56 protein-coding genes, 1 tRNA gene and 3 pseudogenes (2 of these 60 cut by a window edge) are annotated in these 54711 nt (G+C 68.3%); 32 read left to right on the plus strand and 28 right to left on the minus strand.

The annotated features are described in order from the left end of the window. The 5 genes from AC5Y6X_RS03810 to AC5Y6X_RS03830 form a co-directional block, all read left to right on the plus strand. Window positions 1-222, plus strand: the 3' end of a protein-coding gene (locus AC5Y6X_RS03810; RefSeq protein WP_499985226.1) for a family 1 encapsulin nanocompartment shell protein. Its footprint begins 576 nt before the window's first position; 222 of the gene's 798 nt are visible here — the last part of the coding sequence; its start codon lies beyond the left edge, outside the window; its stop codon occupies window positions 220-222. Window positions 223-230: 8 nt separating this feature from the next. Next, a complete protein-coding gene (locus tag AC5Y6X_RS03815) occupies window positions 231-698 on the plus strand; it encodes a cupin domain-containing protein (protein WP_499984633.1) in 468 nt (155 codons plus the stop codon). A gap of 68 nt (window positions 699-766) precedes the next feature. Next, window positions 767-1591: an Rv0792c family HTH-type transcriptional regulator gene (locus tag AC5Y6X_RS03820; RefSeq protein ID WP_499984636.1), complete on the plus strand. Its 825-nt coding sequence runs from the start codon at window positions 767-769 to the stop codon at window positions 1589-1591. 59 nt (window positions 1592-1650) lie between these two features. Continuing rightward, complete coding sequence (locus AC5Y6X_RS03825) at window positions 1651-2859, plus strand: cytochrome P450 (protein WP_499984638.1); 1209 nt, start codon at window positions 1651-1653, stop codon at window positions 2857-2859. A 96-nt stretch (window positions 2860-2955) separates the two neighbouring features. Continuing rightward, window positions 2956-3420 (plus strand): YbjN domain-containing protein, encoded by a 465-nt coding sequence (locus AC5Y6X_RS03830; RefSeq protein WP_499984641.1) that lies wholly within the window; start codon window positions 2956-2958, stop codon window positions 3418-3420. Window positions 3421-3426: 6 nt separating this feature from the next. Here the strand turns inward: AC5Y6X_RS03830 and AC5Y6X_RS03835 are convergent, their stop codons facing one another. After that, entirely contained in the window at window positions 3427-4509 is a 1083-nt protein-coding gene (locus AC5Y6X_RS03835) for an NAD-dependent epimerase/dehydratase family protein (protein WP_499984643.1), read from the minus strand. Between the two features lie 150 nt (window positions 4510-4659). Between AC5Y6X_RS03835 and AC5Y6X_RS03840 the strand changes: the two genes are divergently transcribed. Both AC5Y6X_RS03840 and AC5Y6X_RS03845 read left to right on the plus strand, forming a co-directional pair. Then, entirely contained in the window at window positions 4660-5466 is an 807-nt protein-coding gene (locus AC5Y6X_RS03840; protein WP_499984646.1) for a lysophospholipid acyltransferase family protein, read from the plus strand. Between the two features lie 24 nt (window positions 5467-5490). Continuing rightward, window positions 5491-6905: pseudogene (locus AC5Y6X_RS03845) on the plus strand (WS/DGAT/MGAT family O-acyltransferase). Here the strand turns inward: AC5Y6X_RS03845 and purQ are convergent. From purQ to AC5Y6X_RS03860, 3 genes and pseudogenes are all read right to left on the minus strand, one after another. Then, on the minus strand, window positions 6872-7546 hold the full coding sequence (gene purQ, locus AC5Y6X_RS03850) for a phosphoribosylformylglycinamidine synthase subunit PurQ (protein ID WP_499984650.1): 675 nt from the start codon (window positions 7544-7546) through the stop codon (window positions 6872-6874). The pseudogene AC5Y6X_RS03845 and the gene purQ sit on opposite strands and share 34 nt — an antisense overlap. Continuing rightward, window positions 7543-7782: a phosphoribosylformylglycinamidine synthase subunit PurS gene (gene purS / locus AC5Y6X_RS03855; RefSeq protein WP_499984653.1), complete on the minus strand. Its 240-nt coding sequence runs from the start codon at window positions 7780-7782 to the stop codon at window positions 7543-7545. The genes purQ and purS overlap by 4 nt, the downstream gene beginning before the upstream one ends. Window positions 7783-7829: 47 nt before the next feature. Further along, window positions 7830-8556 (minus strand): annotated as a pseudogene (locus tag AC5Y6X_RS03860) (ATPase). Between AC5Y6X_RS03860 and AC5Y6X_RS03865 the strand changes: the two are divergent. Further along, complete coding sequence (locus tag AC5Y6X_RS03865; protein ID WP_499984656.1) at window positions 8533-9171, plus strand: MBL fold metallo-hydrolase; 639 nt, start codon at window positions 8533-8535, stop codon at window positions 9169-9171. The pseudogene AC5Y6X_RS03860 and the gene AC5Y6X_RS03865 sit on opposite strands and share 24 nt — an antisense overlap. A 72-nt stretch (window positions 9172-9243) precedes the next feature. Here AC5Y6X_RS03865 and AC5Y6X_RS03870 read toward each other — a convergent pair whose 3' ends face one another. Then, window positions 9244-10911, minus strand: a complete 1668-nt coding sequence (locus AC5Y6X_RS03870; RefSeq protein WP_499984660.1) for an FAD-binding dehydrogenase — start codon at window positions 10909-10911, stop codon at window positions 9244-9246. 50 nt (window positions 10912-10961) lie between these two features. Beyond that, entirely contained in the window at window positions 10962-11666 is a 705-nt protein-coding gene (locus tag AC5Y6X_RS03875; RefSeq protein WP_324673643.1) for a DUF2334 domain-containing protein, read from the minus strand. Window positions 11667-11780: 114 nt separating this feature from the next. On the opposite strand from AC5Y6X_RS03875, the gene AC5Y6X_RS03880 reads away from it, so the two are divergent. After that, complete coding sequence (locus tag AC5Y6X_RS03880; protein WP_499984666.1) at window positions 11781-13403, plus strand: DHA2 family efflux MFS transporter permease subunit; 1623 nt, start codon at window positions 11781-11783, stop codon at window positions 13401-13403. 14 nt (window positions 13404-13417) lie between these two features. Further along, window positions 13418-13864, plus strand: coding sequence for a DoxX family protein (locus AC5Y6X_RS03885; protein ID WP_499984668.1), 447 nt, complete (start codon window positions 13418-13420; stop codon window positions 13862-13864). On the opposite strand, the gene AC5Y6X_RS03890 is transcribed toward AC5Y6X_RS03885, so the two are convergent. Together AC5Y6X_RS03890 and AC5Y6X_RS03895 are read right to left on the minus strand one after the other, a co-directional pair. Continuing rightward, window positions 13793-15955, minus strand: a complete 2163-nt coding sequence (locus AC5Y6X_RS03890) for a S9 family peptidase (RefSeq protein WP_499984670.1) — start codon at window positions 15953-15955, stop codon at window positions 13793-13795. The genes AC5Y6X_RS03885 and AC5Y6X_RS03890 overlap by 72 nt on opposite strands. Then, on the minus strand, window positions 15952-16857 hold the full coding sequence (locus AC5Y6X_RS03895) for a phosphoribosylaminoimidazolesuccinocarboxamide synthase (RefSeq protein WP_499984672.1): 906 nt from the start codon (window positions 16855-16857) through the stop codon (window positions 15952-15954). Before AC5Y6X_RS03895 ends, AC5Y6X_RS03890 begins: the two co-directional genes overlap by 4 nt. Before the next feature lie 63 nt (window positions 16858-16920). On the opposite strand from AC5Y6X_RS03895, the gene AC5Y6X_RS03900 reads away from it, so the two are divergent. Next, window positions 16921-17541, plus strand: a complete 621-nt coding sequence (locus tag AC5Y6X_RS03900; RefSeq protein WP_499984673.1) for a hypothetical protein — start codon at window positions 16921-16923, stop codon at window positions 17539-17541. On the opposite strand, the gene AC5Y6X_RS03905 is transcribed toward AC5Y6X_RS03900, so the two are convergent. From AC5Y6X_RS03905 to purB, 3 genes are read right to left on the minus strand one after another with little or no spacing between them, the layout of a single operon-like run. Further along, window positions 17538-18512 carry a tellurite resistance/C4-dicarboxylate transporter family protein gene (locus tag AC5Y6X_RS03905; protein WP_499984675.1) on the minus strand — a complete coding sequence of 325 codons (975 nt, stop codon included), beginning with the start codon at window positions 18510-18512 and terminating at the stop codon, window positions 17538-17540. The two genes, AC5Y6X_RS03900 and AC5Y6X_RS03905, sit on opposite strands and share 4 nt — an antisense overlap. Continuing rightward, a complete protein-coding gene (locus AC5Y6X_RS03910; RefSeq protein ID WP_499984677.1) occupies window positions 18509-19738 on the minus strand; it encodes a cytochrome P450 in 1230 nt (409 codons plus the stop codon). Before AC5Y6X_RS03910 ends, AC5Y6X_RS03905 begins: the two co-directional genes overlap by 4 nt. After that, the gene (gene purB / locus AC5Y6X_RS03915; protein ID WP_499984678.1) at window positions 19735-21153 is read right to left on the minus strand and encodes an adenylosuccinate lyase; all 1419 of its coding nucleotides are present in this window, start codon (window positions 21151-21153) and stop codon (window positions 19735-19737) included. The genes AC5Y6X_RS03910 and purB overlap by 4 nt, the downstream gene beginning before the upstream one ends. 103 nt (window positions 21154-21256) lie before the next feature. Between purB and AC5Y6X_RS03920 the strand changes: the two genes are divergently transcribed. Further along, entirely contained in the window at window positions 21257-21985 is a 729-nt protein-coding gene (locus AC5Y6X_RS03920; RefSeq protein ID WP_499984680.1) for a DUF429 domain-containing protein, read from the plus strand. Window position 21986: 1 nt separating this feature from the next. On the opposite strand, the gene AC5Y6X_RS03925 is transcribed toward AC5Y6X_RS03920, so the two are convergent. Then, window positions 21987-22607: a TetR/AcrR family transcriptional regulator gene (locus AC5Y6X_RS03925; RefSeq protein ID WP_324673620.1), complete on the minus strand. Its 621-nt coding sequence runs from the start codon at window positions 22605-22607 to the stop codon at window positions 21987-21989. Window positions 22608-22679: 72 nt separating this feature from the next. Here AC5Y6X_RS03925 and AC5Y6X_RS03930 point away from each other — a divergent pair, with 72 nt between their 5' ends. Both AC5Y6X_RS03930 and AC5Y6X_RS03935 read left to right on the plus strand, forming a co-directional pair. Then, window positions 22680-23585, plus strand: coding sequence for an alpha/beta hydrolase-fold protein (locus tag AC5Y6X_RS03930; RefSeq protein ID WP_499984685.1), 906 nt, complete (start codon window positions 22680-22682; stop codon window positions 23583-23585). A 10-nt stretch (window positions 23586-23595) separates the two neighbouring features. Continuing rightward, the gene (locus AC5Y6X_RS03935; RefSeq protein WP_499984688.1) at window positions 23596-25179 is read left to right on the plus strand and encodes a gamma-glutamyltransferase family protein; all 1584 of its coding nucleotides are present in this window, start codon (window positions 23596-23598) and stop codon (window positions 25177-25179) included. Here AC5Y6X_RS03935 and purD read toward each other — a convergent pair. The 5 genes from purD to AC5Y6X_RS03960 all read right to left on the minus strand — a co-directional run bounded on the left by purD (window position 25176) and on the right by AC5Y6X_RS03960 (window position 30080). Then, window positions 25176-26444: a phosphoribosylamine--glycine ligase gene (gene purD / locus AC5Y6X_RS03940; protein WP_499984690.1), complete on the minus strand. Its 1269-nt coding sequence runs from the start codon at window positions 26442-26444 to the stop codon at window positions 25176-25178. The two genes, AC5Y6X_RS03935 and purD, sit on opposite strands and share 4 nt — an antisense overlap. Before the next feature lie 110 nt (window positions 26445-26554). Further along, window positions 26555-26992, minus strand: a complete 438-nt coding sequence (locus tag AC5Y6X_RS03945) for a carboxymuconolactone decarboxylase family protein (RefSeq protein ID WP_324673612.1) — start codon at window positions 26990-26992, stop codon at window positions 26555-26557. Beyond that, window positions 26993-27850, minus strand: coding sequence for an NAD(P)-dependent oxidoreductase (locus tag AC5Y6X_RS03950; RefSeq protein WP_499984692.1), 858 nt, complete (start codon window positions 27848-27850; stop codon window positions 26993-26995). Continuing rightward, window positions 27847-28596 carry an SDR family oxidoreductase gene (locus tag AC5Y6X_RS03955; RefSeq protein WP_499984694.1) on the minus strand — a complete coding sequence of 250 codons (750 nt, stop codon included), beginning with the start codon at window positions 28594-28596 and terminating at the stop codon, window positions 27847-27849. The genes AC5Y6X_RS03950 and AC5Y6X_RS03955 overlap by 4 nt, the downstream gene beginning before the upstream one ends. A gap of 14 nt (window positions 28597-28610) precedes the next feature. After that, the gene (locus tag AC5Y6X_RS03960) at window positions 28611-30080 is read right to left on the minus strand and encodes an aldehyde dehydrogenase (protein WP_499984695.1); all 1470 of its coding nucleotides are present in this window, start codon (window positions 30078-30080) and stop codon (window positions 28611-28613) included. A 208-nt stretch (window positions 30081-30288) separates the two neighbouring features. Here AC5Y6X_RS03960 and AC5Y6X_RS03965 point away from each other — a divergent pair, with 208 nt between their 5' ends. The 8 genes from AC5Y6X_RS03965 to AC5Y6X_RS04000 all read left to right on the plus strand — a co-directional run bounded on the left by AC5Y6X_RS03965 (window position 30289) and on the right by AC5Y6X_RS04000 (window position 36771). Continuing rightward, window positions 30289-30927, plus strand: a complete 639-nt coding sequence (locus tag AC5Y6X_RS03965) for a TetR family transcriptional regulator (protein WP_420715799.1) — start codon at window positions 30289-30291, stop codon at window positions 30925-30927. Continuing rightward, the gene (locus tag AC5Y6X_RS03970) at window positions 30924-32141 is read left to right on the plus strand and encodes a cytochrome P450 (protein ID WP_499984697.1); all 1218 of its coding nucleotides are present in this window, start codon (window positions 30924-30926) and stop codon (window positions 32139-32141) included. Before AC5Y6X_RS03965 ends, AC5Y6X_RS03970 begins: the two co-directional genes overlap by 4 nt. Then, a complete protein-coding gene (locus AC5Y6X_RS03975; protein ID WP_499984699.1) occupies window positions 32142-32966 on the plus strand; it encodes an SDR family oxidoreductase in 825 nt (274 codons plus the stop codon). Next, window positions 32963-34318, plus strand: coding sequence for a lanosterol 14-alpha demethylase (cyp51, locus tag AC5Y6X_RS03980; RefSeq protein WP_499984701.1), 1356 nt, complete (start codon window positions 32963-32965; stop codon window positions 34316-34318). The genes AC5Y6X_RS03975 and cyp51 overlap by 4 nt, the downstream gene beginning before the upstream one ends. 2 nt (window positions 34319-34320) lie before the next feature. After that, the gene (gene fdx, locus AC5Y6X_RS03985; protein WP_324673599.1) at window positions 34321-34527 is read left to right on the plus strand and encodes a ferredoxin Fdx; all 207 of its coding nucleotides are present in this window, start codon (window positions 34321-34323) and stop codon (window positions 34525-34527) included. Window positions 34528-34530: 3 nt separating this feature from the next. Next, a complete protein-coding gene (locus tag AC5Y6X_RS03990) occupies window positions 34531-35076 on the plus strand; it encodes a Cif family virulence factor (RefSeq protein ID WP_499984702.1) in 546 nt (181 codons plus the stop codon). A gap of 139 nt (window positions 35077-35215) precedes the next feature. Beyond that, window positions 35216-36343 (plus strand): NDMA-dependent alcohol dehydrogenase, encoded by a 1128-nt coding sequence (locus AC5Y6X_RS03995; protein ID WP_499984704.1) that lies wholly within the window; start codon window positions 35216-35218, stop codon window positions 36341-36343. 5 nt (window positions 36344-36348) lie between these two features. After that, window positions 36349-36771, plus strand: a complete 423-nt coding sequence (locus AC5Y6X_RS04000) for a ketosteroid isomerase family protein (RefSeq protein ID WP_499984706.1) — start codon at window positions 36349-36351, stop codon at window positions 36769-36771. A 55-nt stretch (window positions 36772-36826) separates the two neighbouring features. On the opposite strand, the gene AC5Y6X_RS04005 is transcribed toward AC5Y6X_RS04000, so the two are convergent. After that, on the minus strand, window positions 36827-37471 hold the full coding sequence (locus AC5Y6X_RS04005; RefSeq protein WP_499984708.1) for a dihydrofolate reductase family protein: 645 nt from the start codon (window positions 37469-37471) through the stop codon (window positions 36827-36829). Window positions 37472-37563: 92 nt separating this feature from the next. On the opposite strand from AC5Y6X_RS04005, the gene AC5Y6X_RS04010 reads away from it, so the two are divergent. Then, a complete protein-coding gene (locus AC5Y6X_RS04010) occupies window positions 37564-37968 on the plus strand; it encodes an HIT family protein (protein WP_499984710.1) in 405 nt (134 codons plus the stop codon). A gap of 13 nt (window positions 37969-37981) precedes the next feature. Here the strand turns inward: AC5Y6X_RS04010 and AC5Y6X_RS04015 are convergent, their stop codons facing one another. Continuing rightward, a complete protein-coding gene (locus AC5Y6X_RS04015) occupies window positions 37982-39409 on the minus strand; it encodes a sensor histidine kinase (RefSeq protein ID WP_499984711.1) in 1428 nt (475 codons plus the stop codon). Between the two features lie 41 nt (window positions 39410-39450). After that, a complete protein-coding gene (gene phoP, locus AC5Y6X_RS04020; protein ID WP_499984713.1) occupies window positions 39451-40170 on the minus strand; it encodes a two-component system response regulator PhoP in 720 nt (239 codons plus the stop codon). 159 nt (window positions 40171-40329) lie between these two features. Here phoP and AC5Y6X_RS04025 point away from each other — a divergent pair, with 159 nt between their 5' ends. Beyond that, a complete protein-coding gene (locus tag AC5Y6X_RS04025; protein WP_499984715.1) occupies window positions 40330-41052 on the plus strand; it encodes a hypothetical protein in 723 nt (240 codons plus the stop codon). A 309-nt stretch (window positions 41053-41361) separates the two neighbouring features. Here AC5Y6X_RS04025 and AC5Y6X_RS04030 read toward each other — a convergent pair. Then, window positions 41362-41437, minus strand: a tRNA-Thr gene (locus tag AC5Y6X_RS04030). Window positions 41438-41936: 499 nt separating this feature from the next. On the opposite strand from AC5Y6X_RS04030, the gene AC5Y6X_RS04035 reads away from it, so the two are divergent. The 5 genes from AC5Y6X_RS04035 to AC5Y6X_RS04055 all read left to right on the plus strand — a co-directional run bounded on the left by AC5Y6X_RS04035 (window position 41937) and on the right by AC5Y6X_RS04055 (window position 46646). Further along, a complete protein-coding gene (locus AC5Y6X_RS04035) occupies window positions 41937-43460 on the plus strand; it encodes a PucR family transcriptional regulator (protein WP_499984716.1) in 1524 nt (507 codons plus the stop codon). 144 nt (window positions 43461-43604) lie between these two features. After that, window positions 43605-44234, plus strand: coding sequence for an Rv1733c family protein (locus AC5Y6X_RS04040; protein ID WP_499984718.1), 630 nt, complete (start codon window positions 43605-43607; stop codon window positions 44232-44234). A 208-nt stretch (window positions 44235-44442) separates the two neighbouring features. Continuing rightward, window positions 44443-45663 carry an NAD(P)/FAD-dependent oxidoreductase gene (locus tag AC5Y6X_RS04045; protein WP_499984720.1) on the plus strand — a complete coding sequence of 407 codons (1221 nt, stop codon included), beginning with the start codon at window positions 44443-44445 and terminating at the stop codon, window positions 45661-45663. 105 nt (window positions 45664-45768) lie between these two features. Further along, window positions 45769-46182: a GreA/GreB family elongation factor gene (locus AC5Y6X_RS04050; protein WP_499984722.1), complete on the plus strand. Its 414-nt coding sequence runs from the start codon at window positions 45769-45771 to the stop codon at window positions 46180-46182. Next, window positions 46179-46646: a GreA/GreB family elongation factor gene (locus AC5Y6X_RS04055; protein ID WP_499984724.1), complete on the plus strand. Its 468-nt coding sequence runs from the start codon at window positions 46179-46181 to the stop codon at window positions 46644-46646. Before AC5Y6X_RS04050 ends, AC5Y6X_RS04055 begins: the two co-directional genes overlap by 4 nt. Window positions 46647-46658: 12 nt before the next feature. On the opposite strand, the gene AC5Y6X_RS04060 is transcribed toward AC5Y6X_RS04055, so the two are convergent. Beyond that, complete coding sequence (locus tag AC5Y6X_RS04060; protein WP_499984725.1) at window positions 46659-47441, minus strand: DUF732 domain-containing protein; 783 nt, start codon at window positions 47439-47441, stop codon at window positions 46659-46661. A gap of 191 nt (window positions 47442-47632) precedes the next feature. Here AC5Y6X_RS04060 and AC5Y6X_RS04065 point away from each other — a divergent pair, with 191 nt between their 5' ends. After that, a complete protein-coding gene (locus AC5Y6X_RS04065) occupies window positions 47633-49132 on the plus strand; it encodes a flavin-containing monooxygenase (RefSeq protein ID WP_499984727.1) in 1500 nt (499 codons plus the stop codon). A gap of 5 nt (window positions 49133-49137) precedes the next feature. Then, window positions 49138-49404, plus strand: a complete 267-nt coding sequence (locus AC5Y6X_RS04070; protein WP_499984728.1) for a YdeI/OmpD-associated family protein — start codon at window positions 49138-49140, stop codon at window positions 49402-49404. A gap of 14 nt (window positions 49405-49418) precedes the next feature. Here AC5Y6X_RS04070 and AC5Y6X_RS04075 read toward each other — a convergent pair whose 3' ends face one another. From AC5Y6X_RS04075 to AC5Y6X_RS04085, 3 genes are all read right to left on the minus strand, one after another. Next, entirely contained in the window at window positions 49419-50198 is a 780-nt protein-coding gene (locus AC5Y6X_RS04075) for an enoyl-CoA hydratase (protein WP_499984729.1), read from the minus strand. Window positions 50199-50224: 26 nt separating this feature from the next. Beyond that, window positions 50225-50872 (minus strand): S1 family peptidase, encoded by a 648-nt coding sequence (locus AC5Y6X_RS04080; RefSeq protein WP_499984730.1) that lies wholly within the window; start codon window positions 50870-50872, stop codon window positions 50225-50227. 71 nt (window positions 50873-50943) lie between these two features. Continuing rightward, window positions 50944-51603, minus strand: a complete 660-nt coding sequence (locus AC5Y6X_RS04085; RefSeq protein WP_499984732.1) for a S1 family peptidase — start codon at window positions 51601-51603, stop codon at window positions 50944-50946. Between the two features lie 203 nt (window positions 51604-51806). On the opposite strand from AC5Y6X_RS04085, the pseudogene AC5Y6X_RS04090 reads away from it, so the two are divergent. Then, a pseudogene (locus AC5Y6X_RS04090) lies at window positions 51807-52310 on the plus strand (MFS transporter); the annotation flags it as partial. Between the two features lie 81 nt (window positions 52311-52391). Here AC5Y6X_RS04090 and AC5Y6X_RS04095 read toward each other — a convergent pair. The 3 genes in view from AC5Y6X_RS04095 to AC5Y6X_RS04105 are tightly spaced (at most 58 nt apart) and all read right to left on the minus strand, a layout consistent with a single transcriptional unit that may run on beyond the window. Then, window positions 52392-53270: an alpha/beta fold hydrolase gene (locus AC5Y6X_RS04095; RefSeq protein WP_499984733.1), complete on the minus strand. Its 879-nt coding sequence runs from the start codon at window positions 53268-53270 to the stop codon at window positions 52392-52394. A 58-nt stretch (window positions 53271-53328) separates the two neighbouring features. Further along, window positions 53329-54153: a hypothetical protein gene (locus AC5Y6X_RS04100; protein ID WP_499984735.1), complete on the minus strand. Its 825-nt coding sequence runs from the start codon at window positions 54151-54153 to the stop codon at window positions 53329-53331. Continuing rightward, window positions 54150-54711, minus strand: the 3' portion of a protein-coding gene (locus AC5Y6X_RS04105; RefSeq protein WP_499984737.1) for a TetR/AcrR family transcriptional regulator. 71 nt of this gene lie beyond the right edge of the window; 562 of the gene's 633 nt are visible here — the last part of the coding sequence; the start codon falls outside the window, past its right edge; it ends in the stop codon at window positions 54150-54152. The genes AC5Y6X_RS04100 and AC5Y6X_RS04105 overlap by 4 nt, the downstream gene beginning before the upstream one ends.

Genomic DNA, 54711 nt, shown 5'->3' on the forward strand with positions numbered 1-54711 from the left:
GAGCACCTGAACCGGTTGGTGGACGGCGACATCATCTGGGCGCCGGCCATTGACGGCGCTTTCGTGCTGACCACCCGGGGCGGCGACTTCGACCTGCAGCTGGGCACCGACGTCGCGATCGGATACAGCAGCCACGACGCCGACACCGTGCAGCTCTATCTGCAGGAGACCCTGACGTTCCTCTGCTACACCTCGGAGGCGTCGGTCGCGCTCGGCCCGTAGGAGCGATGATGGCGACATCGGACGGTTTTCATCCCGATTTCGACGATGCGGCAACGGTATCCGCGCGCGACCGGGTGCACCACGTCAGGGCGTCGGAGATCAGCTCGGACACCGCACAATCGGAGGGGCTGCGGCGCTTCGCGGCGCTGTCCGGCAAGTCGGTCGGTGCGGAGAAGCTGTGGATGGGCGAGACGCACGCGTTGCCCCGGGCCGTCTCGTCCAACCACCATCACGGTGAATCGGAGACCGCAATCTATGTGCGAAGCGGCAACCCGGAGTTCGTCTTCCACGACGGTGTCCGGGAGGTGCGCATCGTCGCCGCGCCCGGCGACTACGTCTTCATCCCGCCCTACCTGCCGCACCGCGAAGAAAACCCCGACCCGAACACACCCGCGGAGGTCGTGATCGCGCGCAGCACCCAGGAGGCCATCGTCGTCAACCTGCCCGCGCTGCACCCGTTGAAAGACGCGCGGTAGCAAACGGTTTCGGTGAGCCCGGCCCAGGAAGCTTGATCCGCCGGGTATAAGACGTTTTAATACGTCTCATGGCCGGCAAGGCGTTGGATCTCGACGGCACCGACCTTCGAATAAGGCGCGGCAGCGTGCCCGCGAGCACCCAGCTCGCCGAGGCGCTCAAGGCGCAGATCGTTCAGCAGCGCCTGCCCCGCGGGGGGCGGCTGCCCAGCGAACGGGAGTTGATCGAACGCTCGGGCCTGAGCCGGGTGACCGTGCGCGCCGCGGTGGGGATCCTCGAGCGCCAGGGCTGGCTGGTTCGCCGGCAGGGGCTCGGCACGTTCGTCGCGAACCCGGTACGGCAGGAACTGGGCTCCGGCGTGCGCACGATCACCGAGGTCCTGGCCAGCTCAGGCATCACCCCGCAGGTGGATGTGCTGTCGCATCGCGTGGGTGAGGCGCCGCAACGGGTGGCCGAGACGCTGGGCCTGTCCAAGGTGCTGTGCATCAACCGGCGTTTCCGCGATGGGGACCGGCCGCTGGCCTTGATGACGGCCTACCTTCCGCTCGGGCTGGGCAAGGCCGTCGACCCGCTGACGTCCAAGGGGCCGGGCGCGCAGATCAGGCACGCGATGGAATCCACCTACACGATGTGGGAGCGGGCGGGGGTCCACATCGCCCGCGCCACCCACGAGATCCATGCGGCCGGCGCCTCTTTGGAGGTTGCCGCCGCGCTGGACCTGCCGAAGGGCTCGCCGGTGCTGGTCCTCGAGCGCACCAGCTACACCGACGCGGACAAACCCGTCGAGGTGGTGGAGTTCCACTATCGCCCCGAGCGATACCGGTTCTCCGTCACGCTGCCCCGGACAATGCCCGAGCCCGGCGCCGGAATCGTCGAGACACCCGCGCGGCCTTGACCGGCGGTCGGCCTTGATGCTAAGCAAGTGCTCAGCACAGGCCGGTTGAGGAGGACACGATGACGGCCACGCAGCTGGTCTTCGACCCGTTCTCGGCGGAGTTCTTCGCCGACCCTTACCCGACCTACCGGCGGATGCGCGAGGAGGCGCCGGTCTACTACAGCCAGGAACACGACTTCTACGCGCTGAGCCGGCACGCCGACGTCGCCGCCGCGTTCAAGGACTACGAGACATATTCGTCCGCGCGCGGGATCGAACTGTCGATGATCAAGAAGGGCGGCGTCCCGGCGGAGAACAAGTCGATGATCTTCATGGATCCGCCCGAGCATCGGCGAATGCGCAGCCTGGTCAACAAGGTCTTCACCCCGCGGGCGATCACCGCGCTGAAAGACACTGTCACCGAGCTGATCGAGCACCACCTCTCGCGCGTCGACCCCGACCGGTTCGACGTCGTCGCCGACTTCTCCGCGCTGTTCCCCGTCGAGGTGATCAGCACTATGCTCGGGGTGCCCGCCGAACACCGCCAGCAGATCCGGCACTGGGTCGACGCGTCGTTGCATCGCGAGCCGGGACAGATCGACCTGGACGAAACGAATTGGGAGACAGTCCATCAGGCCGGGGCGTTCTACTACAACCTGATCCAGGAGCGACGCGCGCGGCCGCAGGACGACATGATCAGCCGCCTGATCGCCGCACAGGTGGAACGCGACGGCGGCGGCACCACCCAGCTGGACGACATCGAAATCACAGGTTTCGCAACGCTTCTGGGCGGGGCGGGCGCCGAGACCGTCACCAAGCTGATCGGCAACGCGGTCGTGCAGTTCGCCCGCCACCCCGGCCAATGGCAAAAGCTGCTCGACGACCGCTCCAAGGTGCCGGCCGCGGTCGAGGAGGTGTTGCGGTTCGAGGCGCCCACGCAGTACAACGTCCGCTACTCGCTCAAGGACGCCCATCTGCACGGCGTCACGATCCCGGCCGGCAGCGCGGTGTTCCTGCTGGGCGGGTCGGCCAACCGCGATCCCGACGCGTTCACCGACGCCGACAGGTTCGACATCGACCGCGATCGCACCGAGGCGCAGAACCTCGGCTTCGGCTACGGCGTGCACAGCTGCCTGGGCGCCGCGCTGGCCCGCCTGGAGAGCGCGATCGCACTGGACAAGCTGCTGGACCTGATGCCGCGCTACCAGGTGATCTGGGACGGGTGCCGGCGGGTCAGCATGACCAACGTGGCAGGCTGGTCCAACGTCCCGGTGCGAGTGCTGCCCTGAGCGGCCCGCTCACTCAGCGAATTCTCAACAGATTCTTGGCTGCCGGCTGGCTCGGCTCAAAGGATCCGCAAAGTCACCGGCCTCAGCATTGACGGCATGACGAGTGAGCCGCTCTGCGCAAGCCTGATCGAGCGCTACCTGTGCACGCGCGGCAGCCGGTACTTCCGCGGCGCGCACGACGGCGAATACTTCTACGTCGCCAACACCCGTCCGCGCCGGCTTCACGTTCACCTCGAGATCGCGCCCGGGCATCACGACGTGTTGCTCGTTCGGGTCGCCCCCGCCTGCTTCTTCCCCGCCGCCGACCGGCCCTGGCTGACGCATCTCGCCGACGCGTGGAATCGGCGGGACCGCGAGGTCACCGCGATCGTGCACGCGTCGTCCGACCCTCAGCGCATCGGTGTCGTCGCGCGCCGCTCGCAATGGATCCGGGGCGACGTCGCCTTCGAGGACTTCGCCACTTTCGTCGACCTGACCGTCGGGGCCGCGATCGAATTCTTCGGCGGGTTGGCCCCGGTCGTCGAGCAGCCGTCGCAGCCGTTGGTGTTGGACGCCGGCTGAGCGATCTCACAAAGGGGTCGCGTGCTCCCTGATATCGGGGCGCGGATCCCCCAGCTCAGTCCGGATGGCGCCCCACGGATCGGCATAGCGGCCGGGCGAATTCCGGTAAGCGGCACGGTGTTTCAGGAAATGCCGCGCGACCGGGGAGACCAGCCGCATTGGGTAGCGCCGCCAGCCGGCGGCCGCCCGCATCTCCGCAAGCATGTCCGGCCAGGTGTGATGCTGGAACGACAGCGCCTGCTGGGCGCGAGTGGTGTCCATCCAATCGGTGACGAACCAGGCCTCGTCGCTGTCGGGATCGCCCGGCCGGCCCGCGGGCAGGACGTTGACCAGGCCCCTGGCGGCGGCCAGCGCCTTACCGACGTCGCCCTGCCGCAGCCGATGCGACTCATCGCCGCCGATCAGCAGGATCTCACCCGCGACATCGGCGGTGGTGGCGGCGGCGAATGCGGCCGCGGCATCGCGGACGTCGACGCTGTGCAGCCGCCCGTCGGTCGGCAGCGCGTTTTCGAAGAAGAGCGCGTCCAGGCTGAAGGGCATCGCGCCCGGCTGCACACTCATTACCCCGGCGAGGCGCAGGATCACCCACTCCAGGCCGGAGGACCGCACGTGGTGTTCCGCCTCGGCTTTGTGTGCCCCGTAAAGATCTGACGGCCGCAGCGGGGTGTCCGCTCGTATCAACTCACGGTGCCGGTGCGGGTTGCGGGCACCGTGCACGGCGTTGCTCGAGGCGTGGACGAAGCGCACCCGATGCGGGCATGCCCGCGCTGCGCTCAGCAGTGCCACGGTCGCGCCGACGTTGACGCGGCGGGCCAGTTCGGGCTGCCGGTAGATCACCGGCGGGATGACCGCGGCGAGGTGGACGATCACCGTCGGCGCGGTCTCGGCAACCAGGCGGTCGACCTCACCGGGATCCGTCAGGTCCGCCCAGCGCGCCTCGACCCCGCCGGGCAGGGAGCCGGCCGCCTTGCGCTGGGCGGGGGTGCCGAGGTCGGTGGCGACCACGTCATAGCCATCGGCGGCCAGTCGTCGCACCGTCTGCGATCCGACCAGGCCGAAGCCGCCCGTAACGAGAGCCCTTTCGGGCATGGTCCCTCCCGGATAGGCAAGTGCGGTAGGTCACACCTGCGGATATGGCATTCTCTCAAATTGAGAGTACCATGCTCTCTACAGGTGTAGAGCACCCGTTGGGTAATCCTCATCGCGTCGAACACAGCACACACACCAGCGGAGAAAATCATGACGGGCGCTGCAACCGACACTCACGAGACCGCCAAATGGGATCCGGCGTTCACCGAACAGGTCATGAACGCCGTCGGCCCCTGGATCAAGCGGTGGCATCGCGCCGAGGTGCGAAACGTCCGCAACTTCCCGGCCGCCGGGGGAGCGCTGGTGGTGTCCAACCACTCCGGTGGAATGCTCACGCCCGACGTGTTGATCTTCTGCCCGGCGTTCTACGACGCGTTCGGCTATGACCGCCCGGTGTACACCCTGGGCCATTACGGCCTGTTCATGGGTCCGCTGGACGGCTGGCTGCGACGCCTCGGGGTCATCGAGGCGAGCCGCGAAAACGCCTCCGCGGCACTGCATTCGGGCGCGGTGGTGCTGGTGTTCCCCGGCGGTGACTACGACTCGTACCGGCCCACGCTGAGCGCCAACACCATCGACTTCAACGGCCGCACCGGCTACGTCCGGACCGCCATCGAGGCAGGGGTGCCGATCGTGCCCACCGTGTCGATCGGCGGCCAGGAGACCCAGCTGTTCCTGACCCGCGGCAACTGGCTGGCCCGCAAGCTCGGGATCACCAAGGCCCGGATGGACATCCTGCCCGTGAGCGTCGGGTTCCCGTTCGGGTTGAGCGTGATCTTCCCGCCGAACGTGCCGTTGCCGGCCAAGATCGTCACCGAAGTGCTCGAGCCGATCGACATCGCGGCCCAATTCGGCGCGGACCCCGACGTCGACGAGGTCGACGCCTACGTCCGTTCGGTGATGCAGAGCGCGCTCGACCGGCTGGCCGGCGAGCGCCGGTTGCCCGTCCTGGGCTGACGGCCCGGCGCGGCGGGGTGGCGGATGAAAAGAGTCAACGGCATGGACGCCATGCTGCTCTACAGCGAGACGCCGAACCTGCACACGCACACGCTGAAGGTGGCGATCATCGACCCCTCGGACTTCGACGGCGAGTTCGGTTTCGATGTTTTTCGCCACCACGTGCGGCGCCGGCTGCATCTGCTGGAATCGTGCGCTACAAGCTCGTTGACATCCCCTGGCGGTTGCATCATCCGATGTGGCAGGAAAACTGCGCGGTCGACCTGGATTACCACCTGCGGCGGGTACGGGTGCCCGCGCCGGGCGGCCGCGAAGAGCTGGACCGGGTCATCGGCGAGGTGGCCTCCACGCCGCTGGATCGCAGCCGCCCGCTGTGGGAGTTTCATTTCGCCGAGGGCCTGTCCGGCGGCCGGTTCGCGTTGATCGGCAAGATCCATCACGCGCTGGCCGACGGCATCGCCTCGGTCAACCTGCTGGCCCGCGCCATGGATCTCGCGGACGGCCCGACCGACGAGCGCGACAACGACGAGGCCGGCGTCACCGCGTCGACCTCCGACCTGCTGGCCGCCGCCGCGCGCGACCACGTCCGGCAGGTCGTCAGGCTGCCGGGGCTGATCAGGGATGCGGCCGTGGGATTGACCCGGGTGCGCCGTCGGTCCAGGCAGCGCGGAGCTCACCCCGATCTGGCCGACCCGTTCGACGCGCCCCCGACCTTTCTCAACCATGTGGTGTCACCGCAACGGCGGTTCGCCAGCGCGACGCTGCCGCTGGCCGACGTCAAGGCAACCGCGAGGACGTTGGGTATCACGATGAATGATGCGGTGCTGGCGATGGCCGCCGGCGGGTTGCGAAAACTGTTGCTGGCCTATGACGGCAGGGCCGACCGGCCGATCATCGCGTCGGTGCCCACGGCCACCGACAAGTCGGATCGGGTGAGCGGCAACGAGATCAGCGGCCTGTCCATTTCGCTGCCGGTTCACATCGCCGACCCGACCGAGCGGGTGAGGCTGGTTGCGCTGGCCACCCGAATCGCCAAGGAAGACCATGAAATTCTCGGTCCACGCCTCTACGGGCGGATGATGGCCTATCTGCCTACTGCGATCGCCCCGGCCGCATTCCGGTGGCTGGGCAGGTGCGACTTCCAGAACAAGATGATGAACGTAGCCGTGTCCAGCGTCGCGGGGCCGCGCGAGCGGGGCCGCTTTGGCGGCGCCACGGTCAGCGAGATCTACTCGACCGGCGTCCTATCGCCGGGCGCCCCCGTCAACATCACCGTGTGGAGCTATGCCGACCGGCTGGGAGTAGCGGTGCTCACCGACGACAGGACGTTCGACGATCCGCACGATGCCACCGCTGCGCTCGGCGCGGCGTTTGCCGAATTACGCGACGCCGCAGGCGTTTCCGCTCAGGCCACCAGAACGGTATCCAGCGCCGAATAGAACAGGCCGAGCCCGTCGTCGGACGGACCGGTCAGCGCCTCGATGGCATGCTCGGGATGCGGCATCAGCCCGACGACGCGGCCGTTGGCCGAGCTGATGCCGGCGATGTCGTGCAGCGAGCCGTTGACGTTGTCGTGGTAGCGGAACACCACCCGGCCCTCGCCCTCCAGCTCGTCGAGCACATCGGCGGGCGCCACGTAGCGGCCCTCGCCGGACTTCAGCGGCACCAGCAGGTCGGCGCCGGGCTCGAAACGTGAGGTCCACGCCGTCGCGGTCGATGCCACCCGCAGCCAGACGTCGCGGCAGATGAAGTGCAGGCCGGCGTTGCGGGTCAGGGCGCCGGGCAGCAGGCCCGCCTCGCAGAGGACCTGAAAACCGTTGCAGATTCCCAACACCGGCATGCCGCGCTGCGCGGCGGCGACCACTTCCGTCATCACGGGAGCGAACCTGGCGATGGCGCCCGCTCGCAGGTAGTCGCCGTAGGAAAAGCCGCCGGGCACCACCACCGCGTCGACTCCCTTGAGGTCGGCGTCGCCATGCCACAGGCTGACCGCCTCGGCGCCGACCCGGCGCACGGCCCGCGCGGCGTCCACGTCGTCGAGCGTCCCGGGAAAGGTGATGACGCCGATTCGTGCGGTCACAGCGCTTCCCGGCTGATCGTCCAGTCCTCGATCACGGTATTCGCCAACAGTGATTCCGCGATCTCGGCAAGCTCCGAATCGTCGACGGTGTCGTCGACTTCGAGCTCAAACCTCTTGCCCTGCCGGACATTTGAGACCCCGGTGTGGCCGAGTCGGCCCAGCGCGCCGACGATGGCCTGACCTTGGGGGTCGAGAATCTCCGCTTTGGGCATCACGTGCACGAACACCCGGGCCACCGGCGCTCCTCCTGTAGATCTCGCTCGGCGCTCACTCTACCGGCGGCTCACGGGCACGAGGCGATGTACGCCTCGCACAACGGCGCGGTCATGGCGTCCAGCACCGGATCGTCCGCCATCGAGGGCCAGGGTACCTGCGGCGGACCCGACGACCACAGCGTGAGCTCGGTGATCGTGCTGCTCGCCACGTGCGCGACCAGGTAGGTGTGCAGGACGGCCGGACCGCTGACGACGGCCGCCATCCGGTTGGGCTGGTCGGTGGTGATCGACGGCGACTGCTGCGGCGCCCCCTGCTGGCAGCCGCGCAGCGCGGCGACGGCACGGCCGAACACCGAGGCCGCGGCGGCGCCGCCGCGGGCCGTGTCACCGCGCCAGTGCAGGATCTGCGCCTGCAGCTGCCACTGGTCGTCCGGGTGGGCGACGGTCGCCCGGGCGGCGACCGCCCAATCGCGCGGGTCCTGCGGCGACGTCGGCGCCGCGCAGAGCTCCTCGAACCGGAACCGCGGCCCGCTGCCGGTCACCTGCACCGCCAGGCCGGCCAGCGCCGGCCAGTTGTACACCGAGTTCAGCGGCACGGAGCGCTTCTGGATCCATGCGGTGTCGGGGATCTGGTCACACACCGGCGGGCAGGTCTGCGGCTCCGCGCGCGCGGGTACCACGACGACGAGGGCCACCGCGAGGCCGCCGGCGACCAGCATCGTCGCCAGGATCACCCGCATCGGCATCACCCCTCAGGGCACAATCGTAAACATGGAACTGACGCATTTCGGCCATTCCTGTCTACTCGCCGAGTTCGATGACGCGCGTGTGCTGTTTGACCCCGGTACCTTCGCGCACGGTTTCGAGGGGATCACCGGCCTGTCCGCCATCCTCGTCACCCACCAGCACCCCGACCACATCGATATCACCCGGCTGCCGTCGCTGCTCGAGGGCAACCCCGACGCCCCGCTGTACGCCGATCCGCAGACCGCCGCGCAGCTCGGCGAGCCCTGCCGGGCGGTGCACGTCGGCGACGAGCTGCACATCGGTGGGCTGACCGTTCGCGCCGTCGGCGGGCGACACGCCGTCATCCACCCGGAAATCCCTGTGGTGGAAAACATTTCGTATCTCGTCGGCGACGGCGACCACCGCGCAAGGTTCATGCATCCCGGTGACGCGTTGTTCGTGCCCGACGAGCCGGTGGACGTCCTGGCGACTCCGGCGGCCGCGCCGTGGATGAAGATCGCCGAGGCCGTCGACTACCTGCGTGCGGTCTCGCCGGCCCGCGCGGTACCCATTCACCAGGGGATCATCGCTCCAGACGCGCGGGGCATCTACTACGGCCGCCTCAGCGAGATGACCAGCACCGAATTCCAGGTGCTGCCCGAGGAAAGCGCGGTCACCTTCTGACGGCGAGCAGACGCAAAAGTACCCGACACGCCGGGCGAAAAGGGGATTTTGCGTCTGCTCGCGCGGTGAAGGCTAGGCGATGTCGTCGGCGGCGGAGCGACCGGCGGCCCGGCCCGAGAATATGCAGCCGCCCAGAAACGTGCCCTCGAGGGCCCGGTAGCCGTGCATGCCGCCGCCACCGAACCCGGCGACCTCGCCAGCGGCGTACAGCCCGGGCAGCGGGGTGCCGTCGGCCTTCAGCACCCGTGCGGCCAGGTCGGTCTCGATGCCGCCCAACGTCTTTCGGGTCAGGATGTGCAGCTTGACCGCGATCAGCGGCCCGGCTTTCGGATCGGTCAACCGGTGCGGCGCCGCCACCCGGCCCAGGCGGTCGCCCAGGTACGTGCGCGCCGCGCGGATCGCGGTGATCTGCCCGTCCTTGCTGAACTTGTTGTCCACCTCGCGGTCGCGTGCGGTGACCTCGGATTCCACCGTCGCGTAATCCAGTGGGACCACGTCGGGCAGCTTGTTCATGCCGGTCACCAACTCGCGCAACGAGTTTGCGCTGACGAAATCCACGCCCCGGTCGACGAAGGCCTGCACCGTCCCCGGCGCGCCGAAGCCGGCCCGGTTGCGCAGCAGCTGCGTCACGCTCTGCCCGGTCAGGTCCGGGTTCTGCTCCTGTCCGGACAGCGCGAATTCCTTCTCAATGATCTTGGCGTTCAAGATGAACCAGGTGTAGTCGTACCCGGACCTCGTGATGTGCTCCAGCGTGCCCAGGGTGTCGAAGCCGGGATACAGCGGAACCGGCAACCGATTTCCGGCTGCGTCCAGCCACAGCGACGACGGCCCGGGAATGATCCGGATGCCGTGCAGCGGCCAGATCGGGGCGTAGTTGGTGATGCCCTCGGTGTAGTGCCACATCCGGTCGGGGTTGATCACCCGCGCGCCGGCCCGCTGCGAGATTCCGATCATCCTGCCGTCCACGTGGGCGGGGACCCCGCTCAGCAGTTGCTCGGGGACGCGGCCCATCCGCGTGGGCCAGTTCTTGCGCACCAGGTCGTGATTGCCCCCGATGCCGCCGCTGGTCACGATCACCGCTGAGGCGCGGAACTCGAATTGCCCCACCGGCTTTCGTGACGACGGCACACCGCGAGGTTCGGCCGACGGCTCCAGCACCGTGCCGCGCACGCCCGTCGCCGCGCCGCCCTCGACTATCAGCTCGTCGACCTGGTGGCGGTGCGCAAAGCGCACGGTCGAGCGGTCCCGCAGCCGCCGCGCGAAGATCTCGACCAGGGCGGGTCCGGTGCCCCACGTGATGTGAAAGCGGGGCACCGAATTACCGTGCCCCTGCGCGCCGTAGCCGCCGCGCTCGGCCCAGCCCACCAGCGGAAAGATCTTCAGGCCCCGCTCGCGCAGCCAGCCGCGCTTCTCCCCGGCCGCGAAATCGACGTAGGCGTGCGCCCACTGGCGCGGCCAGTAGTCCTCGGGACGGTCGAACGCCGCCGTCCCCAGCCAGTCCTGCAGCGCGAGTTCGTGGCTGTCGCGGATGCCCAGGCGCCGCTGCTCGGGGCTGTCGACGAAAAACAGGCCGCCGAACGACCAGAAGGCCTGCCCGCCCAGGTTGGCGCTGTTCTCCTGCTCGACGATCAGCACCCGCAGGCCGCGATCCACCAGCTCGCACGCGGCGACCAGGCCCGCCAGACCCGCCCCGACCACGATGGCGTCCGCCGCGAAACCGTCAGCTGAAGAGTCGCCCATGTGGCAACAGGGTAGTGGCCTACGCCCGGCGATCAGTCAGACGGCTTGGGTCACGCGGCGTCGACGACGGCCCTGTGCGGCCGCCACTGGTACACCGTGGGGGTGCAGCCGTGCATCGAAGCCAGGTCGACGGCGTCCAGCACGGCCTGCAGCGGGCCCGGTTTGCGCAACTGGCGGCCCGATATCGCGATGCGCACGATGCCGCCGCGACGGGCGATCCGGTCGGCGGACAGCACGACCATGCGGCACCACCACGGCTCGGCCAGGAAGCCCTCCCCGATGCCGAGCACCCGGGCGCGGACGGTGCTGTGGCGGACCAGGTCGGTGATCCCGTGCAGGTCGGCGAGCAGTCGAAAACCGTTGCGGGGCAACGCCTTGACGACGCCCGGCGACACCACCCAGCCCGGGGCCGCGAACAGCCGGGTGCGCAGTCCCAGGTGCTCGAGCACCCGGTCGGCGGCCGTGAGCCGCAGGTTGGCCTCGTGCGCCCGCAGGATGGCGAACTCGCCGCGCCGCTTCTTGGTGGCCGGGTCGTCGTAGCCGTGCAGCACGATGGCGTCGCCGCCGGCCCGCCGCGCCGTCAGCCATTCGACCGTGCGCGGGTCGCGATCCAGCCGGTGGTCGCCGGACAGCCGGGGGGCCACCAGCAACGACACCGGCACCCTGCGCGCGTCCATTTGCGCGCAGAACGCCTCGACGTCGCCCAGGGTGGGCTCCCCGATCCCCGAGACCGAGACGATCAGTTTTCCAGACACACTTGCAGTTTGACGACCTCAGGTGTCGGGACGGTGAAGGACACGCGGACGGCAGGCGTATTTCGATGCGCGCGGGCCCAGCAAACGCCCATCGGCGCCGGTGATCGGTTCGATATGCTAAGCAACGCCATGGACAAGGCCCGTTCCGCGGCGGCCGACGCCCCGCCGCCCACCGCCCCCACCCGGCAGGACGCCGGTGTGCACGCCTATCCCGACAAGCTGGACGCCGGGCTGTTGCGGATCTCCGGCGTGTGCATCCTGGCCACGGTGATGGCGATCCTGGACATCACCGTCGTCAGCGTCGCGCAGCGCACCTTCATCGACCAATTCGGTTCGTCGCAAGCCGTCGTCGGCTGGACGATGACCGGCTACACCCTCGCGTTGGCGACGGTGATTCCGGTGACGGGTTGGGCGGCCGACCGGTTCGGCACCAAACGGCTCTTCATGGGTTCCGTGCTCGCGTTCGCGCTGGGCTCGCTGCTGTGCGCGGTGGCGTCGAACATCCTGCAGCTCATCGTGTTTCGAATGGTGCAGGGCATCGGGGGCGGGATGCTGATGCCGCTGAGCTTCATGATCTTGACCCGCGAGGCGGGACCACCGCGGCTCGGCCGCCTCATGTCGATCCTGAGCATCCCCATGTTGCTGGCCCCCATCGGCGGGCCCATCCTGGGCGGCTGGCTCATCGACACGTCCAGCTGGCGGTGGATCTTCCTGATCAACCTGCCGATCGGGCTGGTCACCATCGCCCTTGCGGCTGTGGTGTTCCCGCGTGATCACCCGGCGCGCTCGGAGACCTTCGACGTCGTCGGGGTGCTGCTGCTGTCACCCGGCCTGGCGACCTTCCTGTTCGCGGTCTCGTCCATCCCGCGCTGCGGGACGGTGGCAGATCGCCGCGTGTTGATACCGGCGGCCATCGGCCTGGCGTTGATCGCCGGCTTCGTGGCGCATGCCTGGCGCCGCGCGGACCACCCGCTCATCGATCTGCGGCTGTTCCAGAACAGGGTGCTCACGCACGCCAACGTGACGATGCTGGTGTTCGCCACCGCGTTTTTCGGCGCCGGCCTGCTGCTCCCGAGCTACTTCCAGCAGGTGCTGCACCAGACGCCGATGCAGGCCGGCGTGCACATGATCCCCCAGGGCCTCGGCGCCATGCTGACCATGCGGCTGACCGGGCCGCTGGTGGACAGGCAGGGGCCGGGCAAGGTCGTGCTGGTCGGCATCGCGCTGATCACCGCCGGGCTGGGCGCCTTCGCCTACGGCGTGGCAAGACAGGCGGATTACCTACCCACGCTCCTGGCCGGGTTGGCGATCATGGGCCTGGGCATGGGCTGCACCATGATGCCGCTCTCGGTCGCGTCGGTGCAGGCGCTGGCGCCCCACCAGATCGCCCGGGGCACAACGCTGATGAGCGTCAGCCATCAGGTGGGCGGCTCGATGGGAACCGCGCTGATGTCGATGATCCTGACCAACCAGTTCAACCGAAGCGAGAACATCTCCGCGGCAAACAAACTCGCCGTGCTACAGCAGAAGGCCGCCGCCACCGGGATGCCGGTGGATCAAGCCGCGATACCCCGGCAGGCGCTTGCCCCCGGCTTCGCCGGCAGCGTGCTGCACGACCTGTCGCACGCCTATACGGTCGTGTTCGTCATCGCGGTCGTCCTGGTGGTGTCCACCGTCATCCCCGCGGTGTTTCTGCCGAAGCAGCCGGCGATCCAAACGGCCGGCGACGGTGTCTAGATTGGACGGTTGAGATGGCTCCGTTGATCACGCTGCTCGTGGGCACCATCGCCGCTCGCTGCATCGGCTGGCTCGGCGTCGGCTACGTCAACGGCTGGACGGCGGCGCTGGCCGTCGGATTGGCGGCGATGTTCCTGCTCACCGGGTTTGCCCACTTCGCGCCGCAGCTGCGCCGCGACCTCATCGCGATCGTGCCGCCCCGCCTGCCCGCACCCGGCTACCTGGTCACCATCACCGGCCTGCTCGAGCTGCTGGGCGCCGTGGGGTTGTTGCTGCCCGTGACGCGAGTGGCGGCGGCCGTGTGTCTGCTGGTGCTGATGCTGGCGATGTTTCCTGCCAACGTGTATGCCGCCCGGATGCCCGATCCGCCCAAGTCGATGACGACGCGGCTAGGGCTGCGCACCGCCATCGAGGTCGTCTTCCTGGCCGCGGCAGTAGCGGTCGCCGTCGGCAGCGGCTAGCAGCCAGGCGTATTGGAACGCGGTTTCCTCCCACGCCCGGTAGCGACCGCTGACGCCGCCGTGGCCCGCCGCCATCTGGGTCTTGAGCAGTACCGGGTTGCCGTTGGCGTTCGCATGCCGCAACGCCGCGACCCACTTGGCCGGCTCGACGTAGTAGACCCTGGTGTCGTTCAGCGACGTCATGGCCAGGATGGCGGGGTAGCGCTTGCTCTCGACATTCTCGTAGGGCGAATACGACTTCATGTAGGAGTAGACTTCGCTGTCGCTCAACGGGTTTCCCCATTCGTCCCATTCGGTGACGGTCAGCGGCAGCGAGGGGTCCAGGATGGTGGTGAGCGGGTCGACGAAGGGGACCTGCGCGAGGATCCCGGCGAACAGATCCGGGGCCAGGTTCGCCACCGCGCCCACCAGCAGACCACCCGCGCTGCCGCCCAGCGCCACCAGCTGTCGCGGCCGGGTCAGGCCCGAGCCCACCAAATGCCTTGCCACCGCGATGAAGTCGGTGAAGGTGTTCTTCTTCTCCAGCAGCTTGCCGTGCTCGTACCAGAGCCGGCCCATCTCGCCGCCGCCGCGGACGTGCGCGATGACGAACGCCATGCCCCGGTCCAGCAGCGACAGACGCGCGATGGAAAAGCTCGGGTCGGTGCAGATCTCGTAGGCCCCGTAGCCGTAAAGCACTGTGGGCGCCGGGAACTCGAGGCCGGCGCGGTGCACGATCGACACCGGGATCATGGCGCCGTCGTCGGCGCGCGCCCAGTCGCGACGCTCCACGTAGTCGGCGGGTCGGTAGTCGCCGAGCACGGGCTGCTCACGCAGCAGGACCCGCTCACCGGTGGCCAGGTCGAGGTCGTAGATGCGCGTGGGTACGACGAGTGACCCGGCCCTGATCCGCAGCTTGGGCGACTTCCAATTCGGATTGCCGGCCAGACCGGACGACATCAGCTCGGACTCGAACGAGATCTCTTCGGGCTCACCGTAATCCCCGTCGGAGCCGATGGGCCAGAGCTGGATTCGCGGCAACGCCGCGCGCCGGTAGCTGACCACCAGGTGACCGGCGAAGGCGTCCATGCCGTCGAGCCGCACATCGTCGCGGTGCGGGATCAGGGTGCGCTGTTGCGCCGGATCGCTGACCGGCGCCTCGGTGAGCGTGAAGTTCACCGCGCCGTCGTTGTGCAGGATCAGGAATCGGTCCTGCCCCCCGACCACCGCGTGCTCCACCGAATACTCGATGCCGTCGCGCCGGGGGAGCACCACCGTGAACTGCGCGCCGGGGTCGGCAGCGTCCGCGTAGCGGACCTCGGAGGTGATCGACGAACCGGACGCGATAAACACGTAGGCTTCGCTGCGGGTGAGCCCGACCCCGAGCCAGAAGCGTTCGTCGGCTTCGTGATACACCAGCTCCGACCGCTCGCCGGTGCCGAGCCGGTACCGCCACACCTTGTCGGGCCGGTGTGCGGCGTCCAGGGTCGTGTAGTAGACGGTGCGGTTGTCGGCGGCCCAGGTGACGCCGGCGCCGACGTCGGCGATCTCGTCGGGAAGCATCTCGCCGGTGCGTAAATCCTTGAACCGCAGCGTGTAGCGTTCGTCGCCGATCGTGTCGACGGAGTAGGCCAGCAGGTTGCCGTCCAGGCTGACCATGGCGGCGCCCAACGCGAAGAAGTCGTGTCCCTCGGCCTCGACGTTCGAGTCGAGCAAAATCTGCTCGCCGGGTATCTCGGTGTCCTCGTCCAGCTGCGGCGGGGTCCAGTCGTCGGGATCGGCCACCGCGCAACGGCATTGGACACGGTATTGCTTGCCTTCGAAGGTGCGGGCGTAGTACCACCAGTCGCCCTGACGGGTCGGCACCGAGAGGTCGGTCTCCTTGGTGCGGGCCTTGATCTCGTTGAAAATCTGCTGCCGCAACGGTTCGAGGTGCGCCGTCACCTTGTCGACGTAGTCGTTTTCGGCCTCGAGGTAGGCGATGACCTCGGGGTCTGTTTTCTCGCGCAGCCACTCGTAGGGGTCGACGAACACGTCCCCGTGGTGCTCCCGCCGGGTCTCCACCCGCTTGGCAACCGGCGGTGAAAGCGACTGTGCGACCGACTTCGTCATGCGCCCGGCCCGATCCAGTCGTCGAACCTCATGCCGGAGATCCGTTCGTAGGCATTGATGTAACGGTCGCGGGTGGCGTCGATGATGTCGTCCGGCAGCGGCGGCGGTGGTTGCGAGCCGTGCCGGTCCCAGCCGGACTCGGGGCTGGTGAGCCAGTTGCGAACGAACTGCTTGTCGAAACTGGTCTGCACCACGCCCGGCCGGTAATCCGCGGCCGGCCAATACCGCGAGGAGTCGGGCGTGAATATCTCGTCGGCCAGCACCAGGTTGCCGTCGCGGTCGGTGCCGAACTCGAACTTGGTGTCCGCGATGATGATTCCCTTCGTCAGGGCGTGGTCGGCGGCCTGGACATAGATCCGCAACGTGCGGTCGCGCAGCTGGTTTGCGCGCACCGCGCCCACCATCTCGATCACCCGGGCGAACGGGATGTTCTCGTCGTGGTCGCCCAGCGCCGCTTTCGTCGCCGGGGTGAACAACGGCGCGGCGAACTTGCTGGCCTCGACCAGACCCGGCGGCAGCGGGATGCCGCACACCTTCCCCGTCGCCTGATAGTCGAGCAACCCCGAGCCGGTCAGGTAACCGCGGGCCACGCACTCCACCGGGAGCATCTCGAGCTCCCGCACCACCAGGGCGCGGCCGAGCACCTCGTCGGGGATGCGCGGGTCGTCCGGCGGGCCGGCCAGGTGGTTGGGGGCTCCGTCAAGCTCCGAGACGAGGCCGAAGAAGAACACGCTCATCGCGGTCAGGATGCGGCCCTTGTCCGGGATCGTGCTGTCCAGCACGTAGTCGAAGGCGGAGATGCGGTCGGTCGCGACCAGCAGCAGGTGCTCGTCGTCGACGCGGTAGAGCTCACGGACCTTGCCGCTGGCCAGATGGCGGTAGTCGGACAGTGCGGGGCGCATCGGGTCAGCGTATCGGGCGCCGCACGGCGGGCCCCGTCCCGGGAGCTGTGCTGGTATTTAGCTATGACATCCCCGTTGTTGCCCTATTCCACCAGGCCCGCCCGGCTGCTGGCCCAACTGTTCAGCGACTTCGCGGTCGCCGTGTGGACGGCGATCTGGCTGCTCGTCGGCGTGGCCGTCTACGACGCGATATCGACGATCGCCGAGGCCGGGCGGCAGGTCGAAAGCGGCGCGCACGGCATCGCGGGCAACCTGGCCTCGGCCGGCCATGGCGCGCAGCACATTCCGCTGGTGGGCGACGCGGTCAGCAAGCCGCTCACCGCCGCCAGCCAGGCCGCCCTGGACATCGCGGGCGCCGGAAACGACCTGGCCACCACGGCGAGCTGGCTCGCGGTGCTGCTCGCCATGGCGGTCGTCGCGCTCCCGATCCTGGTGGCGGTCGTGCCGTGGCTTTTGCTGAGGCTCCGCTTCTTCCGGCGCAAGCGAACCGTTACCGCGCTGGCCGCCACCCCGGCCGGCGAGCAACTGCTGGCGCTGCGGGCCCTGACCAACCGGCCGCCCCGCAAGCTGACCGCCATCGGTCCGGACCCGGTCGGCGGGTGGCGCCGCGAGGACCCGGTCACCATCCGGGCGCTGGCCGCGCTCGAACTGCGGTCGGCCGGGATCACGCTGCGCGCGGGCTAACGACCGCGCATCGCCAGCAGGAGCCCGGCGACGACGACAATCAGCCACGCCGCCAACGCGTCCCAGAAAAACACCAGCGACACGGTGACCAGCGACCCCTGCCCGATCTCGGCCGCCATGGTGTAGCTGGCCGCCGAGTACATGCCCAGCGGAAAGACGAACGCCCACCACACGCCGGCGAAGCGCAGCATTTCGGGGCGGCGGCTGATCCGGTGCAGGCCGAAATAGATCAGCGGCGGAATCCACAGCGTGGCGGCCACCCAGGTCACCACCGTGACGACGAGCACCAGGCCGGCCAGCCAGCCGGGGGCCTGGCCGTGGATGCCGTCGCCGGCCAGTGTCGCAATGGCCAAGCCGCCCATCAGGATCCACGTGTCCGGTTCGAACCCGTCGCGGTCCTGCCGCTGGGCGATGCTGCGCCACACGATCAGCCAGGTCATCAGGCCGTAGATGCACAGCGCGGCCACCCATACCGGCACGGCCACCGCCAGCCACCAGTGCCCGGACGCATGCCGGGCCGCCTTGGCGGCCACGATCGCCAGACCCGAGGTGCCCACGCTGGCCAGCTCCCACGCGCCGTGCGCCCGGTCCCGCAACCCCGGCCACGTGAGCGCCGACATGTTGCGCGCGCCGAGCACGATCAGCGCCAGCCACGCCACCAGCGCCACCACACCCAGCGCGTGCGCCATTACCGGCCGCGACGTCAGCCGGCTGTCCAGCACCGCACACGCGGCGACGAACGTGAACAACCGCAGCGTGACGTCGGGATCCTTCAGGTCCCAGCGGGTGAACTGCCGCGTGACGATCACCAGGGCGACGAGAACCAGCAGGCCCAGGGATGCGAGAACACCCATCGCGTCGCCGATTTGGCGGTAGTGGTGGTCGGCAGCGGCGACGGACAGGATTCCGGTCGCCATCACCGCGGCGAACACATCGGGTGACGGCTCGACATTGGCGAGCCGGAATGTCACTGTCCCGCAGCCAGTTCCACGACGAGGTGACGGATTCCGGTATGCCGGTTGCTGCGCGTCCACTCGACCGGCTTCACCACGCGCACGCCGGAAAACCGCGACAGCAGTTCCTCGTAGAGAACCCGCAGTTCCAGCCGGGCCAGGTTCGCGCCCAGGCAGTAGTGCACACCCTGGCCGAAGCCCAGGTGCGGGTTCGGTTTTCGGGCGATGTCGAATTCGTCGGCGCGGTCGAACACCTTGGCGTCGCGGTTGGCCGAGCCCTCCCAGATCTGCACCTTCTGCCCCGCCTCGATCGTGTGCCCGCCGAGCGTGACATCGCGCGTGGCGGTGCGCCGCTTCGACGGCGACGGTGACGTCCAGCGGACCATCTCTTCCACCGCCGTCGGCAGCATGCCGAGATCGCCGCGCAGCGCGCGCAATTGCTCCGGATGCTCGGCCAGCGCCAGCAGCCCACCGGCGACCGCGTTGCGCGTCGTCTCCGCCCCGGCGCTGAACAGCAGGCTGAAGAACAGGTACAGCTCGATGTCCGACAGGGCCGGAGCGTCCTCGAGCGTCGCGTTGGCGACGACCGACAGCATGTCGTCGGTCGGCTCGGCCCGCTTGGCGGCGATCAACTGCTGGCCGTATTCGTACATCCGCGAGCCGGCCTGTTCGACCGACAGCTGCGAAAGGGACGCCTTGCGCGAGCCGCCGAAGTCGAACTGCGGCTCGATGGCCTCGAAGAGCCAATGCCGTTCGGATTCCGGCACTCCCAGCAGGATGCAGATCATCTGCATCGGCAGTTCGGCGGCGATGTCGACCAGGAAGTCGACGGGTTCGCCGGGCACCACCGCGTCCAGCAGTCGGCGCGCCCGGGCCCGCAGGTCGTCCTCCACCAGGCCGATCATCCGGGGCGTCAGCCCGGAGCTGACGAGCCGCCTGATTTGCGAATGCCGCGGGTCGTCCATCATGTTGAGCACCTGGCCCGCGATGGCCAGGTCCTGCAGCAGCGTCCCGCCGTACGGCCGGTCGCCGCCGGTGACCGAGGAGTAGGTCACCGGATCACGCAGCACCTCAAGCGTTTCCGCGTGGGTGGCGACCGACCAGAAGCCCTCGCCGTCGGGGGTGTTGTCGGTCGGCGGGTGCCAGTACACCGGCGCCTCTCGCCGGTGGATGGCGAACAGCTCGTGCGGAAACCCGTTGGCGAAGTTGTCCAGATCGGTGAAGTCGATGCCGGCGAGAGTCACAGGATCGCGCCCGGGGTGTACTTGGCCGCGTCGGGGTAGCGGCCCACCAGGGTGTCCACCATCGTGACGACGTCGTCGACCTGGTCGCCGGCCGCACCGGTGAACGCCTTCTTGTCGGCCAGCGCGGCGTCCAGCGCGGCGCGGTCCAGCGGGAGCCGCTCGTCGGCGGCCAGCCGGTCCAGCAGGTCGGGCTCGGCGCCGCGTTCCCGCATCGCCAGCGCCGTCGCCACGGCGTGTTCGCGAATCACGTGGTGTGCGGCCTCGCGCCCCATGCCGGCGCGCACCGCCGCCATCAACACTTTCGTGGTGGCCAAAAACGGTAAATAACGGTCTAATTCGCGCTGGATCACCGCCGGGTAGGCGCCGAACTCGTCGAGCACCGTCAAGAACGTCTCGATCTGCCCGTCGATGGCAAAGAAGCTGTCCGGCAGGGCAACTCGGCGCACCACCGAGCAGAACACGTCGCCCTCGTTCCACTGCGCGCCGGCCAGTTCCGCCGCCATCGACGCGTAGCCGCGCAGCACCACCTGCAGGCCGTTCACCCGCTCGCAACTGCGGGTGTTCATCTTGTGCGGCATCGCCGACGACCCCACCTGCCCCGGCGCGAACCCCTCGGTGACCAGTTCGTGCCCCGCCATCAACCGGATGGTGTGGGCCATCGACGACGGTCCGGCGCCGAGTTGCACCAGCGCGGAGATCACGTCGTGGTCCAGCGAACGCGGATACACCTGCCCCACACTGGTCAAAACCGTTGCGAAGCCCAAGAAGTCGGCGACGCGGCCCTCGAGTTCGGCGAGCTTGGCGGCGTCGCCGTCGAGCAGGTCGAGCATGTCCTGCGCGGTGCCCATCGGGCCCTTGATCCCGCGCAGCGGGTAGCGGTCGATCAACTCCCCCAGCCGGGTCAGCGCGATCAGCGTCTCCTGCGCGGCCGAAGCGAACCGCTTGCCCAGCGTGGTGGCCTGCGCGGCGACGTTGTGGCTGCGGCCGGCCATCACCAGGTCGCGGTACGTGACCGCCCGTTCGGCGAGCCGCGCCACCACCGCAACGCCATGCGCGAAAACCAGTTCCAGCGACCGCCGCACCTGCAGCTGCTCCACGTTCTCGGTCAGGTCACGACTGGTCATCCCCTTGTGCACATGCTCGTGACCGGCCAGCGCGTTGAACTCCTCGATGCGGGCCTTCACATCGTGGCGCAGCACCTTCTCGCGGGCCGCGATCGACGACAGGTCCACGTCGCCGACCACCCGTTCGTAGTCGGCGATCGCCTCCGCGGGCACCGGCACGCCCAGTTCCGCCTGTGCGCGCAGCACCGCGAGCCACAGCTGCCGCTCCGCGACGACCTTGGCCTCCGGCGACCAGATGGCGACCATCTCGGCGCTGGCATACCGCGCGGCCAGCACGTTCGGAATGCTCACAAAGGAACAGCTTACGGTTCGCCCAACACCGCGAGACTGCAACTGGCGACGCATTCGCCGAGTAATGGTGTCGGTAGTTGCAGTTTCGCGGCAATCTGGGCTGATGTACTTCGTCGGCGTCGACCTCGCCTGGGCGGGTCGCAACCCGACCGGCGTCGCCGTCGTCGACTCCGGCGGTGTTCTGGTGAGCGTGGCCGCGGTCCGCAACGACGACGAGATCCTGGCCGCGTTGCACCCCTACGTGCGGGGCGATTGCGTGGTCGCCTTCGATGCGCCGCTGGTGGTGACCAACCCGACGGGCCAGCGTCCCGCCGAGACCGCGCTCAACCGCGACTTCCGCAGGTTCCAGGCCGGTGCCCACCCCTGCAACACCGGAAAACCCGAATTCGCCGACGGCCCGCGCGGCGGCCGACTGGCTGCGGCGCTGGGCCTCGATCTGAATCCTCGGTCGTTGGCGGCGCGGCGCGCCATCGAGGTCTACCCGCACGCCGCGACGGTCGCCCTGTTCCGGTTGGAGCGGACGCTGAAATACAAGGCGAAGCCCGGCCGCAGCGTGGACCGGCTCAAATCCGAGCTGTTGCTGCTGATGGACGGCGTCGAACGGCTTGCACACGCCCCGATCCCGCTGCGCGTCGCCGGCCACGACGGCTGGGTCGCGCTGCGCCGGGGCGTCGTCGCCGCGCAACGCAAGAGCGAGCTGCGCCGCGCCGAGGATCCCGTCGACGCCGTCGTCTGCGCCTATGTGGCGTTGTACGCGCAGCGCCGCCCGGCCGATGTCACGCTCTACGGGGACTTCGCCACCGGGTACATCGTGACGCCGTCGCTGCCCTAGCTCAGATGGGCACGTGCCGTTGATCGATCGGCGCCAGCACCTCGATCAGTTCGACCACCGTCTGCTCCACGGCCCTGCGGGGATCGCGACCCTCGACCAACGCGGAAACCACCGAACCGTCGACGGCGCACAGCAGCGTGCGGACCAGTTCGATGTGCACGGAGCGGCCGCATCGCTCGATGGCCTCGGTGACGGCCTCGGCGCGCTGACGCAGGTTGCGGCGCATGGTCTCACGCAACGCGGGCAGCCGGGTGCAGGCGATCAGCCGCTCGTACCGCGAGATCAGTTGCTCCGCGAGCCCCGGACTGGACACGTCCTCCACGAGCAACTCGGCCAGCACCTCCGCCGTGGTCTCGGGCCCGCGCCGCCGCCGGGACAACGAGTTCACCCTGGCCCGCAACTGCGCCACCTCGATCATGCCGATGTGTTCGACCGCGCGGGCGATCAAATCGTCGAGGGACGAGAAGTAGTAGGTGGTGGACGCCAACGGCAGGCCGGCGCGCTGAGCGACCGCTCGGTGCCGCACCGCTTCGAACCCGCCTTCGGCTAGCAGCTCGGCGGCCGCACTGACGAGCGCGTACCGCCGGCGTTCCCCTTTCGGGGTCACTGCTGCTGCTGTCACGACTAGCTATGGTGCCAGTAAAAGTGGTACTGCGATGCCATTTTGGCCAAACGCCCATGGCATGATGGCCCAATGCCCGACTTGAGCCGCCGCGCAGTGCTCGGTCTCGGTGTCAGCGTGGCCGCCGGCGCGGCCGGTGTTTACGGGCTCGACATCCTGTTCCAGCCGCGCACATCTCACGCCGCACCCGAGGCGACGGCCGGCACCCGGGTCCCGTTGGCGCCCGCGCCCGCACCCGCGCCGCTCGAGCCGCCGCCGGCCGAGGCCGCGCCGACGATGACCACGGGTTCGTTCGTGTCGGCGGCGCGCGGCGGGATCCCGACCAATTGGGCGATCGCGCGCCCGCCGGGGCAGACCAGGGCGTTGCGGCCCGTGATCGCGCTGCACGGCAAGGGCAGCGACGCGTCCAGCGTGATGGCCGGCGGCGTCGAGCAGGGTCTGGCCCAGGCCGTCAACGCCGGGCTGCCGCCGTTCGCGGTGGTCGCCGTCGACGGTGGCGGCGGCTATTGGCACAAGAGGGCATCCGGCGAAGACTCCGGGGCAATGGTGCTCGACGAGCTGATCCCGATGCTGGACTCGCAACGCCTGGACACGTCGCGGGTGGCGTTCCTGGGCTGGTCGATGGGCGGCTACGGCGCCCTGCTGCTGGGCGGGCGGCTGGGTCCCGCACGCACCGCGGCGATCTGCGCGGTGAGCCCGGCGCTGTGGCTGTCCCCCGGCGCGGCCGCGCCCGGCGCGTTCGACGGCGCCGACGACTTCGCCGCGAACTCGGTGTTCGGAATGCCTGCGCTGGCGTCGATCCCGATCCGGGTGGATTGCGGCGACAGCGATCCGTTCTACGCGGCGACCAAGCAGTTCATCGCGCAACTGCCCAACCCACCCGCGGGCGGCTTCTCCCCCGGCGGGCACAACCCGGGGTTCTGGAGCTCGCAATTGCCGGCAGAGCTGACCTGGATGGCGCCTCTGCTGACGGCCTAGGGTTTTGGTCGTGAGCGCACCGTTCGGCTGGGACTTGCCCTACGCCTGGCCGCGCAAGCCCGTCCTGGCGGCCAACGTTGTGTGCACGTCGCAACCGCTCGCCGCGCAGGCCGGCCTGCGAATGCTCGCCGAGGGCGGCAGCGCGGTGGACGCCGCCGTCGCCGCGGCCATCACCCTGACCATCGTGGAGCCGGTGTCCAACGGCATCGGCTCGGACGCCTTCGCGATCGTCTGGGACGGCACGCGACTGCACGGGCTGAACGCGTCGGGCCGCTCACCCGCGGCCTGGACGCCAGAGTACTTCGGCGGCAACGCCGTTCCCGCGCTCGGCTGGAATTCGGTGACCGTGCCCGGGGCCGTATCGGCGTGGACCGAGCTGCACGCCAAGTTCGGCAGGCTGCCGTTCGAGAGACTCTTCGAACCGGCGATCTGCTACGGCCGCGACGGCTTCCTCGTCTCACCCACCGTCGCCGAGCAATGGGCGGCGCAGGTTCCGTTCTTCCGGGGGCAGCCCGGCTTCGCCGAGGCGTTCCTGCCCGGCGGGCGGGCGCCGAAACCCGGTGAGCTGTTCAGGTTTCCCGACCACGCGGCGACGCTCGAGAGGATCGCCGCCACCCGCGGCGAGGCGTTCTACCGTGGCGAACTGGCGGACAAGCTGGCGTCGCACGCGGCGGCCCACGGCGGCGCCATGCGCGCCGACGACCTCGCCGCCCACCGCGCCGACTGGGTCGGCACCATCGACACCACCTACCGCGGATACACCGTCCACGAGATACCGCCCAACGGACAGGGCGTCGTCGCCCTGATCGCGCTGGGAATCCTGGAGCAGTTCGAGATGTCCTCGCTGCCAGCCGATTCCGCCGATAGCGTCCACCTGCAGATCGAAGCGGTCAAGCTGGCCTTCGCCGACGCGCAGGCCTATGTCGCCGACGCCGACCACATGCCGTTCCCCGCGGATCGCCTGCTGGACAAGGAATATCTGCGGCAGCGGGCCGCGCTCATCGACCGCGGCCGGGCCAAGCCCGCGGCCGCCGGCAGCCCGGCGGGGGGCACCGTGTATCTGACCGCCGCCGACGCCGCGGGGATGATGGTGTCGATGATCCAGTCGAACTACATGGGGTTCGGCTCCGGGGTGGTGGTGCCGGGCACCGGGATCTCGCTGCAGAACCGGGGCGCGGATTTCGCTGCGGCCCAGGGGCATCCGAACCGGGTCGGCCCGGGCAAGCGGCCCTATCACACGATCATCCCGGGCTTCGTCACCAGGGACGGCCAACCCGTGATGAGCTTTGGGGTGATGGGCGGCACCATGCAGCCACAGGGCCATGTGCAGGTGATGGTGCGCATCGCCGACCACGGCCAGAACCCGCAGGCGGCGTGTGACGGCCCGCGGTTCCGTTGGGTGCACGGGACGCAGGTCAGCTGCGAACAAGGTTTCCCACCGTCGACGCTGGACGAGCTGCGGCGCCGCGGGCACGATCTGGTCGCCGTGGACGACTACAACCAGTTCGGGAGCTGCCAGGCGATTTGGCGCCTGGACGGCGGGTACCTCGCCGCCAGCGACCCGCGCCGTGACGGGCAGGCCGCCGCGTTCTAAACGCTGACCTTGCCCTCCGCCGCCGCCAGCCCGATGTCGCTGCGGAAATGGCTGCCGGGCAATCGAATCGAGGAAAGGATCTCGTAGGCCCGGGCGCGGGCCGCGGCCAGGTCGGCGCCGGTGCCCACCACCGACAGCACCCGGCCGCCCGTCGAGACGATCGCGCCGTCGTCGCGGCGGGTTGTCCCGGCATGCAGCACCCCGTCGGCCTCGGAGCCGACGACGACGTCGCCGACCCGGGGCCGCCCGGGATAGTTTTCAGCCGCCAGCACCACCGTCACCGCGGCACCGTCGCGCCAGCGCAGCTCGCCGAAGTCGGCCAGGGCGCCGCTGCCCGCCGCGTGCAGCAGCTGACCCAGCGGCGAATCCAACAGGGCCAGCACGGCCTGTGTCTCCGGATCGCCGAAGCGGCAATTGAATTCGACGACCGCCGGCCCCTTCGCGGTGATGGCCAGCCCGACATACAGCAATCCGCAAAACGGGCTGCCGCGCTTGACCAGTTCGGCGGCGACGGGTTCGACGATGTCGCTGACCACCTCCCGGCACACGCCGTCGGGAAGCCACGGCAGCGGCGCGTAGGCGCCCATGCCGCCGGTGTTGGGTCCGGTGTCGCCCTCGCCCACCCGCTTGAAGTCCTGCGCCGGCAGCATCGGCACCACCGTCGCGCCGTCGACGACGCAGAACAGCGACACCTCGGGGCCGTCCAGATAGGACTCCAGTAGCACCGGATGACCGGCCTCGAGCAGCCCGGCCGCGTGTGCGCGCGCGACGTCGCGGTCCGGCGTCACCACCACGCCCTTGCCGGCGGCCAGGTGGTCATCTTTCACCACCCAGTTCGGGTCGCCCGCCGGCGGACCGAACCTGTCCAGGGCTGCATCCAGAAGGGCTGGGCTGTCGACGATTTCGCTGGCGGCGGTGCGCACACCGGCTGCCGCCATGACCTCCTTGGCAAACGCCTTGGAGCCTTCGATGCGGGCGGCGTCCTTGCCGGGGCCGAAGCAGACGATGCCGGCCTCCCGGACGGCGTCGGCCACCCCCAGCACCAGCGGCACCTCGGGACCGATGACCACCAGGTCGGCCCGCACCTCGCGAGCCAGGGCGACGACGTCCTCGCCGGAGGTGATGTCGACGTCGTGCTGCTCGGCCAGCCGCGCGGTGCCGGCGTTGCCGGGGGCGATGGCCAGCCCGGTGACCTGCGGGTCCCGCCCCAGCGCGAGCAGCAGGGCATGTTCACGGGCACCGGAGCCGATCACCAGGACGCGCACGAAACGTCACTCTATCGGGCGGGCTGGTCTCGTCGCGCCGAGAGTGAAACTGTGGTGAATCCGCCGCCCGAAAATCGCAACAGTTTCACGCTCGGGGAGGTGGCGCTGGCTCAGTCGCGCGGTTTGCCCCTGTGCATGTTGACAGCCGCGTCCACGTTGGCCTTCTTGTCCTCCCCGGAGCCCTTCGCCGCGGCCTTCTTGCGCTTTGCCACGACGGTGTCGACCGCGCCGTTGAACGCCGAACCCAGTGGGAACCCGAGATAGTGGGTGAGGAAGACGGCCATCTCCTTCAGCTCGATCTCGGTGAGTTCCCCGTTGAGCAGTGCGGCGTTGATCTGGATCTCGGCCAGGTCGCGATTTCCGATGGCGGTCACGGCGGTCAGCGTCATGATGCGCTTCTCGCGCATCGACAACCCCGGCCGGTTCCAGATGGTGCCGAAGAGGTGGTCGACGGTCAGGTCGAAGTAGGCGTCGCCCTCGACGTTGGGCATCTCCCAGCCGTAGACCTCGTTCATCTTCTCGAGGCCCTTGCGGCGCAGCTCGTCCATTTACGTCTCTTTCTCCGTGTGCGGCACCCCGAGGCCATCGGCCAGCCGTTCCAACGCAACCGCCGCCAAGGGAAGTTCTACCGAAACCGTCTGCCCCAGTGCCAGCGCCAGGCTCAGATCCTTCTCGCCCAGTACGCGCGCGTGCAGGAACGGCTGATAGAGAAAGCTGTCCGGCGGGATGGGCTTCGTGTCATCGCGATACAAGATCGAGCCCGCGCCACCGGTGATGGCGTCGGTGTGACGCACCACCTGCCCGAGATCTTGCAGATTCAACCCACACTTCTCCGCCAACCTCGATGCCTCACACGCAGCGGCGAACGAAATGTAGTGCAGCATGTTGCGGGCCAGCTTCATCCGCGTTCCGGCGCCCGGTTGACCCGCATGGATTACCAAGGAAGCCCACTGCGAGAAGGGTCCTTGCACCATCGCGAACGCCTCGTCGGTGGCGCCGACCATCGCCGCCAGCTCGCCCTTCTTGGCCGCCCTGCCACCACCGCTGACGGGAGCATCGACGACGTGAAAGCCTTGCGGTTCAAGCTCATTAGCCAGCTCGACGGCGGTGGTGTCACTGATCGTGGAGTGAATCGCGAACACGGTGCCAGGTTTGGCGTTGGAGGCCAGAGCGCCGACCACCTCCCGCACCTGTTCGTCATCGAGGACGGTGATGCTGATGATGTCGGCCTGCGCGACATCGGTGACGCTGTCGGCCAGCTGGGCGCCGTCCTCGGCGAACGGCGCCATCGCGTCGGCGCGAATGTCGAATACGATCAGCCCGCCCGGCCAGTCGACCAGCCGCTTGGCCATCGGCGCTCCCATGTTGCCCAGGCCGATGTAGCCGAGCTTCACGTCTTGACTCATGATCGAATTATCTGTCCGCCGTCAACATTGAAGATCTGCCCGGTGATCCACGAGGCCTCGTCGGACAGCAGGAACAGGCACATGCCGACCAGGTCGTCGGGAGTTCCCATGCGCGACAACGGAAGCCCCTTGACTATGTCGTCCACCATCTCCTTGGGCGTGGTGGTCCGGTTGGCCTCGGTGTCGATGGGACCGGGCGCGATCGCGTTGATCCGGATGTTGCGGCCGCCCAGCTCCCGCGAGAGCTGCTGGGTCAGGCCGTTGATGCCGACCTTGGCCAGGCCGTAGTAGTTGGCGTACAGCCACGCGGCGGTGGACGACTGGTTGACGATCGCGCCCCCGCCGCGCTTGGTCATCTTCTTGTACACCGCGCGGGTGCACCACAGCGCACCGTCGAGGTTGACGCTCATGAACTTCTTGTAGTACTCGGGGTCGATAGTCAGCAGGAAGTCCAGCTTCATGCCCCCGAAGATCGCCGCGTTGTTGACGAGGTAGTCGATCCCACCGAACTCGGCCAGCGTGCGATCGGCCATCGCCTTGGCCGACTCCGGATCTGACACGTCGACCGGAACGGCCAGCGCCGTGCCGCCGTCGGCGGTGATCTGCTTGGCCACCCCCTCGGCCGCGTCCGCGTTGATGTCGGCCACGACAACCGCCGCGCCCTCGCGGGCCAGCGCCTCGGCGTAGGCCTGGCCGATGCCGCCGCCCGATCCGGTGACGATGGCGACCTTGTTCTCAAACCGCATGCTTGCAAGCTCCTCTAGTTGACCGCTGTCGCAATGGTTTTGGTTTCCAGGTACTCCTCGAAACCGGCCAAGCCCATCTCGCGACCGTTTCCGGACTGCTTGTAGCCGCCGAACGGCGCGTCGGCGGAGTACCAGACGCCGCCGTTGACGTTGATCGTGCCCGCCCGGACCCGCGCGGCAACCCGCGCGGCCCTGTCGGGGTCGGCGCCGAACACGGTGCCCGACAAGCCGTATGGCGAGTCGTTGGCGATGCGCACGGCGTCGTCGTCGCCGTCGTGGGGGATCACCGTCAGGACGGGGCCGAAGATCTCCTCGCGCGCGCAGCGGGCGTCGTTGTCCAGCCCGGCGATCAGGGTGGGCTCGATGAAGAAACCGACGTCGCGGTCGGCCGGCCTGCCCCCGCCGCACGCGAACGTCCCGCCCTCGGCGATCGCCGAGTCGAGATAGCCCTGCACCCGATCGCGTTGCCTGGCCGAAATCAGTGGCCCGCAAACGGTTCCGGGGTCGGTGGGGTCGCCGGGCCTGATGCCGCCCATCGTCGCGGCCGCGATGGAGACGGCCTCGTCGTAGCGCTCCCGCGGCACCACCAGCCGGGTGGTGATCGCGCAGCCCTGGCCGGCGTGCATGCACACGGAGAACCCCGCCACGCCGGCCGCGGCGCCCAGGTCGGCGTCGTCGAGCACGACGAACGCCGACTTGCCGCCCAGCTCGAGAAAGACCTTCTTGATGGTCGCGGCGCCGTCGGCCATCACGCTGCGCCCGGTGGCCGTCGACCCGGTGAACGAAATCATGTCCACCCGAGGGTCTTTGGCCAACAATGCGCCGACACCGTGATCGCTGGAGGTGACGATGTTGATCACCCCGGGCGGGAAATCGGTGTGCTCGGCGATGAGTTCCCCCAGCACGGCGGCGCACCAGGGTGTGTCGGGGGCGGGCTTGAGGACGACGGTGTTCCCCGCGGCCAGCGCGGGCCCGATCTTGGCGAGGTTGATCTGGTGCGGAAAATTCCACGGGGTGATGGCGCCGACGACGCCGACGGCCTCGCGGGCGATGGTGCGCCGGGTGGGGATGCCCATCGGCGACGCCTCGCCGAGATCCTGGTTGTAGACGTAGGATTCGGCGGTGTCAGCGGCGAACGCCAGGTCGTTGACCGGGACTTCGAGCTGAGCGATGCCGGTGAGCATCCGCGGCGCGCCGACTTCGGCGATCGTCAGCTCCCGCAGTTCTTCGAGGTGCTGCTGCATCGCCTCGCGCAGCTGCCGAACGCAGCGCACCCGCAGCTCGGTGTTGCGGGACCAGTCCGTCTCGTCGAAGGCGCGGCGCGCTGCGTCGATGGCGCGGCCCATGTCGTCGGCGTCGGCGTCGGCGGCGACGCCGAGCACCTCCTCGGTGGCCGGATTGATCGTCGGGAAGGTGCCCGCATTTCCCGTCGACATCTTGCCGTCGATGAAAAGGGCACTAACACCGTCGGCCAACAGGGCCATCTCCCGCTCCCGTCGATTTCAAGGGAAATTCCACAACGCCTGAGTAGACAGTTGTCCGATATCGTCTCACCGCACCATAGCCGCCGGGCCGCCGTCGCTGCAAGGCCCGATCTCGCAAGCGCCCCGCCGACACGAAATAAAGGCTCATTACCAGGCTATTCGGCAATCATCCTTGCCTGACGCGCTCCCCATCCGGTAGCTTGGACAGGTGTCCAGCGATGCCCTGGTGACGATCACGTCCCAAGCCGAGCACCAGACCGGCCAGGCGCCGCGCAACCGGCGCCAGGAGGAGACCTTCCGCAAGGTGCTCGCCGCCGGCATCGAGACCCTGCGCGAGAAGTCCTATGCCGACCTGACGGTGCGCGCGGTGGCCGCCCGCGCCAAGGTGGCCCCGGCCACCGCCTACACCTACTTCTCATCGAAGAACCACCTGATCGCCGAGGTGTACCTCGACCTGGTCCGCCAGGTCCCCTACTTCACCGACGTCAACGAGCCCATGCCCGCGCGGGTGGACAAGGCGCTGCGGCACCTGGCCCTGGTCGTCGCCGACGAGCCGGAGGTCAGCGCGGCGTGCACGACGGCGTTGCTCGGCGGCGGTGCCGATCCGGCCGTCAGCGCCGCGCGCGACCGCATCGGCGCGGAGATCCACCGTCGCATCTCGACCGCGATCGGCCCGGGCGCCAACCCCACCACCGTGTCCGCGCTCGAGATGGCTTTCTTCGGCGCGCTGGTGCAGGCGGGCAGCGGCGAATTCACCTATCACGAGATCGCCGACCGGCTGACCTATGTGGTGCGCCTCATCCTGGCCGGGGCCGGCGAGACGAGCCAGGAGTCGACCACCACATGACGGTGCACGTTGGAGACCACAAATTGGTCCTCGATCCCTACGACTACGACTTCCACGAGGATCCCTACCCGTATTACAAGCGGCTGCGCGACGAGGCCCCGCTGTACCGCAACGAGAAGCTGAAGTTCTGGGCGTTGTCGCGGCATCAGGATGTGCTGCAAGGCTTTCGGAACAGCACGACGCTGTCCAACCGCGACGGCGTGTCGCTGGACCCGGTGTCCCGCGGACCACACGCGTCGAAGACGATGTCGTTCCTGGCGATGGACGACCCCGCCCATCTGCGTTTGCGCACGCTGGTGTCGAAAGGCTTCACGCCGCGCCGGATCCGGGAGCTCGAGCCGCGGGTCACCGAGCTGGCCGTGCAGCACCTCGACGCGATGCTGGAGAAGGCCGGCTCCGAAACCGTCGACTACGTCGCGGAATTCGCCGGCAAGCTGCCGATGGACGTGATCTCCGAGCTGATGGGCGTGCCGCTGGCAGACCGCGACCGCATCCGCGCGATGGCCGACGGCGTGATGCATCGCGAGGACGGCGTCAACGACGTGCCGGCCTCGGCGATCGAGGCGTCGATCAACCTGATCGTCTACTACCAGGACATGATCGCCGAGCGCCGCAAGAAGCCGACCGAGGACCTGACGTCGGCGCTGCTGACCGCCGAGATCGACGGCGACCGGCTCACCGACCAGGAGATTCTCGGCTTCATGTTCCTGATGGTGATCGCCGGCAACGAGACCACCACCAAACTCCTTGCCAACGCCGCGTTTTGGGGTCACAAGAATCCCGATCAGCTGGCCCCGGTCTACGCCGACCTGTCCCGGGTTCCGCTGTGGGTGGAGGAGACCCTGCGCTACGACACGTCAAGCCAGATCCTGGCCCGCACCGTGTCGGGCGAGCTCACCCTCTACGACACCACCCTGCCCGAAGGGGACGTCCTGCTGCTGCTGCCCGGGTCGGGCAATCGCGACGAGCGCGTGTTCGACAACCCCGACGACTACGTGATCGGGCGCGACATCGGGCCCAGGCTCCTGAGTTTCGGCAGCGGCGCCCACTTCTGCCTGGGCGCGCACCTGGCCCGGATGGAGGCCCGGGTGGCGCTGACCGAATTGTTCAAGCGAATCCGCGGATATCAGGTCGACGAGGCCAACGCCGTCCGCGTCCACTCCAGCAACGTCCGCGGATTCGCTCACCTTCCGATCACGGTGGAGGTCGCCTGAATGCCCCGCTTCGAACCACATCCGGCGCGCCGGCCCACGATCGTCGCCGGCGCCTCGTCGGGCATCGGGGCCGCCACCGCCACCGAGCTTGCCGCCCACGGCTTTCCGGTGGCCCTGGGGGCGCGGCGCGTCGAGAAGTGCGAAGAGATCGCCGAGAAGATCCGCGCCGACGGCGGCGAGGCGATCGCGCTGCCGCTCGACGTCACCGACCCCGAATCGGTCAAGGGATTCGTCCATCAGGCGACCGAGCAGCTCGGTGACATCGAGGTCCTCGTCACCGGCGCCGGCGACACGTACTTCGGGCGGCTGCACGAAATCGACACCGAGACTTTCGAATCGCAGATCCAGATCCATCTGATCGGGGCGAACCGGTTGGCCACCGCGGTGCTGCCCGGCATGGTCGAGCGCCGGCGCGGCGACCTCATCTTCGTCGGCTCCGACGTCGCGCTGCGCCAGCGCCCGCACATGGGCGCCTACGGTGCCGCCAAGGCGGCGCTGGTGGCGATGGTCACCAACCTGCAGATGGAGCTCGAGGGAACCGGGGTGCGAGCCTCGATCGTGCACCCCGGTCCCACGAAGACGGGGATGGGCTGGAGCCTGCCCGCCGAGGCGATCGGCCCGGCGCTGGAGGACTGGGCGAAATGGGGTCAGGCGCGCCACGACTACTTCCTGCGGGCGTCGGATCTGGCCCGGGCGATCACGTTCGTCGCCGAGACGCCCCGGGGGGGCTTCGTGGTGAACATGGAACTGCAGCCCGAGGCGCCCCTGGCCGCGACGAAGGAGCGCCAGCAACTGAAACTGGATGAAAAGGCATTGGACACATGACAACCGCCATCGTGCCGCGGGTTTCCGGCGGCCAAGACGAACACGGTCATCTCGAGGAGTTCCGCACCGATCCGATCGGCCTTATGCAGCGCACCCGCGACGAGTGCGGGGACGTCGGCGAATTCCAGCTGGCCGACAAGCGCGTCATCCTGCTGTCCGGCGCGAACGCCAACGAGTTCTTCTTCCGTTCCGCCGACGAGGATCTGGACCAGGCCGAGGCGTACCCGTTCATGACGCCGATCTTCGGCAAGGGCGTCGTGTTCGACGCCAGCCCGGAACGGCGCAAGGAGATGCTGCACAACTCGGCGCTGCGCGGCGAGCAGATGAAGGGCCACGCGGTCACCATCGAGGGCGAAGTCAAGAAGATGATCGCCGACTGGGGCGACGAGGGCGAGATCGAGCTACTCGACTTCTTCGCCGAGCTGACCATCTACACCTCGACGGCCTGCCTGATCGGGCTGAAGTTCCGCGAGCAACTCGACCACCGGTTCGCGGAGTACTACCACGACCTGGAACGGGGCACCGACCCGCTGTGCTACGTCGACCCGTACCTGCCGATCGAAAGCTTCCGGCGCCGCGACGAGGCCCGCGTCAAGCTCGTCGGGCTGGTGCAGGAGATCATGAACCAGCGGATCGCCAACCCGCCCAAGGGAAAAGGCGATCGCGACATGCTCGACGTGCTGGTCTCGATCAAGGACGAGGAGGGCAATCCGCGCTTCTCCGCCGACGAGGTCACCGGGATGTTCATCTCGCTGATGTTCGCCGGGCACCACACCAGCTCGGGCACCTCGGCGTGGACGCTGATCGAGCTGATCCGCCACCCCGACGTCTACGCCGAGGTACGCGCCGAGCTGGAGGAGCTGTACGCCGACGGCCAGGAGGTGAGTTTCCATGCGCTGCGCCAGATTCCGAAGCTGGACAACGTGGTCAAGGAGACCCTGCGGCTGCACCCGCCGCTGATCATCCTGATGCGGGTCGCCAAGGGCGATTTCGAGGTCGAGGGCTTCCCGATCCGCAACGGCGACTACGTCGCCGCGTCCCCGGCGATCTCGAACCGGCTTCCCGAGGACTTTCCCGACCCGGACGGCTTCCACCCGGACCGGTACAACAAACCCGAGCAGGCCGACCTCGCCAACCGGTGGACCTGGATTCCGTTCGGCGCGGGCCGGCACCGTTGCGTCGGCGCCGCGTTCGCGACCATGCAGATCAAGGCGATCTTCTCGGTTCTGTTGCGCGAGTATGAGTTCGAGATGGCGCAGCCGCCGGAAAGCTATCGCAACGACCACTCCAAGATGGTGGTGCAGCTGGCCCGGCCCGCCAAGGTGCGCTACCGCCGCCTGCACAGGGAGTGACGATGGGTTACCGAGTCGAAGCGGACTTGGATCTGTGCCAGGGCCACGCGATGTGCGAACTGGAGGCGCCCGACTACTTCCGGGTGCCCAAGCGGGGCAAGGTCGAGGTGCTCGATGCCGAGCCGCCCGAGGAGGCCCGCGAGGAAGTCGAGCGGGCCGTCGAAATGTGCCCAACCCGAGCACTATTCATCAAAGAGAAAGAAGATTAGGACATGGCGTCATTCCAACGCGAGGAACTCGACGACTGGGTGCAGTCCTGGCTGCAGGCCAACAAGGACTGCGAGCAGGCAGGCGACTGGAAACCGCTGGCGGAGTTCTACGCTCCCGACGCCACCTATGGCTGGAACATCGGGCCCAAGGAGGACGTGATGTGCGTCGGGATCGACGAGATCCGCGACATCGCGCTCGGCTTGGAGATGGAGGGCCTGGAGAATTGGCAGTACCCGTATCAGAAGGTGCTCATCGACGACCGGCAGGGTGAGATCGTCGGTTTCTGGAAGCAGGTCGTGGTGGACGGCGACGGCGGCCGGCAGGAGATCTACGGCATCGGCGGCAGCTGGTTTCGGCTGAACGCGGACAAGCTCATCGGGTGGCAGCGCGACTTCTTCGACTTCGGTCACGTCTCGGCGCTGTACATGAAGCTGATGAAGGAGGGCAAGTTGTCCGCCGGCATGCAGAAGCGGATCGAGCGCGGCCTGGCCGGTGAGAGGCTGCCGGGCTACTACCCGCTCGGCGAGGCGCCGGTCCCGATCTGGTGAGCGGACCAACCAAGCATTTGATTTGTCGCACGCGCTATGCTGACGCGACAGGAGTGCCCTGTGGCACCCGTCACCACCGCTGCCAGGCAGGATCGGTCGGGCAGTCTCAATTCAAAGGCGAAATGGGGTCAGGTCCAACGTGAAGACAAAAGGCGCACTGATCTGGGAATTCAACCAGCCGTGGTCCATCGAGGAGATCGAGATCGGCGACCCGAAGGCGCACGAGGTCAAGATCCAGATGGAAGCGGCGGGCATGTGCCACTCCGACCATCACCTGGTCACCGGCGGCATCCCGATGGCGGGCTTCCCGGTGCTCGGCGGGCACGAGGGCGCGGGCATCGTCACCGAGGTCGGGCCGGGTGTGGAAGACCTTGCGCCGGGCGACCACGTGGTGCTGTCGTTCATCCCGTCGTGCGGGCAGTGTCCGACCTGTCAGGCCGGCATGCGCAACCTGTGTGACCTGGGGGGCGGGCTGCTCGCCGGGGCCGCCGTGTCCGACGGCACCTTCCGCATCCAGGCGCGCGGCCAAAACGTCTACCCCATGACGCTGCTGGGCACGTTCTCGCCGTACATGGTCGTGCACCGCAGCTCGGTGGTGAAGATCGACCCGTCGGTGCCCTTCGAGGTGGCCGCGCTGGTGGGTTGCGGCGTCACCACCGGCTACGGTTCGGCAGTCCGCACCGCGGACATCCGCCCGGGCCAAGACGTCGCGATCGTCGGCGTGGGCGGCGTCGGCATGGCGGCGCTGCAGGGTGCGGTGAGCGCCGGCGCCCGCTACATCTTCGCGATCGACCCGGTGGAGTGGAAGCGCGATCAGGCGCTGAAGTTCGGCGCCACCCACGTCTACCCCGACATCGACGCCGCGCTGGCCGGCATTGCCGAGGTCACCTACGGCCTGATGGCCCACAAGGTGGTCGTCACGGTCGGTGAGCTGCAGGGCTCCGACATCGACGCCTACCTGAACATCACCCAGAAGGGCGGCACCTGCGTGCTGACCGCCATCGGCAGCCTGCTGGACACCAACGTGACCATGAACCTGGCGATGCTGACCCTGATGCAGAAGAACTTGCAGGGCACCATCTTCGGCGGCGGAAACCCGCAATACGACATCCCGCAACTGCTGTCGATGTACAAGGCCGGCAAGCTCAACCTGGACGACATGATCACGCGCCAGTACCGGCTCGAGCAGATCAACGACGGCTACCAGGACATGCTGGACGGCAAGAACATTCGCGGCGTGATCCGCTACACGGACGCCGATAGATAAGCACCATGACCCAGACATCCCAGGCCTCCCCGGCGCTGGCCGCGTCGCAATCGTCGTGGCGGTGCGTGCAGGCCCACGACCGGGACGGCTGGCTGGCGCTGATGGCCGACGACGTCGTCATCGAGGACCCGATCGGCAAGTCCGTGACCAACCCCGATGGCGAGGGCGTGAAGGGCAAGGAGGCGGTCGACGCCTTCTACGACAACAACATCGCGGCCAACCGGCTGACGATCACCTGCGAGGAAACATTCCCGTCGAGCTCGCCGCACGAGATCGCCCATATCCTGGTGCTGCACAGCAGGTTTGAGGGCGGTGTCACCAGCGAGGTGCGCGGGGTGTTCACCTACAAGGTCAACGACGCGGGGCTGATCACCAACATGCGCGGCTACTGGAACCTCGACGGCATGAAGTTCGGCAAGGAGGAGTGATCCGCTCAGCCGATGCGCCCGAGCCCGGTGAGATTGCCCTGCGTGATGGCGTGGCTTAGCGGCGCGTGAAGGTCAAATGCGTGACGCCGCTGGGGCTGCTCACCGACTCCACTGCGAATCGCCGCTCGAGACCCTCGAGCCCGTCCCACAGCGGCTCCCCGCGCCCGAGAATGATCGGCACCACCACGATGTGCAGATGGTCAACGAGGTCGGCGGCGAGGAATCGGCGGACGGTCGACGGTCCCCCACCGAGACGAATGTCCAAGTTGCCGATGGCCTTTCGGGCCATCTCAAGGGATTCCGTAGGACCGGCGTCGACGAAGTGGAAGACGGTGCCGCCCTCCATCTCGATCGAGGGGCGGGGGTGGTGAGTAAGCACGAACACCGGGGTGTGGAATGGCGGCTCGGCACCCCACCAGCCTTTCCATTCGTCGCTGGTCCATGGGCCGCGCTGCGGCCCGAATTTGTGGCGTCCCATGATTTCGGCGCCGATGCCCGGCCCCCACTGGCTGGCCATGGCGTCATCGACACCCGTCGTCCCGCCCGACTCGCCGTGCATGGCGCGGAAGGTGCGCGTCGCGAAGAACCACTCGTGCAACCGGGTGCCGGCGTGCCCGAACGGCGCATCCATGCTTTGCCCCATGCCCGTGCCGAAACCGTCGAGAGAAACCGAGAAGTTGTGCACGCGCACCTGCGACATCGCGAAGTCTCCTTAGCATCCTGGGCCGTCGTAGGATTGACCGGCAACACCCGCCAAACTCATCGGTACATCGCGAAACATATGCTGGGCCCATGGCGTCGATCTTCACCAAGATCATCAACCGTGAACTGCCCGGCCGCTTCGTGTACGAGGACGACGACGTCGTCGCGTTCTTGACGATCGAGCCGATGACACAGGGCCACACCCTGGTGGTGCCGCGCGAGGAGATCGATCAGTGGCAGGACGTCGACAACGCGGTGTTCTCGCGGGTCATGGCGGTGAGCCAGCTGATCGGCAAGGCGGTGTGCAAGGCGTTCCGGACCGAGCGCGCCGGGGTGATCATCGCGGGGCTGGAGGTGCCGCACCTGCACGTCCACGTGTTCCCGACCCGCAGCCTCAGCGACTTCGGCTTTGCCAACGTGGATCGCAACCCGTCACCGGAATCCCTCGACCAGGCGCAGGCCAGGATCAAGGCCGCGCTGGCGCAACTGGCGTAACACCAAACGCAGCTCAAACGCGCGAGGGCACGTCGCTGATGCGCGGCAGCGTGACGCGGAAGCAGCAGCCCTCCCCGGGAGCGGTCGTCACGGTGACCTCGCCGCCGTGCGCGTGCACCAGCGAGTCGACGATGGACAGGCCCAGCCCCGTGCCGCCGCTGGCCCGCGCCCGCGACGAGTCGGTGCGATAGAACCGCTCGAACACCCGCGACGCATCCTGCTTGCTCATCCCCGGACCCTTGTCGGCCACCTCGAGCACCACGTCGTCGCCTTCCGTGCCGACCCGGACGACGACGTCGGCGCTGTCCGGGGTGTGCTGCAAGGCGTTGGCGAGCAGGTTGCTCAGCACCTGCCGGATGCGGGGTTCGTCGCCGCGCACCTCGGGGACGCCGGGCCCGTCGAAGACCTCCATGGTGATGCTGCGGGTGGGGTCGATCGCCTGAGCGTCGTGCACGGCGTCGCTGGCCAGCGCCAGCAGGTCCACGTGATGTTGCTCCAACGGTCGTTGCACGTCCAGCCGCGCCAGCAGCAGCAGGTCGTCCACCAGCAAGCCCATCCGGCTGGCCTCGCTCTCGATCCGGGACAGCAGCATGGACACGTCGCGGGCGGCGCCCTGGCGATACAGCTCGGCGAACCCGCGAATGGTGGTCAGGGGTGTGCGCAGTTCGTGGCTGGCGTCGGTGATGAACCGTCGCATCCGTTCCTCCGAGCCGCGGGCCTTCTCGGCCGAGGACTCCGAGGACGCCAGCGCTTGCTGAATCTGGCTGAGCATTTCGTTGAGCGCCAACGAAAGTCGGCCCAGCTCGGTTCGGGGATCCCGCTCGGGAACCCGCAGATCGCGCTGCCCGCCCGCGATCGCGGCGGCGGTTCGCTCGACCTCATACAGCGGGCGCAGGCTGCGGTGCACCACCACGAAGCTGGCGATCCCGACCACGATCAGCACCGCCACCCCGATGCCGATCTGCAACCAAACCAGCGAACGGACGGTGTGCTGCAGGTCGGACAAATCGATCGCGACGGTGGTCAGGCCGTGCGGCCCACGCACCGACACCGCGCGCCACTGGATGTCGGAGCCGTTGACCGAGGGCAGCGTCGTCGGGTTGGGGCCCACGTCGTTGCTGGGCGGAAGCGCCGGTTCGGAGTTGCGGTCGTTGATGGCCGTGAACGGGGTGCCGTCGGTGCCGACGCCGCGCACGTAGAACTTCGACGGCGGCCGGCCCGGGTCGGGGCCCTCGTACGGGGGCCCGGACTGCCGCCGCGGTGCCTGCGCCCAGCCGCGGGACGCGTCGAGCAGCGTCTGGTCGATCCGGCTGATCAGGCTGTGCCGCAGGATCGAGGTGACCGCGATCCCCGAGGCCACCAGGCCGCAGGTCACCAACAGCAGGGTGGCCGCGACCAGGCCCACCCGGAGGGGTATTCCGCGTTTGGGTTTGGTCGCCATCTCTATATTCTTCGCTACCGCCGGTCCGTTTGAGGGGCTGCTCAGCGCGGCTCCCGCAGCACATAGCCCACCCCGCGCAGGGTGTGCAGCAGCCGCTTCTCCCCGGTGTCGATCTTGCGGCGCAGGTACGACACGTAGGACTCGACGACGTTGACGTCGCCCCCGAAGTCGTAGCGCCAAACGTGGTCGAGGATCTTCGGCTTGCTCAGCACCGTGCCCGCGTTGATCACGAAATAGCGAAGCAGGGTGAATTCGGTGGGCGACAGCGACACCGGCTCGCCGGCCTTCCACACCTCGTGGGTCTCTTCGTCGAGTTCGATATCGGCGAACGTCAGGCGGGCGCTGCGGGGCTCCGCGCCGCCCTTGCCTGCGCGACGCAGGATGACGCGCAGCCGCGCGACGACCTCCTCCAGGCTGAACGGCTTCGTCACGTAGTCGTCGCCGCCCAGGGTCAGGCCCGCGATCTTGTCCTGCAGGGAATCGCGGGCCGTCAGGAACAACGCCGGGGCGTCGATGCCGTCGGCGCGCAGGCGGCGCAGCACCCCGAAGCCGTCCATGCCGGGCATCATCACGTCGAGGATCACCGCGTCCGGACGGGCGTCGCGGGCGCGGTCCAGGGCCTGCGCGCCATTGGTGGCCGTGTGCACCTCGAATCCCTGGAACTTCAGGCTCACCGAGAGCAGTTCGACGATGTTGGCCTCGTCGTCGACGACGAGGACGCGAGCCTCCGGTTTGGTTTCGGTTGGGCTGCCCGCCGTCATGAGGTCACTTCCGTCCCTTGCTTGAACGTTGCCTTCGCAATCATTGTGTAGTTCCTGAAAGCTCGTTGCCAACAGTCTGCTAGTAGTCTGCCAGGAATCATCGCATCAGCTTGGACCAGTCGCAGTTCATGGGTGTGCGTCTACCAATAGACTCGGGGGATGAATCTCGCCAGAAGCATCGTCTCGCTCGCGACCGCTCCCGCGCGAGTCGGCCTGGCCACCGCCGAGGCGAGCCTGAACGTCGCATCCGCGGCGGTCGGCGTGGCGAAGCGAGCGGTCTCCGACGTCGGTGGCGACGACGGGACGAACGCGGTGACGTCCATGCTGGGCATCGACGACGCGATCATTCGCGCCAATCGGCTCGCCAGGCTGCTCGACGAGGATGCTCCGCTGGGACGGGCCGTGGCGCCCGACGGGCCGATGGATCGGCTGCTGCGCCCGGGCGGGGTGGTCGACCTGCTGACGTCGGACGGCGGCCTGCTCGACCGGCTCACCGCGGAGGGCGGCGGGCTGCACCGCGCGCTGCAGCCGGGCGGGCTGGCCGATCAGCTGCTCGCCGAGGACGGCCTGATCGATCGGGTGCTGTCCGAGGATGGGCTGGCCGAGCGGCTGCTCGCCGAGGGCGGGTTGATCGACAAGCTGACCGCCCGGCACGGGCCGCTGGAGCAGCTGGCCGATGTCGCCGACACCCTGGCTCGGCTGGCGCCCGGGATGGAGGCCCTGGCGCCGACGATCGAGACGCTGCAGGATGCGGTGATGTCGCTGACGATGGTGGTCAACCCCTTGAGCAACATCGCCGACCGCATCCCGCTGCCCGGCCGCCGGCCGCGTTCGTCGTCGCGGTCGGTGCGCTCGCCGCGCGTCGTCGACACCGACGAGTGACCGGTTAGGCTTGGACCCGGCTTTTGCCGGCCTCCTTAACTCAGTGGTAGAGCACTCGCCTTGGTAAGCGAGCGGGCCGAACGTTAGTTGGATGCTCAGGCGGCGGAAGCATCAATAGGACTGGCCGTCGGCATACAGTCCGGTGTCGAGCCAGGCCTCCAAGAGCAAGCGTCGGCGGTGTGACTGTTGGCATGCATTGGTGCACAACACCTTTAGCCGACGCCTTCGAAAATCGACTCCGCACCCGAGACAGGTCATCGACACAAGCGACGACGCTGTCCCTTCGGAGCGCACTGATGGAGCCGCTGATGGAGCCGCGTGAGAGACTCGAACTCTCGACATCCGCTTTACAAGAGCGACGCTCTACCAACTGAGCTAACGCGGCCGGGGCCGGCTCGATGAGCCAGGACGATTCTACGACGTGGTGTTGCCGTCGGAACTGCGTGCCGACTCGACACCGGCGCAGGCGTGAGCCAGCGCGGTCGTGCGGCCATGTCGGGCGGAAGTTCGCGGAAGGAGCGCCTTGACCAAGCGAGCGGTCGTCAGTTCAATCCTGACAGGGGGCTCAAGTGCTGGTCAGTCTGCCACTGACCCGGACAGACAACGGGCCTGCCTGCCCTTGCGCGCCGCGCGGACGAGGACGACTAACCGCGACCGGGAAATGTAAAGCATTTTCACACGTGCGCAGACATGCAAAATTTCGCGCCGAAACTTTACATATTGCTAGGTAGGCCCCGACCCGGATCGAATGCCAGAGATCCGTTGGGTTAGCCCGGGAGCGGCAGCATGTGTGGCCGTACCTGACCAAATAGCGGCGTAGGGCGCAGGGCAGGATTACAAAGGACATCTGCCTTCGGTTTTGTCCGCGTCGTTGGGAGCGGCTCGTGATCACTTTGGACCGCTTGGTCAACGTGCTGGGTGGTTACGGCGTCCGGTTGCGGTGGTCGTCGGTGCCGCGATCAACCGAACTGCGCAGCGTGGTGATCCACGAGGCCACCGCGGACGGCGTCGTGGTCGGCGACGTGTTGCTGGCCATCGGTGCGGGCTCGCTCGGCGAAGCGGTGCGCTGGGCGCGATCGGCACGAGCGGTGGTCGTACTGGCGCGCGACGATGACGAGCCGATCACTTTTGACGAGGACGCCGGGGTCGGCGCGGTGATGCTCGTCGACGAGACGATGTCGTGGAGCGAGGTCGCCGCGGTTGTCTACGGGTTGGTGCTGGAGGGTCGCGAGACCGAATCCGGCCGCGGCCCGACCGATCTGTTCGCGCTCGCCGACAGCCTGGCGGACGCAATCGGCAGCGCCGTCGTCATTCACGATCGGCTGTTGCGGGTGCTCGCGTATTCGAGACTGCAGGAACCTGCCGACGCGGCGCGGGTGCAGACCATCCTGGAACGCCAGACGCCCGAGCGGCTGCGCGAATTGTTCGATGCCCGAGGCGTATTCGCGCATCTGGCGGTCTCCGACGAGCCGCTGTTCATCGAGGGGGACGCCGAGCACGAGTTGACCGGACGCATGGTGGTGGCGGTGCGCTCCGGCGGAGAACTCATGGGATCGGTATGGGTCGCATGCTCGGCGCCGCTGGACGAAGCGGCGCGCGGCGCCCTGGCCGACGGTGCACACACGGTTGCCCTGCATCTGCTGCGGTCGCGAGCCAGCGCGGACCTGGAGCGCCAGGTCGAATCGGAGCTGGTGATCCGGTTGTCGGAGGGCACCGCCGACGCCTCCACCGTTGCGAGCCGGCTGGGTCTGGCGCACAACGGTTTACGGGTCATCGCGCTGCAGGCGTTCATCGGCGCCGAACGCGATGCGGCGCTGCTGTTGGCATTCGAGCGCGCCACCACCGGGTTCGGCTGGTCGCGGCCGGGCCGCAGCGCCCTGGCCGGCAACACCGTCTACACCCTGCTGCCCAGCGAGGACGCGGCGACGGCGCGGCGCTGGGTGGCCGGCCTGAAAGCGGCCCTGCCCGAACAGGTGACGGTGATCGCGGGGGTCAGCGGCGTGGCGGACGTGGCGGATCTCGCCGCGGCGCGCCAGGAGGCCGACGAGTGCCTGGCCCTGCACCAGGTATCTCCCGCGGCGGCGCCCCCGGCTTACGACGAGTCGTGGGACGACATCCTGCTGCAGCGGCTGCGCGCCGCGGCGCAGTCGGGACGGGCACCCACCCGCGGACCGGTGGTCGAGCTGGGCCGGCATGACCGCGCCAACGGAACCGACTACGTGACCACGCTGCGGGCATGGCTGGAGGCCCAGGGCGACCCGGTGGAGGCCGGTGAACGCCTGGGCGTGCACGAAAACACCGTGCGCTACCGGCTGCGCAAGATGGCCGAGATCACCAACCTGCCACTGGATGACGCCAGGAAGCGGCTGGCGATGATGATCGAACTCGCGGCGACCGACACCGACTGATCCACAACGCTGTCGAAATCCGACAAAGCGCCGCGGCGTCATTGTCCGGCTTCGGCAAAGCCCGCGGCCGCCCGCCACGCCATCATCGGAATTGTCAAGCTACGGCCATCAACCCGGGCCGGCCCGTCGAGTAGGAAACATCCGATGATCAGCCCGCGTCACGACGATCGACGGCGCGGTGCCCGCGCGCGGGATGACCACGCCGCGATGGAGACCTTCACCGTGCCGTTGCCGCGACGGCTGTTGGTGCGCCTGTTCGGTCTCAACCCGCTGATACGCCCCAGCGACCGGCTGGAGGCGCTGATTTTGGTGCTGGCCGTCGCGCTGTCATTGGTGACGGTGCCCATCGCGGCCGCCGCGGGCACCTCGGTCCATGATTCCCGCAGCCGCGTCTACGCCGAACAGGCTCAGACCCGCCGGTCGGTGACCGCGACGGTCATCGGGGACAGTCACCCCCGCCGGAACCTCGAGAGCCCCACCGTGACGGTGCCCGCGCGATGGTTCGCCGCCGGGACGGAGCACACCGGCGACGTCGTCGCGCCGCTGGGAGTCAAAGTCGGTGAGGAGATCGAGATTTGGGTCGACCAGGAGGGCGCCGCCGTCGGGAAACCGGAAAGAACCGCCGTCGACGAGGCGGTCGCGTTTGCGATGGCGATCTGGTGGACGGTGAGCCTGTCGGCTGTGGCATTGTTCGGCGGCGCCCGCATCGCCCTCGACCGACACCGCGCTGCCAACTGGCAACGCGACTTCGACCGCCTCGTCGGAAAAGAGTGAAATAGGCTGCGCCCCATCCTCGATCAATCCCCGCATGAGCGTCTGTGGGGATTGGCCTTTGCCGTGCGAGCGCGCGCCCGCGCAACGGCGTTGTCGGGCCCGGACAATCGACCGCCGCAGCATTGTCCGTTTCGGGCAAACACTGCGGCGCCCGCGCACATCATCATGGGAATTACCAAGCCAGAGTTGAGTTTCGGAGGTATGTGTGATGGGTGGCGTCGAGCGCATCGACGGCGGTCCCCGGTCGGTGATCGTCATCGGTGCCGGCATCGTCGGATTGTCGACGGCGTGGTTCCTGCAGGAGCGCGGGGTCGATGTCACGGTGGTCGACCGCACCGGCATCGCCGCCGGTGCGTCATGGGGCAACGCCGGGTGGATTGCCCCGGCGTTGACCATTCCGCTCTTCTCCCCCGGCGCGGATCTGGCGACTCTGATCATGCAGCTGGCGCCCGCCTACCGGCGATCGTCGTGGCAGCGGGCGTTGCGGGCCAACACGGCGCTCAACGAGGACAGCATCGAGGCGTTCGACGTGCTCATCGCCAACGGGATCGATGCGCCGGTGACGGACGCGCCGATCACCGCGGTCTTCGGCAGCGCCTACGGGGCGCAGCGGATGCTGAACAGGCTACGCGAACTCGAAAACGCCGGCCAGCCAATGTATGTCACCGCATTGTCCGGCGCGGCGCTGCGCGAGCAAGTACCCCTGGCATCCCCGGCGGCTACCGCCGGCCTGAACGTCAACGGCCAGCGCTTCGTCGACCCTCGGCGATTCGTGGAGGCGCTGGGTCGCTCGGTGATGGCCCGCGGCGGGACCGTCCTCCGACGCGACATCGATGACGTCTTCAGTTCGGGCGACGGCGCTACGGTCCACCCGCGCTGGGGAAACCCGGTGACCGCCGACGCCGTGGTGATCGCCACCGGTGCCCGATTGCCGCGGCTGGCGGGCCGCTGGCTGAGCATCCCCGTGCAGTCCGGTAGCGGCTACTCGTTCACCGTGCCCGTGGACCGCCCCATACCGGGCCCCGTCTATCTGCCGGACGTAGGGGCGGCGTGCACGCCTTACAAAGGGGCGCTGCGGGTTTCGGGCACCCTGGAATTCGACGACACGCGCGAACCGCGCGCACGGCAACGAGTGGAGGCCATCGCCGCCGCGGCCAGCTCCCTATTGGACGGCGCGGTTTGGGCCGCGCGCAGCAACCTGTGGGTTGGTGCATGCGCGGTCGCACCCGACGGCCGGCCAGTGATCGGTGAGCTGGCGGAGGGCATCTACGTGGCCGGCGCGCACGGCATGTGGGGATTGACGCAGGGCCCCGTGACGGGTCGGCTGCTGGCCGAGCAGATCACGACCGGCAAGCAACCCCATGCCCTGGCCGAGTTCGATCCGCTGCACAGAGCGCGCCACCACACCTCCCGATCGGCGCGGGTCTGAACCGCGGAGAAGCTCGCCTCGAGGGCATGCGAGTCGTCGGGGACGGTTGCCATGCATCGGCCCGTCCCTGACGACACCCCTTATCACCAGGAAAGGACCACCACGATGACCAGCTGCACACCTGTCTGGATGACACGACAGGACTACCGCCGATTACAGAAGGAACTCGCCGCGCTGCGGCCCCGGCGCAGACCCACGCCACGGCAGGAACACGTCCGCGAGATCGAGGGTGAGCGGGTCGCCGAACCGGGCATGGTGCTGACCATCCGCTACGACGCCAGCGGTGAAACGGAGACGTTTCTGCTCGGCAGGCAGGGCGCCGAAGACGCCGACATCAAGGTCTACTCGATGGCATCGCCGCTGGGCCGATCCATCGCCGGCGCGCGCCCCGGCGAGCAGCGGATCTACGCGATCCCCAATGACGCGGGCCGGCTCGTGACCCTGCTGAAGGCCGTGCCCTATCGAGGCCACACGGCCCGGCCGGGCCACGGACGCGTGAAGAAAGGGAAACGATCATGACCAGCACGGAACCCGCGTGGATGTCACCGCAAGCCTACGAGCGGCTGCAGCGGGAACTGGCCACGCTGCGGGAGTTGTGTGACGCCAACGCCGTTGGCGACACTGCCGACGAAAACCGTGCCGCCGTCCACTGGGCGTGGCAGCTCCGGATCCAGCGGATTCACGACCTGTTGCTCAACGCCGTCGTCGGCGAGGACCCGCCCGACGACGGGATCGCCGAACCCGGCATGGTGTTGACCATCCGCTACAACGACACGGGTGACGTGGAAACATTCCTGCTGGGCGTGCGTGGCGCCGAATACGGCGACATCGAGGTCTATTCGGTCCAATCCCCGCTCGGCGCCGCCATCGCGGGCGCGCGTCCGGGCGAACGGCGCACCTACACGCTGCCCGGCGGTGTCGCCCTCACCGTCACGCTCCTGAAAGCCGTCCCGTACGGCGTTCACCTGGCCGACGTCAGCTGACGCCCCAGGCCCTTACGGTTGACCCGGGATGGGCGGCAGACCATCTCGGACGTCGCGCAGATCACCACTGATGCCCTGCAGATCACGTTCGATGGCTTGCACCCCGGAGAGAGCGTCTTGGAGCGACTGCTGCGCCTGGCCGGGGCCCGCGAGCTCGTACTGAGGGCAGTACGAAACGACTGCGCCCGTGGCGAACTCGGCGCTTTGATTGGCATCCCATATCGACGATCGCTGCACGAAGCTGACGGCCTCCGCGAAGTCGGGTTGGTGCGCCAGGAAGTCGCAGACCGCGTGCCCCTGGGCCATCACGTATTCCTGGCTGGGAACCGGTACGCCTTCGCGCCTCAATGCGGCGACGAACGCCATGTCGACAACATCGATCCGCGGGGCGGCAATCTTGGGCGCAACCGGTTTGGGCGGCGCGGCCGACGGCGCGACTTCCGCCGGCTGCGCCTCCTGCGCCTGCTGCGCCTGCTGCGCCGCGGAGTCCGATTTGTGGACCGCGAATATCGCGACCAACAGAGCGGCGACGGCCACCAGCGATAGTGGCAACGCCGCGAGGGGGCCAAAACGACGCAGCGCACTCCGCCTGTAAGGCGTGATGGGTCGGTAAGGCGTGACGGGTCCGTAAGGCGTGATGGGCTCGGTTTCGGGCGCCTCCGGGCGGTGGCCCAGGCGCTCGTCGAGCAGTTCGTCGAAGCGTCGAGACGACGGCTGACCGCCCTGCTCGCGGACCAGTCGGCGCGCAGCGGCGAGTTTCCGCAATTCAGAGTCGATCGTCTCGCGATCGCGCATGTCAATCAGTCTGAGCGTGCCGAGACCTTGTCACAAGTCCCGGTGAACGCGGATCAGTTTTCCCTGGCCAATGCCGCGTGCCGAGCCGCCCGGTAGTCCCGAGGGGCCCCCTTGCCCGGTTTCGCGACCTTGTCGGGCCAGGTGGGCACGCATAGGGTTGGGCCATCCATTGATCGGAAGGCGTCGTGGGGATGGTGGACGGCACGCGGCAACGACGTGATCCGCGCATCGCGATTGTGGGTGCCGGCATGGCGGGCATCGCCGTCGCGCACGCCTTCCGGGAGGCCGGCTTCACGAACTTCACCATCCTGGAGAAGGGCTCCGACGTCGGCGGGGTGTGGCATTGGAACCGCTATCCCGGCCTGCGCTGCGACGTCCCCTCGTACACTTACCAATTCGCGTTCGCGCCCAAACCCGACTGGAAGCACGTCTGGGCGACCGGGGACGAAATCCAGCGGTATCACCACGATCTCGTCAAACGCCTCGGGCTCGAACAACACCTGCGGTTGCGCTGTGAGGTCGGCTCCGCGGTGTTCACCGGCAACCGATGGCGTATTAACACAACCGGCGGTGACGAGATCGAGGCCGACTTCCTCGTCGCCGCCACCGGCGTGCTGCACCACCCGTTCATGCCCGACATTCCGGGGCTGAAGTCGTTCGGCGGGCCGGTGGTGCACACCGCTCGCTGGACCGATATCGAGACGGCGGGCAAGCGACTGGCGGTTATTGGGACCGGATCCACTGGGGTGCAGGTCTTTTCCGCGCTGCAACCCGAGGCTGGGCACATCACGCATTTCTGCCGCACACCACAGTGGGTGATGTGGGTGCCGATGGCGCTGCGGCAACCACGCGTCGTCAGCCGGCTGCTGAAGGCACTGCCGGGACTCGAACGGACCGTGGAACTGGGGCAGCGCGGCGCTTCCGACTTCCTGGTCGACCTGGTCACCCGGCCGACGTGGCGGCGACGCCTGGCCCAGCAGTATGGGCGGGTGTGTCTGCGAATGCTGGTGCGAGACAACACTCTTCGGGCTAGGCTCACTCCCGACTACGAACCGTTCTGCAAACGACAGGTGATCTCCGGCAACTACTACCGCGCGATCGGCAAGCCGAACGCGAGCCTGGTCACCGTGCCCATCGCCGAGGTCACTCCGACCGGCATACGCACAACCGACGGCGCCCACCACGATCTCGACGCCATCGTGCTGGCCACCGGCTTCCAGGCCCACAACTACATGCGGCCGATGAGCCTGCGCGGTCGCGACGGCCTGTCCATCGACGACGCGTGGGCGAAAGGTCCTCGCGCCTGGGCGATGACCGCGATCCCCGGATTCCCCAACCTCTTCACCGTTCTCGGCCCCAACTCCCCGAGCGGATCGATGTCGCTGCAATACGTCGCCGAACTGACCGCCCGCTACATCGTGGAATGGCTGCGGCGATTCAGCGAGGGCGAGATCACCACCGTCGAGGTCACCGAGGAAGCCACCAATCGCTTCAACGCCGATGTCGCCGCGGCGATGGGGCCGACCGTGTGGAACACCGGGTGCAACTCGTGGTATTTCGCCGACGACAACCACATCGACCTGTGGCCGTTCGACCGCCGGCGGCTTCAAGCCATGCTCGGCCGGCCCCGCGACGAGGACTACATCCTCACGAGGTCGGAACCTGCGGGGACATCCACACGGGTACGCTAGCCGCCGTGAGCAGCCAGCAAGTTCCCGGCGGGGTGGTTCACAAACTGCCTGCGGACCTGCGCCAGGCGCTGATCTCCAACTCCACGGCGTTGAAAGCCTGGAAGGACATCACGCCGTTGGCGCGCAACGAGTTCATCTGCTGGGTCGAGGACGCCAAGCAGGAGAAGACCCGAGAGCGGCGCATTCGCCGAACCCAGGAGGAGTTGGAGGAAGGCCAGCGCCGACCCTGTTGCTGGCCGGGGTGCAAGCATCGCGAGCGCACCGGCAGGTAGGCGCCCGGGCCGACCTACTTCTTGTCGCGCTTGCGTGCCAGGAACCGCTGCATGTGCTCCTGCGGCTCTCCGGTCAGAAAGGCCAGGCCGAACTGTTCGATGCTGTCCTCGATCGCCCCGTGAACCGTCATGTCGAACCACCGGTTGAGCATGTGCTTTTGTTGACGCACCGCGTTCGGGCCGAATCCCGTTAGCCTCGTGGCGAGTTCGGCGATGCGCGCGTCGAGTTGGTCGGGGCTGGTGACCTCGTGCACCAATCCCCAGCCGCCGGCCGTGTCGGCGTCGATCGTTTCGCCCGTCAGCAGCAGCCAGGCCGCATGCGACGCCCCGATCAGCTTCGGCATCAACGCCGAATGGATGACCGACGGGATTCCGACCGCCACTTCGGGCATGCCGAATTTAGCTCCTGACTCCGCGATCCGCAGGTCGCAGGACATTGCGATCTCCAGGCCGCCGCCGAGGCACCAGCCCGCGAGCCGGGCGATGACCGGGACCGGGCATTCGCGGATCGCTTCACACAGGTCGGCGAGCCGGCGGATGAACGCCTCGCCGCTGGACCGGTCCAGGGTGACCATCTCGTTGATGTCGGCGCCGCCGATGAACGCTCGCTCCCCCATGCCGCGCAGCACCACGACGCGCACTCCGCTGTCCTGGATGACGGAACGGAACGCCTCGGTCAGGTCCGCGATCGCGCCGCTGCCCACGATGTTCAGCGCTTTGGAGTTGACCAACTCGATGGTGACCAACCCGCCGTCACGAACGACCTTGACGAATCGCCGCTCCGTCGTGCTCATGGGCGCTGGATTCTACCGACCGGGGTTCAGGGGAGGACGCGCAAACCCCACCGGCCGAGCAGCGGATTCACCAGCGCGAAGTAGGTCGTGTTGTCGTCGCCCTCCGGGGAGGACATCAGCAGGCCGACCGCGCTGACGGTGCCGTCGTCGTTTTTCACGAAGCCGGGGCTGCCGCTGTCGCCGCTGAGGCTGTACACGCTGGCTTCGAGCACATCGCCCTCTATGTCCGTGACGGCGCCGCAGGTCTCACCGGTGACGGCCCCGACCTTGCAGAACGGCATGCCCACCTTGATTTGCGACGGGCTCAACACGTCCCGCACCCGATACCTGCCGCCGACGTCACCCGCGGGCGCACCGACGCTCGGGTCGAGGAGGATGATCGCGGCGTCCCTCTTGTCACCTTCGTGCTCGCTGGCCGAGATTCTTCCCAGCGGCACGTCGTCCGCGTAGGTCCACACCGATCCGTCGTGCGCGTCGCAGTGCCCGCTCGTCATGAGGAAGTAGCTGCCGTCATTGCCTTGTGCTGCGAAACCCGCCGTGCAAGAACTATTTTCGTCCTCAACCCGGATGCCGGGCGTCACGCCCGGATTCGACCGGGCGGGACTCGCCAACACCGTCGCCGAAAGTGCCATGACACCGGCCCAAGTAAGTCCCCGCAACCACCGTTCAGCCACGCCGCCCTCCTTCGGTTCTGCCGCTGCGAACCCTCAGATGATCGCATCTGCGGACGCGCGGCACGCCGTTTTCAGGGCAGGATGTGCAGGCCCCACTTGGCCAGCAGCGGATGCACGAGCGTGAAATACGTCGTGTAATCGTCGCCGTCGGGCGAGGACATCAAGATTCCGACCGCGCTGACGGTGCCGTCCGCGTTTTTCACGAAACCGGGACTGCCACTGTCGCCGTTGAGGCTGTACACGCTCGCCTCGATCACATCGCCGTTCTTGGCCTTGACGGTGCCGCAGGTCTCACCGGTGATCGCACCGATCTTGCAGAACGGCATGCCCACCTGAATCTGGGAGAGGCTCAACACATCCCGGACCGGATACCTGCCGCCGACATCGCCCGCGGGCGCCCCGACGCTCGGGTCCAGGCGGATGATCGCGGCGTCCTTCGTGTCGCCCACCTTTTCGCTGGCGGTGATCATTCCGAGCGGGCGGTCCTCCCCGTACGTCCACACCGAGCCGTCGTGCGGATCGCAGTGCCCGCTGGTGAGCAGGTAGTAGCTGCCGTCGCTGCCCTGGGCCGCGAAAGCCGCTGTGCACCCACCGCTTCCGTCGACGACGTGCATGCCCGGCGTCGGGCGCGACACCAGATCCGGATCCGCCAGTGCCGAACCCGCGAACGCCGTCGTGGCCATGCTCATCGCACCGGCCAGCCCCAACCACCGCAACCACCGTATGGTCACGCCCACCCTCCTCCTCGTCCGCAGCATGTTAGCAGCGAGTACCGCCTCCCGCCCGGCAAGAGCAGTGGGCCGCGCGTTCCAAGGATCCCGCAAGGATTTCCCAAGCGCGGGGGCAGACCCTTGACCCGACACCACGGCTTTAGCGAACGGAGGTGCGGATGCCCACCGGAATCAGCGGCACGACGGCGGCTGCCAGGCTCTGGATGATCACGGTGGCGTGCACGCTGCTGCCGGTGCTGGTCGGCCTGAACGCCACCGTCGTCGACGCGGCGCAGCGGACATTCGCCGACCGATTCGCCTCGACGCAGGCCGCCGCCGCGTGGACCGTGACGGGCTACATCCTGGCGGTGGCGGCGGCGATCCCGCTCAGCGGCTGGGCCGCCGGCCGGATGAGCACCAAGACGCTGGTCCTCGGTTCGGTGCTGGCGTTTTCGTGGGCATCGTTGCTCTGCGTGCAGGCCCCGAATATCGCTGTGCTGGCGGCGTTTCGGGCGCTGCAAGGGTTCAGCGGCGGAATGCTGATCCCGCTGCAGCTGACCGTCCTGGCCCGCGCCGCCGGGCCGCAAAGACTGACCCGCGCGTTGACCGTCAGCGTGGTTCCCGTCGTGCTGGGCGCTGCCTGCGGACCCGTCCTCGGCGGCTGGTTGATCGACTCGTTCGGCTGGAAGTCGGTCTTCCTGATCAACCTGCCGATCGGCGTGCTCGCGTTGATCGTCGCGGGATTCGTTCTGCCCGAAGATGTTCCGATCACGCCGGCCGGCGCCGCGCTGACGGACGGTACGAGCGCGTCAGCCCGCCCGGTCGACGCGCCGGGTGAGGAAATCCAGGACGGCCCCGGCGAAAACGTCGTTGCGGTCCCCGGCAACCATGTGTCCCGCACCGCGCACATCGGTGAACTCGACCTGCGGGAAACGCTCGAGGAAGGCGTCGGCGCTGTCCTGGCTGACGAGGTCGCTCGTCTGCCCCCGGATCAAAAGCATCGGCACACCGTCGCGCAGGATCGCGTCGACGGCCGCGTGCATGCGGTCGACGTCGGTGACCTCGAACGGCGGAAACGGCGCGGTGCCGCTGATGAACTGCGGATCCCAATGCCAATACCAGCGGTCGCCCCGGCGGCGCAGGTTGGCGGTCAGGCCATCCAGATCGGTCGGCCGGGGCCGATGCGGGTTGTACTCCGCGATCGCGTCGGCAACCTCTTCCAGTGAGGCGAACCCGGACTCCACCCGATCGGCCATGAAGTTGTGGATCCGCGTCGCCCCGGACTGCTCCATGTTCGGCACGATGTCGACCAGGACCACGGCGCTGGCGATGCCCGGGGCAAGCTCGCCGGCGAGCAGCATCGAGGTGAACCCGCCCAGGGACGCGCCGACCAGCACCGGTTGGGGCGGCAGGTTGCCCAGCACTTCCTGGACGTCGGCGGCGAAGCTGACGACGCGATAGTCGCCGTCGCTGGACCAGTCGGACTCTCCGTGACCGCGCAGGTCGATCGTGACGGCTTGCCACCCGCGCCTGGCGACGGCGGCGGCCGCCCGGGCCCAGGAGCGGCGCGTCTGCCCACCGCCGTGCAGGAAAACCACGGCCCGCGAGTGCGGGTCGCCCAGGCGGTCCGCGACGATACGGACGCCGCCGGGCCCGTGGGTCGAGAACTGCTGGGGTGCGGTCGCCATCAGAAGATGGTAAGGCGCCGTCGACCCGCGGCCCCGGGCATGCCCGGTTCGCTTCGGGTCAGGGGTGCGCGGCGAGGAACGTCTCGTTCGACAGACCCGCGGTGAGGCGCTCGACGTCGAACGGCCGATCGAGCCGGGCGCGAAGCTTAGCGGGATCGGTGAGCAGGCTGATCTCGGCGGTCTGCCGGGCGAACAACCGACCGAAACGCGGGTAGAGCCAACGCATGATCGTTCGCTCCGGAGCCGTGCAACGCGCCGCGCAATAGCCGACGTGGCCGACCTCGTCGGTGAGGATCTCGCTGTAGAGCCGCTCGATGCGGGCGGCCACGTCTGGTTCGTCGGCGAACAACTCGACCCCCACGCGGCGCAGCTCGTCGAACATTATGCAGCCGGCCATTTCCGCCGCACCCACGAACGCGAACCCGAGCCGCTCGGGAAGGAAGACGTTGATCTTGACGAACTGGCGCATCACCAGCGGCGGCACCACCACCTGGAACGGCAGGCCGAACATGTCGAGCACGTATGCCAGCAGCCGGGTGTGGTAATGCTCCTCCAGCGCGAGATACACCCGCTCGGGCCGCTCGTCGTCACCGCCGATGCGGCCGTAGGTGTCGCCCAGATCCACTCCGAACCGCTCGGCCTGGTTGAGCTTCGCGGTGGCCAAGAGAAACAGCGTCTGCGGGTCGACGCCCGGCTCGGGCCGGCGGCGCCGCAGGTTCCGCATGAACACCTGCCGATCGATGTGACGGGTCGAGCGGACCGGGTCGGCCTCCAACCCGGCGAAGAACTCCTCGCGGCTGGCGAGGCGGCGGTGCAGCAGGTCGGCGTCGCCATCGCGTCGTGTCAGGTAGTCGCGGTAGCCCTCGATACCCAAGCCGTTCATCGTGCCTCCATTCCGCGAACAATCGTCGTCACATACCGATCCAGCAGAGCGTTTCGGTCCGGGGAGGCAACGACACCGGTTGCCAGCAACGCGAACAGACCCGTCAGGAAGATCACCCCGAGTTCACCCGCGTCGGCGTCCGGGGCCACCCTGCCCGCGGTCTGCGCGTCGCGGATCGCGGCGATGACGAAGTCGGCCAGCGGGTGCTCGGCCAGCTCGTCCTCGACGGGCCGGGTCGCGGAGAAGTGCAGCCCGAGCATGTCCCTGAAGACCACCGGGCCCAACCGCAGCTCCGCGGCGACCACCTGACGCACCAGCAGCGCCAGCATCGACGTCAGGTCACCCGACTCGGTTGCGCCGCCGTCGAGCGTCGCCACGATCTTGAGCTCCTCGGCGCGCTCCAACTCGACCAGCACATGTTCCTTGGTCGGGAAGTGGAAATAGAACGTGCCCCGCGCCACCCCCGCCGCGGCCGCGATCGACGCGACGTCCGCACCGGCCAACCCACGCCGGCCGATCTCTGCCACCGCGGCGTCGAACACGCGCGCCCGCGTCTGA

The organism is Mycobacterium sp. NGS26 (assembly GCF_059813025.1).

What these genes read in the sequence shown, in the direction of transcription:
- AC5Y6X_RS04000 (WP_499984706.1), top strand. Translation starts at nt 36,349, where the DNA reads ATGACCCAGACATCCCAGGCCTCCCCGGCGCTGGCCGCGTCGCAATCG.
- AC5Y6X_RS03945 (WP_324673612.1), bottom strand. Translation starts at nt 26,992, where the DNA reads ATGGACGAGCTGCGCCGCAAGGGCCTCGAGAAGATGAACGAGGTCTAC.
- AC5Y6X_RS04100 (WP_499984735.1), bottom strand. Translation starts at nt 54,153, where the DNA reads ATGAACGGCTTGGGTATCGAGGGCTACCGCGACTACCTGACACGACGC.
- AC5Y6X_RS03955 (WP_499984694.1), bottom strand. Translation starts at nt 28,596, where the DNA reads ATGCGGTTTGAGAACAAGGTCGCCATCGTCACCGGATCGGGCGGCGGC.
- AC5Y6X_RS03835 (WP_499984643.1), bottom strand. Translation starts at nt 4,509, where the DNA reads ATGCCCGAAAGGGCTCTCGTTACGGGCGGCTTCGGCCTGGTCGGATCG.
- AC5Y6X_RS04005 (WP_499984708.1), bottom strand. Translation starts at nt 37,471, where the DNA reads ATGTCGCAGGTGCGCGTGCACAACTTCTCGGTTTCTCTCGACGGTTTC.
- cyp51 (WP_499984701.1), top strand. Translation starts at nt 32,963, where the DNA reads ATGACAACCGCCATCGTGCCGCGGGTTTCCGGCGGCCAAGACGAACAC.
- AC5Y6X_RS04050 (WP_499984722.1), top strand. Translation starts at nt 45,769, where the DNA reads ATGACCAGCTGCACACCTGTCTGGATGACACGACAGGACTACCGCCGA.
- AC5Y6X_RS04060 (WP_499984725.1), bottom strand. Translation starts at nt 47,441, where the DNA reads ATGCGCGATCGCGAGACGATCGACTCTGAATTGCGGAAACTCGCCGCT.
- AC5Y6X_RS04065 (WP_499984727.1), top strand. Translation starts at nt 47,633, where the DNA reads ATGGTGGACGGCACGCGGCAACGACGTGATCCGCGCATCGCGATTGTG.
- AC5Y6X_RS03815 (WP_499984633.1), top strand. Translation starts at nt 231, where the DNA reads ATGGCGACATCGGACGGTTTTCATCCCGATTTCGACGATGCGGCAACG.
- AC5Y6X_RS04025 (WP_499984715.1), top strand. Translation starts at nt 40,330, where the DNA reads ATGAATCTCGCCAGAAGCATCGTCTCGCTCGCGACCGCTCCCGCGCGA.
- AC5Y6X_RS04015 (WP_499984711.1), bottom strand. Translation starts at nt 39,409, where the DNA reads ATGGCGACCAAACCCAAACGCGGAATACCCCTCCGGGTGGGCCTGGTC.
- AC5Y6X_RS03885 (WP_499984668.1), top strand. Translation starts at nt 13,418, where the DNA reads ATGGCTCCGTTGATCACGCTGCTCGTGGGCACCATCGCCGCTCGCTGC.
- AC5Y6X_RS03970 (WP_499984697.1), top strand. Translation starts at nt 30,924, where the DNA reads ATGACGGTGCACGTTGGAGACCACAAATTGGTCCTCGATCCCTACGAC.
- AC5Y6X_RS03890 (WP_499984670.1), bottom strand. Translation starts at nt 15,955, where the DNA reads ATGACGAAGTCGGTCGCACAGTCGCTTTCACCGCCGGTTGCCAAGCGG.
- AC5Y6X_RS03950 (WP_499984692.1), bottom strand. Translation starts at nt 27,850, where the DNA reads ATGAGTCAAGACGTGAAGCTCGGCTACATCGGCCTGGGCAACATGGGA.
- AC5Y6X_RS03975 (WP_499984699.1), top strand. Translation starts at nt 32,142, where the DNA reads ATGCCCCGCTTCGAACCACATCCGGCGCGCCGGCCCACGATCGTCGCC.
- AC5Y6X_RS03880 (WP_499984666.1), top strand. Translation starts at nt 11,781, where the DNA reads ATGCTAAGCAACGCCATGGACAAGGCCCGTTCCGCGGCGGCCGACGCC.
- AC5Y6X_RS03895 (WP_499984672.1), bottom strand. Translation starts at nt 16,857, where the DNA reads ATGCGCCCCGCACTGTCCGACTACCGCCATCTGGCCAGCGGCAAGGTC.
- AC5Y6X_RS04095 (WP_499984733.1), bottom strand. Translation starts at nt 53,270, where the DNA reads ATGGCGACCGCACCCCAGCAGTTCTCGACCCACGGGCCCGGCGGCGTC.
- AC5Y6X_RS04045 (WP_499984720.1), top strand. Translation starts at nt 44,443, where the DNA reads ATGGGTGGCGTCGAGCGCATCGACGGCGGTCCCCGGTCGGTGATCGTC.
- fdx (WP_324673599.1), top strand. Translation starts at nt 34,321, where the DNA reads ATGGGTTACCGAGTCGAAGCGGACTTGGATCTGTGCCAGGGCCACGCG.
- AC5Y6X_RS03840 (WP_499984646.1), top strand. Translation starts at nt 4,660, where the DNA reads ATGACGGGCGCTGCAACCGACACTCACGAGACCGCCAAATGGGATCCG.
- AC5Y6X_RS03900 (WP_499984673.1), top strand. Translation starts at nt 16,921, where the DNA reads ATGACATCCCCGTTGTTGCCCTATTCCACCAGGCCCGCCCGGCTGCTG.
- AC5Y6X_RS03960 (WP_499984695.1), bottom strand. Translation starts at nt 30,080, where the DNA reads ATGGCCCTGTTGGCCGACGGTGTTAGTGCCCTTTTCATCGACGGCAAG.
- AC5Y6X_RS03820 (WP_499984636.1), top strand. Translation starts at nt 767, where the DNA reads ATGGCCGGCAAGGCGTTGGATCTCGACGGCACCGACCTTCGAATAAGG.
- AC5Y6X_RS03870 (WP_499984660.1), bottom strand. Translation starts at nt 10,911, where the DNA reads ATGGGCGACTCTTCAGCTGACGGTTTCGCGGCGGACGCCATCGTGGTC.
- AC5Y6X_RS04075 (WP_499984729.1), bottom strand. Translation starts at nt 50,198, where the DNA reads ATGAGCACGACGGAGCGGCGATTCGTCAAGGTCGTTCGTGACGGCGGG.
- AC5Y6X_RS03830 (WP_499984641.1), top strand. Translation starts at nt 2,956, where the DNA reads ATGACGAGTGAGCCGCTCTGCGCAAGCCTGATCGAGCGCTACCTGTGC.
- AC5Y6X_RS04010 (WP_499984710.1), top strand. Translation starts at nt 37,564, where the DNA reads ATGGCGTCGATCTTCACCAAGATCATCAACCGTGAACTGCCCGGCCGC.
- AC5Y6X_RS04040 (WP_499984718.1), top strand. Translation starts at nt 43,605, where the DNA reads ATGATCAGCCCGCGTCACGACGATCGACGGCGCGGTGCCCGCGCGCGG.
- AC5Y6X_RS04055 (WP_499984724.1), top strand. Translation starts at nt 46,179, where the DNA reads ATGACCAGCACGGAACCCGCGTGGATGTCACCGCAAGCCTACGAGCGG.
- AC5Y6X_RS03825 (WP_499984638.1), top strand. Translation starts at nt 1,651, where the DNA reads ATGACGGCCACGCAGCTGGTCTTCGACCCGTTCTCGGCGGAGTTCTTC.
- AC5Y6X_RS03930 (WP_499984685.1), top strand. Translation starts at nt 22,680, where the DNA reads ATGCCCGACTTGAGCCGCCGCGCAGTGCTCGGTCTCGGTGTCAGCGTG.
- AC5Y6X_RS03990 (WP_499984702.1), top strand. Translation starts at nt 34,531, where the DNA reads ATGGCGTCATTCCAACGCGAGGAACTCGACGACTGGGTGCAGTCCTGG.
- AC5Y6X_RS03920 (WP_499984680.1), top strand. Translation starts at nt 21,257, where the DNA reads ATGTACTTCGTCGGCGTCGACCTCGCCTGGGCGGGTCGCAACCCGACC.
- AC5Y6X_RS03865 (WP_499984656.1), top strand. Translation starts at nt 8,533, where the DNA reads ATGGAACTGACGCATTTCGGCCATTCCTGTCTACTCGCCGAGTTCGAT.
- phoP (WP_499984713.1), bottom strand. Translation starts at nt 40,170, where the DNA reads ATGACGGCGGGCAGCCCAACCGAAACCAAACCGGAGGCTCGCGTCCTC.